Origin of the sequence: Euzebya sp. (assembly GCF_964222135.1) — a bacterium.
Classification (GTDB): domain Bacteria; phylum Actinomycetota; class Nitriliruptoria; order Euzebyales; family Euzebyaceae; genus Euzebya.
In genome coordinates this window covers 1-55,172 of the sequence record NZ_CAXQBR010000001.1, presented here as the reverse complement: position 1 = coordinate 55,172, position 55,172 = coordinate 1, and the positions used below count along the sequence as shown (strand labels likewise).

53 protein-coding genes, 3 tRNA genes and 1 pseudogene (1 of these 57 running past the window's edge) are annotated in these 55,172 nt (G+C 73.8%); 16 read left to right on the top strand and 41 right to left on the bottom strand.

The features are described from left to right. Positions 1-920, top strand: partial view of a hypothetical protein gene (locus tag ACEQ2X_RS00285; RefSeq protein WP_370323733.1) — the 3' portion only. It extends 1 nt beyond the left edge of the window; 920 of the gene's 921 nt are visible here — the last part of the coding sequence; the start codon is cut by the window's left edge — 2 of its three bases fall inside, at positions 1-2; its stop codon occupies positions 918-920. 40 nt (positions 921-960) lie between these two features. Beyond that, positions 961-1,034 (top strand) — tRNA-Leu (locus ACEQ2X_RS00280). Between the two features lie 21 nt (positions 1,035-1,055). Here the strand turns inward: ACEQ2X_RS00280 and ACEQ2X_RS00275 are convergent. Continuing rightward, positions 1,056-2,288 (bottom strand): EAL and HDOD domain-containing protein, encoded by a 1,233-nt coding sequence (locus ACEQ2X_RS00275; RefSeq protein WP_370323732.1) that lies wholly within the window; start codon positions 2,286-2,288, stop codon positions 1,056-1,058. 169 nt (positions 2,289-2,457) lie between these two features. Here ACEQ2X_RS00275 and ACEQ2X_RS00270 point away from each other — a divergent pair, with 169 nt between their 5' ends. Further along, entirely contained in the window at positions 2,458-4,302 is a 1,845-nt protein-coding gene (locus ACEQ2X_RS00270) for a DUF389 domain-containing protein (protein WP_370323731.1), read from the top strand. Positions 4,303-4,315: 13 nt separating this feature from the next. Here the strand turns inward: ACEQ2X_RS00270 and ACEQ2X_RS00265 are convergent, their stop codons facing one another. Then, positions 4,316-5,569, bottom strand: coding sequence for an NUDIX domain-containing protein (locus tag ACEQ2X_RS00265; protein ID WP_370323730.1), 1,254 nt, complete (start codon positions 5,567-5,569; stop codon positions 4,316-4,318). Beyond that, positions 5,566-5,889 (bottom strand): MTH1187 family thiamine-binding protein, encoded by a 324-nt coding sequence (locus tag ACEQ2X_RS00260; RefSeq protein ID WP_370323729.1) that lies wholly within the window; start codon positions 5,887-5,889, stop codon positions 5,566-5,568. The genes ACEQ2X_RS00265 and ACEQ2X_RS00260 overlap by 4 nt, the downstream gene beginning before the upstream one ends. Positions 5,890-6,047: 158 nt before the next feature. On the opposite strand from ACEQ2X_RS00260, the gene ACEQ2X_RS00255 reads away from it, so the two are divergent. Both ACEQ2X_RS00255 and ACEQ2X_RS00250 read left to right on the top strand, forming a co-directional pair. Next, the gene (locus tag ACEQ2X_RS00255) at positions 6,048-7,790 is read left to right on the top strand and encodes a nitrite/sulfite reductase (protein ID WP_370323728.1); all 1,743 of its coding nucleotides are present in this window, start codon (positions 6,048-6,050) and stop codon (positions 7,788-7,790) included. 246 nt (positions 7,791-8,036) lie between these two features. Further along, positions 8,037-8,906 carry an HAD family hydrolase gene (locus tag ACEQ2X_RS00250; RefSeq protein ID WP_370323727.1) on the top strand — a complete coding sequence of 290 codons (870 nt, stop codon included), beginning with the start codon at positions 8,037-8,039 and terminating at the stop codon, positions 8,904-8,906. On the opposite strand, the gene ACEQ2X_RS00245 is transcribed toward ACEQ2X_RS00250, so the two are convergent. The 20 genes from ACEQ2X_RS00245 to ACEQ2X_RS00150 all read right to left on the bottom strand — a co-directional run bounded on the left by ACEQ2X_RS00245 (position 8,860) and on the right by ACEQ2X_RS00150 (position 28,947). After that, on the bottom strand, positions 8,860-9,129 hold the full coding sequence (locus ACEQ2X_RS00245) for a helix-turn-helix transcriptional regulator (RefSeq protein WP_370323726.1): 270 nt from the start codon (positions 9,127-9,129) through the stop codon (positions 8,860-8,862). The genes ACEQ2X_RS00250 and ACEQ2X_RS00245 overlap by 47 nt on opposite strands. Beyond that, a complete protein-coding gene (locus ACEQ2X_RS00240) occupies positions 9,129-9,632 on the bottom strand; it encodes a hypothetical protein (protein WP_370323725.1) in 504 nt (167 codons plus the stop codon). Before ACEQ2X_RS00240 ends, ACEQ2X_RS00245 begins: the two co-directional genes overlap by 1 nt. Positions 9,633-9,785: 153 nt before the next feature. After that, on the bottom strand, positions 9,786-10,313 hold the full coding sequence (locus ACEQ2X_RS00235; RefSeq protein WP_370323724.1) for an NUDIX domain-containing protein: 528 nt from the start codon (positions 10,311-10,313) through the stop codon (positions 9,786-9,788). Between the two features lie 49 nt (positions 10,314-10,362). Next, positions 10,363-11,283, bottom strand: coding sequence for an exopolyphosphatase (locus ACEQ2X_RS00230; RefSeq protein ID WP_370323723.1), 921 nt, complete (start codon positions 11,281-11,283; stop codon positions 10,363-10,365). Continuing rightward, the gene (locus tag ACEQ2X_RS00225; RefSeq protein ID WP_370323722.1) at positions 11,280-11,876 is read right to left on the bottom strand and encodes a DUF501 domain-containing protein; all 597 of its coding nucleotides are present in this window, start codon (positions 11,874-11,876) and stop codon (positions 11,280-11,282) included. The genes ACEQ2X_RS00230 and ACEQ2X_RS00225 overlap by 4 nt, the downstream gene beginning before the upstream one ends. A gap of 41 nt (positions 11,877-11,917) precedes the next feature. After that, positions 11,918-12,277 (bottom strand): septum formation initiator family protein, encoded by a 360-nt coding sequence (locus ACEQ2X_RS00220; RefSeq protein ID WP_370323721.1) that lies wholly within the window; start codon positions 12,275-12,277, stop codon positions 11,918-11,920. A gap of 153 nt (positions 12,278-12,430) precedes the next feature. After that, positions 12,431-13,726 carry a phosphopyruvate hydratase gene (eno, locus tag ACEQ2X_RS00215; RefSeq protein ID WP_370323720.1) on the bottom strand — a complete coding sequence of 432 codons (1,296 nt, stop codon included), beginning with the start codon at positions 13,724-13,726 and terminating at the stop codon, positions 12,431-12,433. Between the two features lie 75 nt (positions 13,727-13,801). After that, positions 13,802-14,836, bottom strand: a complete 1,035-nt coding sequence (locus ACEQ2X_RS00210; protein WP_370323719.1) for a LacI family DNA-binding transcriptional regulator — start codon at positions 14,834-14,836, stop codon at positions 13,802-13,804. Between the two features lie 68 nt (positions 14,837-14,904). Then, on the bottom strand, positions 14,905-16,056 hold the full coding sequence (gene mazG / locus ACEQ2X_RS00205) for a nucleoside triphosphate pyrophosphohydrolase (RefSeq protein ID WP_370323718.1): 1,152 nt from the start codon (positions 16,054-16,056) through the stop codon (positions 14,905-14,907). Further along, on the bottom strand, positions 16,056-17,111 hold the full coding sequence (locus ACEQ2X_RS00200) for a peptidylprolyl isomerase (RefSeq protein ID WP_370323717.1): 1,056 nt from the start codon (positions 17,109-17,111) through the stop codon (positions 16,056-16,058). Before ACEQ2X_RS00200 ends, mazG begins: the two co-directional genes overlap by 1 nt. Before the next feature lie 62 nt (positions 17,112-17,173). After that, on the bottom strand, positions 17,174-20,749 hold the full coding sequence (gene mfd / locus ACEQ2X_RS00195) for a transcription-repair coupling factor (protein WP_370323716.1): 3,576 nt from the start codon (positions 20,747-20,749) through the stop codon (positions 17,174-17,176). Between the two features lie 66 nt (positions 20,750-20,815). Continuing rightward, entirely contained in the window at positions 20,816-22,099 is a 1,284-nt protein-coding gene (locus ACEQ2X_RS00190; RefSeq protein WP_370323715.1) for an EAL and HDOD domain-containing protein, read from the bottom strand. 73 nt (positions 22,100-22,172) lie between these two features. Further along, on the bottom strand, positions 22,173-22,745 hold the full coding sequence (gene pth / locus ACEQ2X_RS00185; RefSeq protein ID WP_370323714.1) for an aminoacyl-tRNA hydrolase: 573 nt from the start codon (positions 22,743-22,745) through the stop codon (positions 22,173-22,175). A gap of 77 nt (positions 22,746-22,822) precedes the next feature. After that, positions 22,823-23,482, bottom strand: a complete 660-nt coding sequence (locus ACEQ2X_RS00180) for a 50S ribosomal protein L25 (RefSeq protein WP_370323713.1) — start codon at positions 23,480-23,482, stop codon at positions 22,823-22,825. Positions 23,483-23,705: 223 nt separating this feature from the next. After that, positions 23,706-24,674, bottom strand: a complete 969-nt coding sequence (locus ACEQ2X_RS00175; RefSeq protein WP_370323712.1) for a ribose-phosphate diphosphokinase — start codon at positions 24,672-24,674, stop codon at positions 23,706-23,708. Then, positions 24,674-26,059, bottom strand: a complete 1,386-nt coding sequence (gene glmU, locus ACEQ2X_RS00170; protein ID WP_370323711.1) for a bifunctional UDP-N-acetylglucosamine diphosphorylase/glucosamine-1-phosphate N-acetyltransferase GlmU — start codon at positions 26,057-26,059, stop codon at positions 24,674-24,676. The genes ACEQ2X_RS00175 and glmU overlap by 1 nt, the downstream gene beginning before the upstream one ends. A gap of 62 nt (positions 26,060-26,121) precedes the next feature. Next, positions 26,122-26,192 (bottom strand) — tRNA-Gln (locus tag ACEQ2X_RS00165). A gap of 47 nt (positions 26,193-26,239) precedes the next feature. Continuing rightward, positions 26,240-27,199: a 4-(cytidine 5'-diphospho)-2-C-methyl-D-erythritol kinase gene (locus ACEQ2X_RS00160; protein ID WP_370323710.1), complete on the bottom strand. Its 960-nt coding sequence runs from the start codon at positions 27,197-27,199 to the stop codon at positions 26,240-26,242. A 135-nt stretch (positions 27,200-27,334) separates the two neighbouring features. Further along, positions 27,335-28,168, bottom strand: coding sequence for a 16S rRNA (adenine(1518)-N(6)/adenine(1519)-N(6))-dimethyltransferase RsmA (gene rsmA / locus ACEQ2X_RS00155; protein ID WP_370323709.1), 834 nt, complete (start codon positions 28,166-28,168; stop codon positions 27,335-27,337). Between the two features lie 2 nt (positions 28,169-28,170). Continuing rightward, positions 28,171-28,947, bottom strand: coding sequence for a TatD family hydrolase (locus ACEQ2X_RS00150; protein ID WP_370323708.1), 777 nt, complete (start codon positions 28,945-28,947; stop codon positions 28,171-28,173). A 113-nt stretch (positions 28,948-29,060) separates the two neighbouring features. On the opposite strand from ACEQ2X_RS00150, the gene ACEQ2X_RS00145 reads away from it, so the two are divergent. The 3 genes from ACEQ2X_RS00145 (at position 29,061) to ACEQ2X_RS00135 (ending at position 31,557) form a co-directional block, all read left to right on the top strand. Then, a complete protein-coding gene (locus ACEQ2X_RS00145) occupies positions 29,061-29,345 on the top strand; it encodes an AbrB/MazE/SpoVT family DNA-binding domain-containing protein (protein ID WP_370323707.1) in 285 nt (94 codons plus the stop codon). 217 nt (positions 29,346-29,562) lie between these two features. Continuing rightward, complete coding sequence (locus ACEQ2X_RS00140) at positions 29,563-30,402, top strand: hypothetical protein (protein WP_370323706.1); 840 nt, start codon at positions 29,563-29,565, stop codon at positions 30,400-30,402. Positions 30,403-30,447: 45 nt separating this feature from the next. Then, positions 30,448-31,557 (top strand): alanine--glyoxylate aminotransferase family protein, encoded by a 1,110-nt coding sequence (locus ACEQ2X_RS00135; protein ID WP_370323705.1) that lies wholly within the window; start codon positions 30,448-30,450, stop codon positions 31,555-31,557. Positions 31,558-31,627: 70 nt separating this feature from the next. Here the strand turns inward: ACEQ2X_RS00135 and ACEQ2X_RS00130 are convergent, their stop codons facing one another. Both ACEQ2X_RS00130 and ACEQ2X_RS00125 read right to left on the bottom strand, forming a co-directional pair. Continuing rightward, positions 31,628-32,512, bottom strand: coding sequence for a methyltransferase domain-containing protein (locus tag ACEQ2X_RS00130; RefSeq protein ID WP_370323704.1), 885 nt, complete (start codon positions 32,510-32,512; stop codon positions 31,628-31,630). A gap of 8 nt (positions 32,513-32,520) precedes the next feature. After that, entirely contained in the window at positions 32,521-33,351 is an 831-nt protein-coding gene (locus ACEQ2X_RS00125) for a Bax inhibitor-1/YccA family protein (RefSeq protein ID WP_370323703.1), read from the bottom strand. 79 nt (positions 33,352-33,430) lie between these two features. On the opposite strand from ACEQ2X_RS00125, the gene metG reads away from it, so the two are divergent. Beyond that, positions 33,431-35,140 carry a methionine--tRNA ligase gene (gene metG / locus ACEQ2X_RS00120; RefSeq protein WP_370323702.1) on the top strand — a complete coding sequence of 570 codons (1,710 nt, stop codon included), beginning with the start codon at positions 33,431-33,433 and terminating at the stop codon, positions 35,138-35,140. A gap of 13 nt (positions 35,141-35,153) precedes the next feature. On the opposite strand, the gene ACEQ2X_RS00115 is transcribed toward metG, so the two are convergent. Beyond that, a complete protein-coding gene (locus ACEQ2X_RS00115) occupies positions 35,154-37,196 on the bottom strand; it encodes a choice-of-anchor L domain-containing protein (RefSeq protein ID WP_370323701.1) in 2,043 nt (680 codons plus the stop codon). A 139-nt stretch (positions 37,197-37,335) separates the two neighbouring features. Between ACEQ2X_RS00115 and ACEQ2X_RS00110 the strand changes: the two genes are divergently transcribed. After that, positions 37,336-37,896 (top strand): thioredoxin family protein, encoded by a 561-nt coding sequence (locus ACEQ2X_RS00110; protein ID WP_370323700.1) that lies wholly within the window; start codon positions 37,336-37,338, stop codon positions 37,894-37,896. Positions 37,897-37,911: 15 nt separating this feature from the next. On the opposite strand, the gene rsmI is transcribed toward ACEQ2X_RS00110, so the two are convergent. Next, a complete protein-coding gene (gene rsmI / locus ACEQ2X_RS00105; protein ID WP_370323699.1) occupies positions 37,912-38,760 on the bottom strand; it encodes a 16S rRNA (cytidine(1402)-2'-O)-methyltransferase in 849 nt (282 codons plus the stop codon). Between the two features lie 133 nt (positions 38,761-38,893). Here rsmI and ACEQ2X_RS00100 point away from each other — a divergent pair, with 133 nt between their 5' ends. Continuing rightward, complete coding sequence (locus tag ACEQ2X_RS00100) at positions 38,894-40,564, top strand: phospholipid carrier-dependent glycosyltransferase (protein WP_370323698.1); 1,671 nt, start codon at positions 38,894-38,896, stop codon at positions 40,562-40,564. Positions 40,565-40,568: 4 nt separating this feature from the next. Here ACEQ2X_RS00100 and ACEQ2X_RS00095 read toward each other — a convergent pair whose 3' ends face one another. The 8 genes from ACEQ2X_RS00095 to galU all read right to left on the bottom strand — a co-directional run bounded on the left by ACEQ2X_RS00095 (position 40,569) and on the right by galU (position 45,993). Continuing rightward, positions 40,569-41,372 (bottom strand): HAD family hydrolase, encoded by an 804-nt coding sequence (locus tag ACEQ2X_RS00095; protein ID WP_370323697.1) that lies wholly within the window; start codon positions 41,370-41,372, stop codon positions 40,569-40,571. Between the two features lie 6 nt (positions 41,373-41,378). Further along, positions 41,379-41,451, bottom strand: a tRNA-Ala gene (locus ACEQ2X_RS00090). A 164-nt stretch (positions 41,452-41,615) separates the two neighbouring features. Continuing rightward, on the bottom strand, positions 41,616-42,296 hold the full coding sequence (locus ACEQ2X_RS00085; protein WP_370323695.1) for a haloacid dehalogenase: 681 nt from the start codon (positions 42,294-42,296) through the stop codon (positions 41,616-41,618). A 19-nt stretch (positions 42,297-42,315) separates the two neighbouring features. Further along, positions 42,316-42,705, bottom strand: a complete 390-nt coding sequence (locus ACEQ2X_RS00080) for a hypothetical protein (RefSeq protein ID WP_370323694.1) — start codon at positions 42,703-42,705, stop codon at positions 42,316-42,318. A gap of 88 nt (positions 42,706-42,793) precedes the next feature. After that, positions 42,794-43,261: a molybdenum cofactor biosynthesis protein B gene (locus ACEQ2X_RS00075; RefSeq protein ID WP_370323693.1), complete on the bottom strand. Its 468-nt coding sequence runs from the start codon at positions 43,259-43,261 to the stop codon at positions 42,794-42,796. Positions 43,262-43,281: 20 nt separating this feature from the next. Beyond that, complete coding sequence (gene moaC, locus ACEQ2X_RS00070; RefSeq protein WP_370323692.1) at positions 43,282-43,809, bottom strand: cyclic pyranopterin monophosphate synthase MoaC; 528 nt, start codon at positions 43,807-43,809, stop codon at positions 43,282-43,284. An 11-nt stretch (positions 43,810-43,820) separates the two neighbouring features. Then, positions 43,821-45,053: a gephyrin-like molybdotransferase Glp gene (gene glp / locus ACEQ2X_RS00065; RefSeq protein ID WP_370323691.1), complete on the bottom strand. Its 1,233-nt coding sequence runs from the start codon at positions 45,051-45,053 to the stop codon at positions 43,821-43,823. Positions 45,054-45,066: 13 nt separating this feature from the next. Further along, the gene (galU, locus tag ACEQ2X_RS00060; protein ID WP_370323690.1) at positions 45,067-45,993 is read right to left on the bottom strand and encodes a UTP--glucose-1-phosphate uridylyltransferase GalU; all 927 of its coding nucleotides are present in this window, start codon (positions 45,991-45,993) and stop codon (positions 45,067-45,069) included. 12 nt (positions 45,994-46,005) lie between these two features. Between galU and ACEQ2X_RS00055 the strand changes: the two genes are divergently transcribed. Continuing rightward, on the top strand, positions 46,006-46,941 hold the full coding sequence (locus ACEQ2X_RS00055; protein WP_370323689.1) for a 5-formyltetrahydrofolate cyclo-ligase: 936 nt from the start codon (positions 46,006-46,008) through the stop codon (positions 46,939-46,941). A 7-nt stretch (positions 46,942-46,948) separates the two neighbouring features. Next, on the top strand, positions 46,949-47,773 hold the full coding sequence (locus ACEQ2X_RS00050; RefSeq protein ID WP_370323688.1) for an S-methyl-5'-thioadenosine phosphorylase: 825 nt from the start codon (positions 46,949-46,951) through the stop codon (positions 47,771-47,773). A 3-nt stretch (positions 47,774-47,776) separates the two neighbouring features. On the opposite strand, the gene ACEQ2X_RS00045 is transcribed toward ACEQ2X_RS00050, so the two are convergent. The 4 genes from ACEQ2X_RS00045 to ACEQ2X_RS00030 form a co-directional block, all read right to left on the bottom strand. After that, positions 47,777-49,294, bottom strand: coding sequence for an ATP-binding cassette domain-containing protein (locus ACEQ2X_RS00045; RefSeq protein WP_370323687.1), 1,518 nt, complete (start codon positions 49,292-49,294; stop codon positions 47,777-47,779). Continuing rightward, positions 49,291-49,896 (bottom strand): TetR family transcriptional regulator, encoded by a 606-nt coding sequence (locus ACEQ2X_RS00040; protein ID WP_370323686.1) that lies wholly within the window; start codon positions 49,894-49,896, stop codon positions 49,291-49,293. Before ACEQ2X_RS00040 ends, ACEQ2X_RS00045 begins: the two co-directional genes overlap by 4 nt. 42 nt (positions 49,897-49,938) lie before the next feature. Next, positions 49,939-50,547 carry a sterol desaturase family protein gene (locus tag ACEQ2X_RS00035; protein ID WP_370323773.1) on the bottom strand — a complete coding sequence of 203 codons (609 nt, stop codon included), beginning with the start codon at positions 50,545-50,547 and terminating at the stop codon, positions 49,939-49,941. Between the two features lie 197 nt (positions 50,548-50,744). After that, a complete protein-coding gene (locus ACEQ2X_RS00030; protein WP_370323685.1) occupies positions 50,745-51,488 on the bottom strand; it encodes a FadR/GntR family transcriptional regulator in 744 nt (247 codons plus the stop codon). Positions 51,489-51,636: 148 nt separating this feature from the next. Here ACEQ2X_RS00030 and ACEQ2X_RS00025 point away from each other — a divergent pair, with 148 nt between their 5' ends. From ACEQ2X_RS00025 to ACEQ2X_RS00015, 3 genes are all read left to right on the top strand, one after another. After that, a complete protein-coding gene (locus ACEQ2X_RS00025) occupies positions 51,637-52,377 on the top strand; it encodes a MerR family transcriptional regulator (RefSeq protein ID WP_370323684.1) in 741 nt (246 codons plus the stop codon). Positions 52,378-52,446: 69 nt separating this feature from the next. Further along, positions 52,447-53,100, top strand: coding sequence for a hypothetical protein (locus tag ACEQ2X_RS00020; protein WP_370323683.1), 654 nt, complete (start codon positions 52,447-52,449; stop codon positions 53,098-53,100). A gap of 18 nt (positions 53,101-53,118) precedes the next feature. Further along, positions 53,119-54,114, top strand: coding sequence for an undecaprenyl-diphosphate phosphatase (locus ACEQ2X_RS00015; RefSeq protein WP_370323682.1), 996 nt, complete (start codon positions 53,119-53,121; stop codon positions 54,112-54,114). Between the two features lie 9 nt (positions 54,115-54,123). Here the strand turns inward: ACEQ2X_RS00015 and ACEQ2X_RS00010 are convergent, their stop codons facing one another. Beyond that, positions 54,124-54,600, bottom strand: coding sequence for an FABP family protein (locus ACEQ2X_RS00010; protein WP_370323681.1), 477 nt, complete (start codon positions 54,598-54,600; stop codon positions 54,124-54,126). 45 nt (positions 54,601-54,645) lie between these two features. Continuing rightward, positions 54,646-55,172: pseudogene (locus tag ACEQ2X_RS00005) on the bottom strand (hypothetical protein); the annotation flags it as partial.

Sequence of the window (55,172 nt, the reverse complement as noted above, 5' to 3'; positions counted from 1 at the left end):
TGGATCCCACCCCGGTCACCGCCGACCTGATCCTGCGCCGCCACCTGGAGCAGATCGGGCTGGCCGAACCGGGGACGCCCACCGGGGATGCGCGGGGAAGCGGGTTGGGCCGCGCGGTCGCGGCCTGCCGGGCACAGGCGCACGGCCTGACCCTCGCGCTGGCGGCCGCACGACGGGGGGTGGTCGGCGCCCGCCCCCTCGACCGGCCGCTCCGCCGTGACGCCCTTGCTGACCTGTGCGTCGAGCTCGAGGCCAGCGCAGCCGGCACCGCCCGCGCCGCCGCCCTCGCCGACGAGGTGGCCCGCGGCGCGGCCGGGGTGGAGGGGTCGCTGGCGCTCCGCGGCCTGGTCCCGGTCGTGACGCTCACCGCGACGACCGCGGCGGTCGCCGCGGCGGTGGAGGCGGTCACGTCCCTCGCCGGTGATCCCAGCGGATCCGGGCTCGTGGCCGACGCGGTCGCTCTTGCCGTCGGCGGGGCGGTCGACGGGGGCGGTCCCGACGACCTCGCGCTCGAGCTGCTGCGCGCCGCGGTGGACGAGGGCGCGCTGTCCGCCGTCCTGGCTGACGCGGCAGAGCAGATGGCCGGGATCGACCGACCGGCGCTGGCGGACACCGTCCACCTGCTGACCGACCAGATCCGCGTCCTGATCGACGCCGCGGAGGCCTTCGCGGAGGTCGACGTCGCCGATGTGGAGACCGGCATGCGGACCTACGCGCTGCACCTCGGCCACGTCTGCGCCGCCGTCGCCCTGGTGGTCCACGCCGCCCACCGCCTGGACGCCGACGACGACGGGACCGGCGTGGCCGTGGTCGATCGCTACGTCGCACGCCACCTCGGCGACCGGCGCTCGCCGATCCCGACCCCGCAGCGCCGGGCGGCGGCTGACACGATCCTCGCCTCGGTGCTCTCCGACGTCTGAGCCACCGCCGGTCCGGGCCGTGCGACACTGCAGGTGTCGAGGGGGCGTGGCCCAACTGGCAGAGGCATCCGACTTAAAATCGGTTCAGTGTGGGTTCGAACCCCACCGCCCTCACCGCGGCGCTCCCGCGCGCGATCAGGCGACGCGGGCGAGGCCCTCGAAGGCGCGCTCGGTCGAGGACAGGAAGGCGCGGAGCACGTCGTCGGGCTCGAGCCCGCGGGCCTCGCACTCCGCCCAGCGGTCCTCCTCGACGGCGATCGCGCAGGCGAGCAGGTCGCCGAGGACCCCCTCGCGGCGGCCGATCGCGCGGGACAGGTCCTCGGGCAGCGGCAGCTGGGCCAGCACCGCCGGCATCGGTAGGTCGACGAGCGCGTCGAGGATGCTGAGGAGCCCGACGGTGTAGGCGGCGTGGGGGGAGGCCCCGGGGTGGTCCTCGGCCAGGAGCTCGCACATGTGGGCACGCACCAGCGCGGTGTTGACCAGCTCGAGGGACTTGCCCGCCACGCCGGACATGGCGAGCAGGCTGGCCCAGGACCGGATGCGGTCCAGCCCGACGTAGATCACCGCGGCGCGGATCGAGTCGACCCGGTTGCGCAGGCCGACGGCGGCGGAGTTGACGAACCGGAGGACGCTGGTGGACAGCCCGGGGTCGCCGGCGATGACGTCGATCATGTCCTCGAGGTCCACGGCGGGGTCGTTGAGGCGGCTGATCAACCGGAGGGTGCGCATCCGGTCGCCCGGCACCCGACGGCCCTCGACGACGTGGGGGCGGGCGTAGTGGTAGCCCTGGAAGAGGTGGAAGCCGAGAGCACGGGCACGCAGGTGCTGCTCGGGGGTCTCGACCTTCTCAGCCACGAGCGTGACACCCGGCCGCCGGTGGCGGGGCAGCTCGCGCGCGATGGTGTCGAGGTCCACCGCCTGGAGGTCGACCTTCAGGATCTTGACGTACCCCAGCAGCGGATCCCAGCGGGGGTCGAAGGTGTAGTCGTCGAGGGCGAGGGTGTAGCCGTCCCGGGCCAGTCGGCGGACGGCTGCGATGAGCTCGTCGTCGACCTCGACGTCCTCGAGCACCTCGAGCACGACCTGGTCGCGGTCGAACGGGATCAACGGCTCCACCAGGAACCGGCGCGTGAGGTTGACGAACGCGAGCCGCTTGCCGACCAGGCGCTCGAGCCCGAGGTCGAAGAAGGTGTTGAGCATGGTCACCGAGGACGCGCGGTCGCCGTCCCAGGTGAGGTCGGCCTCGGCGGGCCGGTAGAGCAGCTCGTAGCCCACGACCCGTCCGCAGCGGTCGAGGATCGGCTGGCGGCCGACGCGGATGTCCGCGCCGACGGCCGAGGCCCCCGGCCCCTGCCGAACTCCGGTCATCGGTGTGTCAACCCCTCCACGTCCTCGTCATCGACTGCGTCCTCACCGGGTTCGATCGGCGGCTCGGCGTCCGGTCTGAGCGGTCAGACCGTGGAGGGTCGCATCCCGCCGTCGACGCGCCCCGCGACGTGGTGTGGCGTCGGGTGCGCGGAGCGGCCATAGTCGCCGGGTGAGCGCCTCGCCCGACCTGCCCGCGCCGGACCGGCCCCTGCCCGAGGAGCCCGACCAGGCGCTGCAGCCTGTCCCCGACCACGCCCACACCGTGGTCGTCCCGATCGCCAACCCCGACACGGCCGTGGAGCTGCTGGCGCTCGCCCGCGCCCTCGTCCGCCGCGACGGGGGACGGGTCATCGCCCTGGTCGTGGTCCTCGGCGACGCGGACGCCGAGGCGAACCTCGACCGGACCGAGGCGGTCGAGGCCATCGTCGACACGGCCCGTGCACGCGACGGCCGGACCGCGCTCGAGGTGGTGACCCGTCCGGCGTCGAGCATCGCCCGCGGGATCCTCGACACCGCTCGGGAGGAGCGCGCCGACCTCGTCGTGCTGGGCGTCCAGGCGCCGACGCCGGGCGGGGTGGCGATCGGCGGGATCACCGAGCCGGGGATCGCCGCCGCCGCCGGCGACGTGCTGGTGTACCGCCGGGGCCTGCACGGCCGGGGGCTCGAGTCCATCGAGGGCATCACCATCGGCGTGGACGGCTCCGCCGACGCGCGGGTCGCGGCGCGGACGGGCATGATCCTCGCCGAGGGCCTGACCCTGCCGGCCGCGGCAATCCACGTCCAGCCGCGCGGTGAGGACGACGACACCGCGGCGCGCACCCTCGACTCCGCGCTGCGCGGCCTCGACGGCGAGGAGCGGTGCCGTCGCCGCGTGGTGCAGGCCACCACCGCGGCCGAGGGGTTGTGCGAGGCCGTGCCGCCGAGCCACCTGGCGGTGGTCGGGTTCCACACGACGTCGGACCTGACCGGGAGCCGGCTCGGGCGCACGACCAGGCGGACGCTCGACGCGCTGCGCGGGCCGGTGCTGGCGATCTCCCGCCCGCAGCGGCTGTCCGGTCCCGAGGAGGCGGTCCGGCGGGTCGTGCGGCACCTGCGCCCACGGCTGACCGAGGCGGAGGAGCAGTCGCTCGTCTGGCACGCCCGGCTGGACGCGATCGCGAGCACCGACTTCGTGGTGCTGTCGGTCGTCTCGGCGATGCTGGCCACCCTCGGCCTGCTGCTCGACTCCGCGGCGGTGATCATCGGCGCGATGCTCGTGGCGCCGCTCATCAGCCCGCTCGTGGCGTTCGGCACCGCGATGGTCGACGGCGACGTCCGGACCCTCAGGCGGGCGGCGGCGACGAGCGCGCTCGGGTCGGTGCTGGTGGCGTTGACCGCCGCGGTCATCGGCGTGCTCGCCGGGCCGGACGCGGCGACCCAGGAGATGCTCAGCCGGGGGTCGCCGTCGATCCTCGACGCGGGGGTCGCCGCGGCGTCGGGGGTCATCGGGGGGTACGCGAGCGCACGACGGGGCATCCCCGCCGCGCTGGCCGGCGTCGCCATCGCCGCGGCCCTCGTGCCCCCGATCTGCGTGTTCGGCCTGGCGCTGACCCTCGACGTGCAGCTGGCGATCGGCTCCGGTCTGCTGTTCGTCACCAACATCACGTTCATCGCGGTCGCGGCGGCGGGCGTCCTGCTGTGGCTCGGCGTCCGGCTCGAGCCGACGGGGCGCCGGCGGACCCGCTACGTCAGGTTGACCGCGCCCGTGATGGGGATCGTGATGCTGGCGCTCGCGACCTTCGGCCTCGCCAGCCGCGGACCGGACCTCACCGGGATCGGCCGGGACGTGTCCGAGGCCCTCGGCGGGGTCGAGGTGGTCGCCGTCGAGGGCTCCCGGCGCAGCGAGGCGGTCACGGTCACGATCCGCACGGCCGAGGTGCCCGCGGAGGCGGCGCTGACCGACGCCGTGGCCGCGGTGGAGGCGGCGCACGGCGTCGCGGTGCGCGTGGCCCACCAGCCGCTCCTCGTCGACTGACGCGGCCCGCCCGTCACTCCGCCCAGGCGGCGGGTCGATCGACGACCTCAGCGCGGACCAGGGGACCGGCGGCCCGGCTGAGGTGCAGGTCACCGACGAACGGGAGCGCACCCGGCGCGGTGTGCCCGGGCACCAGCGGGGCGAGCGCGACGGTCACGTCGGCGGACACCGTCTCGCCGATGACGCCCTCGACGGGGTGGATGCCCGACGGCAGGTCGACCGCGACCAGCGGAGCAGCGGTGTGGGTCAGCGCCGCCGCCACCGACCGGACCGGTTCGCGGAGCGGTCCGTCCAGGGACCGTCCGACCAGCGCGTCGACCACGACGCCGGCCTCGGCGACCGCGGCCACCACGTCGGCGTGGGCGACGGGCGCGGTCACGTCGATCAGCGACACGTCCCCGCCATCGGCCGCCAGGCGCTCGGCGACGCCGCGACCGAGCCTGCCGGTCCGGCCGCGTCCCGCGAGCACCACCACCGGGCCGGGCGGACGGCGGACGAGTCGGTGGACCGCGCCGACCACGTCGCTGACGGCCTTGTCCCCCGAGGGTGGGGGGCCGCCGCCGTCGGGGGCCACCGCGATCGACTCGAGGTCTCGCAGCCGGGCGACGCGCCGGGTGGGGGCGGGGACCAGCCCGAAGGCCTCCGGGTCGTCCCATGGTCGCACCTGCGCCTCTGCCGGGAGGTCCTCGGGGCGGGTCCCGCCGCTCCAGGTCGGGTCCATGACCTGGAGCAGGACGCCGGTCACCACGGCGGTGGCACCCCACAGGAGCCGGCGGGGTGCGAGCTCCCAGGCCCACGTGGCCCCGGATGCGCTGAGGGGGACCGCTCGCCACCGCGCGGGCTCCCGCAGCGTCGTGGTGGACACCGTCAGCACCTCGGCGACCTCGGCGTCGTTCGGCGACAACCGGTGCGGCCGCTCCCAGACCGCCACCACCGCGGACATCCAGAACCTGGACGGCGGGATGTAGAAGGCGGGCAGGCGTCCCAGCAGGCGGACGCTGGCGGGGTCGAGCCCGATCTCCTCGACCGCCTCGCGGACCGCCGCCTCCTCGATCGTCTCACCGGGATCGACGCGCCCGCCCGGGAAGCTGATCTGGCCCGGGTGGCTCGACAGGGTGGGCTGGCGCCGGGTGTAGGTCAGCTGCAGGGCACCGTCGGGCTGCTCGGCGAGCAGGACCAGCGTGGCGCCGACCCGGGCGGTGCCCGGCGGGTCGAGGGCGTCCTCGGGGACACCGTCGAGCCCCGCGCGGAGCGCGGCGAGGGTCATGCGGCGGACGGCGCCCCGCCGCCGCGGCGCCGCTTCCCAGACAGGCTCGCGAGCTTGTCCTCCCCCCGCTGGTCCGGCTTGTCGGTCCGGACGTCGAACTTGCAGGTGAAGGACACCCGGGGCGACACCTCGAGGACGGCGTCGCCCGCGGCCCGCAGAGCGGTCATGCACTCCTCCCAGGTGCCCTCGAGCAGCGTGCCGGACGGGTCGGTGCGATGGCTGATGCCGGTCGCCTCGACCGCGTCGAGGGCACGTGCCACCTCGGCCGAGACGCTGGGCGAGCCGGTCCCGATCGGGGTCACCGAGAACCACACGAGCATGGTCGATCCTCTCCGGCCCGTTCGCGGACCATCGGTTTGCACTGTTCCATCGCCCGGTTGCCACTGTAACCACTGCGCGACGGCTGGGTGGCGGGAGGCGGGCCTCCTAGCCTTCGTCAGACCGCGTCCGCAGGGCAACGCCCAGATCAGGAGCCCAGATGGTTACCGCCTCGTACGCCGACTACGCCGAGATCGATCAGTTCGAAGGGGTCATCGCCGCCTGGAGGGCCGGCGAGATCGACGACGACGCGTTCCGGGGCAAGCGGCTGCACATGGGGTGCTACGGCATCAGGAACTCCGACACCCACATGGTGCGGGCGAAGGTCCCGGGCGGGCTGCTCGAGCCGGACCACCTGGAGGCGATCGCGGACGTCGCCGACACCCACTCCCGCGGCTTCGCACACATCACCACCCGCCAGAACTTCCAGCTGCACTTCGTCCCGACCGACGAGCTGCCGGCGCTGCTGCGGCGCTTCGCGGACGCCGGTCTGACCACGCGCGAGGCGTGCGGGAACAGCGTGCGGACCATCACCCAGTCCCACCTGGCCGGGATCGACCCCGACGAGGTGGTGGACACCCGGCCGGCGGCGGAGGCGATCACCCGGTACTTCCTGCGCCACCCCCTCACCCAGAACCTGCCCCGCAAGTTCAAGATGGCCTTCGACGGGTCGGCGAAGGACCACGCGCAGCTCGGCATCCACGACATCGGCTTCCTCGGGCGGCTCGACGGCGACGGCAACCCGGGGTTCGCCCTGTACGTGGGCGGTGGGCTCGGGTCCGCCCCGCGCGAGGCCGACCTCCTCGAGCCGTTCACCCCCGCTGACCGCGTGCTGCCCACCGTCGAGGCGATCCTCGAGATCTTCGACGAGCACGGCGAGCGGAAGAACCGCGTCCGCGCCCGCATGAAGTTCCTGTTGAAGAAGTGGGGCATCGAACGCTTCCGGGCGGAGGTGGAGACCCGCCGCCTGCGGCTCGAGCGGGAGCGGACCTACCCCTCCCTCGACGTCCCGGTGCGCCCGCGGGGCGGGTCCCACGCGGTGGACGCCCCCCCGCCCCCCGCCGGTGACGTGGTCGCGCCCGGCGCGCTGGTGGAGTACGAGCGCTGGCGCGACGCGAACGTGTTCGCCCACCGCACCGAGGACGGCTCGACCGCCTACGGCGCCTACGCGACGTTCCACCTCGGCGACGTCACGTCGACCCAGCTGCGGGCGCTCGCGAAGGTGTGGCGGGAGTTCGGTGACGCGGTGCAGCTCCGCACGACGATCCGCCAGAACCTGCTGTTCGTCGGGTTGACCGCCGAGCAGGTCCCCGCCCTGTTCACCACCCTGCACGCAGAGGGGATGGCGCTCGCCCGCGCGGAGAAGTCCGGCGACGTCGTCAGCTGCCCCGGCGCGGAGACCTGCAACCTGGCCATCACCGCCTCGCGCGGGCTCGCCGAGGCGGTCACGGCCGCGCTGCAGTCCAACGGGCTGCACGAGATCGAGGACCTGCGGATCAACATCTCGGGGTGCCCGAACTCCTGCGGCCAGCACACCACCGCTGACCTGGGGTTCAGCGGCATGGCCCGCCGCGACCCCGACGGCAACGAGGCGCCCGGCTACCGGGTGTACGTCGGTGCGCGGGTCGGCGACGGCGGCGCGAAGTTCGGCCACTACGTCGCGAAGGTGCCCGCCAAGAAGGCCCCGGACGTGGCCGTCGCCTTGGTCGAGCGGTACGCAACCGAGCGCGAGCTCGGCGAGCAGTTCGCCGACTGGGTCGCACGGGTCGACCCGAAAGCGATCAAGACGGACCTGAAGGCGCTCGACACCATGCCCGCGCTGGCCGAGGACCCCGACTTCTACGTCGACTGGGGCCACTCCGACCGCTTCGCGGTCCAACTCGGCCAGGGCGAGTGCGCCTGACCCGTCCCCACGGGCTGTGAGCCCATCGGCTGCCCACTGACCGGTGCCCCACGGCCGCCGACTGCACACTGACCGGTGCCTCACGGCCGTCGACTGCACGCTGACCGGTGCCCCAAAGCCGTCGACTGCACGCTGACCCGGAGGGTGCCAGACGACGTGCAGATGGTTGGGCCGCACCACCCGACGGCGGGCAGTTCCCGGCCCACGGCACCGGACGACGTGCAGCTGACCGCCTAGCCTGCCGGCATGCGCAGACGGGTGAAGGCCGTCGTCACCGACCTCGACGGCACGTTCTGGTGGGGACCGGCGCAGGTGCACGACTCGACCCTCCCGTCCGTGCAGACCCTGCGGCAGCGGGGCATCCCGGTGCTGTTCGCGACCGGCCGGCGGTACGCGTCCGCCCACGCCGGGTTGCACCCCCTCGGCCTGGCCGGTCCCGCCGTGCTGCTGTCCGGGGCGATCGGCGCGGACCTGCTCGACGGGAGGGAGTGGCACCGCACGGCGTTCGACGCCGAGGCCGGCGCGGCGGTGCTGGCGGCGTTCGAGGTCCACGGCCTCCCCCCGGTCGTCCACGTCAGCGACCACGACGTCGACGCGGTCGTGCCACCGGGGTGCCGCACCCACCCCTCCCACCTGCGGGCCCTCGGCCACCCCCTGCCCGGCGACCCCCGCCCCGCCGTCGCCGCAGGGCGGGTGGTCGGGTTCGGTGTCTGCGGCCTGGGACCTGAGGACGTGGCAGCCGGCCTCGCGGTCGCCCGTGCGGTCGCGCCGTTCGCCCAGGCCTACACCGGCCCGGACCACGTCATGGGCGGGTGGACGATCATGGTCGGCCCCCACGGGGTCTCGAAGATCAGCGGCATCGAGGGGTGGTGTGCCGAGCTGGGCGTCCACCCCTGCGAGGTCCTGGCCGTCGGCGACGGGGACAACGACCTCGAGATGCTCGCGTGGGCGGGGACGTCCGTCGCCGTCACCGGCGGGTCGGCGGAGGCCGCCGGTGCCGACCACGTGATCGCCGCGCCGCAGGACGGCGGCTGGGCGACGGTCCTCGACCTCGTCCGACCGGCTCGGCTCAGGCCGGCGCGTCGCGGCGGTAGACCTGCTCGCTCAACGGGGTGAAGGGGCGGTCGCTGAACACCGCCTCGAGGGGCAGGTCGAAGAAGCGGGCGATCCGGAACGCGAGGGCGAGGGAGGGGCTGTACTCGCCGCGCTCGAGGTAGCCGATGGTGCGGTAGTGCACGTCGACGGCCTCCGAGAGCTCCCGGCGGGACAGACCCCGCTCGGTGCGGAGCACGGCGATCCGGTTGAACAGCTGGTCGGCGTCGCTCGGTCCGCGCGCCATCACGCGCTCCCGCGGACGCGGTCGCCGTCCACCGGCGGCGCCACGCCCTCCACCTCGTCGTCCTCGTCGAGGTCGTCACCGGTGTCGCGCCAGGCCACCACCGCGCTGGGCAGGGTGAACACCGCGATCACCAGCGCGAAGGCGGCGTCCAGCACCACGTCCAGGCTGATCTCGCGGCTCCCGGCGACGAGCGGGGCGCCCACGAGCGTCCACAGCGCCAGCAGGACGAGCGCGCCGCCGAGGATCCGGTAGCTGATCAGGTGCGCCTCGTCGCGGACGGCGCGCTCACGCTCGTCGAGCTGGTCGTCGGGTGCCTGCGCGAGCCGCCGCCGGAACTCGTTGACGAAGACGAAGGTGGCGATCCACAGCGCGACCGCGAGGACGACGAGCACCGCGACGGGCACGCTGTCGAAGGGCGGTCGCAGCCTGAGCCCGTCGTCGAGCACCAGCAGCGACAGCGGGTACAGGCCCACCGCACCGACCGCGGCGAGGCGCCTGAGCACGAGGGGCGGCGTTGATCGCTCTTGCTCCGGTCGTCGCCGCGTGAACATCCGCTCGAGCACCATCGGGATCACTCCTGTCGTACATCGTTCTTTCAGGTAGTAGAAATACTACATCGTTGACCCTTGGACGACAAACCTGTGACGCACCTGCCGTCACCCCCGAGGAAGGCCCAGGTGGGCCTCGAGGAGGGGCAGGACGACGTCCGGGGAGTCGCTGACCACGTCCCGTCCGGTGATCCAGGAGCGGAGATCGGCGGCGGGCACCTCGTCCACCTCCGCCACCTCGCCATCCGCCGGCGCCACGGGCCCGTCGTACGGCGCCACGAAGACCCTGCCGAGCAGGGCGGCGCCCGGAGCCTGCCACGTGACCTGGCCCAGGTCCTCGAGGTCGACGCCCGTGACACCGGCCTCCTCGGCGAGCTCGCGGCGCGCGGACTCGCGCCACCCCTCCCCCACGTCGCAGATCCCGCCGAACGCGAGGTCCCACGCGCCGGGGTAGACGTCCTTCCAGTCCGCTCGCCGGTGGACCACCACGTCGCCGGAGGGGCGCAGCACGACCACGTAGGTGCAGCGGTGCCGTGCTGCGCGTCCGCGCCGTCTGAGCTCCGCGCGCGTGACGACCTCGAGCACCTGCCCATCGGCGTCGACCAGCTCGACGGGCTCGGTGCCCGCGTCAGCCACCGCCCACCTCGAGTGTCATCGGGAGGCCAGCGTCATCGGGAGGCCAGCGTCATGGCGAGGCCAGCGTCATGGCGAGGCCGTCGAGCACGTCGGCCTCGCTCACGACGACGTCGGCGAAGCCGAACCGCCCGACGAACTCGTCGAGGATGAGCGCGCCGGCCGCGAGGACGTCCTCCCTCCCGGGCTGGACCGGTCCGAGCCGCCCGATCGCAGCGGCGGAGGTCGAGAGCAGGCGCTCGGCGAGCTCGCTGACCGCGGCCGCGGCCAGGGACGTCCCGTGGACCGCGCCCTCGACGTAGCCGTCCAGCTCCGCGTGCAGCGCCGCGAGCGTCGTCACGGTGCCCGCCACGCCGATCAGCGTCGCGGCCCGGCCGGGCGCGACGGCGGCGTCGACCTCGTCGAGCTCGGCGTGCACCAGCGCCCGGGCGGTGTCGACCTGGTCCATCGTCGGCGGGTCAGCGGTCAGGACCCGCTCGGTCAGGCGGACGCAGCCCATCCGCCGGGACGTCGACGCCTCGACGTCGTGGTCCCCGACCACCACCTCCGTGGAGCCCCCACCGATGTCGAGCACCGCGTACGGGCCGGGGTGCCCCGACAGGGTGGCGGTGGCGCCGAGGAAGGCCAGCCGGGCCTCCTCCTCGCCGGACAGCACCTCGGGCCGCAGACCCGCGGCCGCCGCCACGGCGTCGGCGAACTCGGCGGCGTTCGCGGCGTCCCGCGCGGCGCTCGTGCCCGTGATGCGCACCCGCTCGACATCAGCGGCCCGCCACGCCGCGGCGTAGGCGCGCACGGCGTCGGCGGTCCGCGCGATCGCCTCGTCGGCGAGCCGGCCGGTGGCGTCCACGCCCTGGCCCAGGCGGACGATCTCGAGGCGCCGGTCGATCGGCCTGAGGCCGGCAGCCGGGTCCACGTCGGCGATCAGCAGGCGCGCGGAGTTCGTGCCGATGTCGACGGCCGCGACGCGGGTCATCCGTGCCCGTCCCCACCCGCACGTCCCTCCGGCAGCGTCGCGCACGGGGCCGGGCAGGGCATCGGCTCGAGGCGCTCGGCGACCCACGCCCCGACGGCGGAGTCCCGGGTCGCGAGGTGGTGGGCGTACAGGCTGTGGAGGCACTTCACCCGGTCCGGCATGCCGCCGGCCGCCGGGTCGCGCGGCACCCGCGGCCCGAGCGCGTTGCGGAACGCGACGTAGCGCTGGCCGGCGGCGCGGTGCGCCGGCGCGAGGTCGTCGGGGTCCTGCACGCGCCGGCTGAGGTCCTGCATGACGCCGGAGGCCTCGAGCGTGCCGACGTGTGAGCTCGCGAGGGGGCAGGCCAACCAGAAGGCGGTCGGGAACGGCGTGCCGTCAGGCAGCGCCGGGTCGACCCGCAGCACGGCGGGGAGCCCCCAGCCGCAGCGCACCGCAGCCGCAGACCGCCCGCGCAGCGGTCGGCCGATCATCTGCGCGGCGAGGGCGCGGTCGTCGGCATCCATCTCCGGACGCGTCGCCTGCGCCTCGTACCCCGCGTCGGCGGCCGCGGTGAGGGCGTCGGCGGTCGGGTCGGGCGCGTCCGGCGGCTGCATCCGCACCAGTCTGACAGGCGGCCCAGGTCACCGCGCCCAGGTCACCGCGCCCAGGCGAGCACCCAGTCGACGACCCGCTCGACCGGCGAGGGGGACGGCTCCTCGTCGGTCGCGGGGTTCGCGTTCACCGGGGCCGGCGCCTCGGTCGGCGGGTTGACGACGATGTAGGGCACCTCGCCGGGACGGGCCATGCCGAGGTCCTCACGCGCCTGCTCCTCCAGGGCGGCGGGGTCCTGCAGGCGCTCGGCCTCGGCCTCGAGTCCGTCGACCGCCTCGTCCAGGGAGCGCTGCTCGGCGACGAGGGTCGCGAGGCGGTCCTGGGCCGCGGTGTAGTCGGCGTACGGGCCGATCGCCATGAACGCGACGAGCAGGACCAGCACGGCGATGCCCGCGAGGTACATCCGGTCGCGGTGACGACCACGCGCACGCCCCCGGCGCGGGCGTCCCCGCCGACGGGATCGGGGCGCGGTGCGCGCCGACCCGCGCGCAGCCGAACCGGCCCGCCGCGCGGGGCGGGTGGGCTCTGCGGCGCGCGGACGGCGGGGCACGGTGGGCTAGCGGCTGGTCCGGGCGAAGGCGCCCCGGCCCGCGTAGCGGGCGGCGTCGCCGAGCTCGTCCTCGATGCGGAGCAGCTGGTTGTACTTGGCGACCCGGTCGCTGCGGGCGGGCGCGCCGGTCTTGATCTGCCCGGCGTTGGTGGCCACCGCCAGGTCGGCGATCGTGACGTCCTCGGTCTCACCGGACCGGTGGCTGATCATGCAGGTCCACCCCTGGCGGTGGGCCATCTCGATCGCCTCCAGCGTCTCGGTCAGCGAGCCGATCTGGTTGACCTTGACCAGGACGCTGTTCGCGGCCCCGAGGTCGATCCCGCGGCGGATCCGCTCGACGTTGGTGACGAACAGGTCGTCGCCCACGAGCTGGCAGCGGTCGCCGATGGCGTCCATCAGGGCGACCCAGCCGTCCCAGTCCTCCTCGGCCATGCCGTCCTCGATCGAGACGATCGGGAACCGGTCGACCAGCCCGGCCAGCTCGCCGGCCAGCTCCTCGGAGGACAGCGTCCGCCCCTCACCCGCCAGGTCGTAGGTGCCGTCGGAGAAGAACTCCGTCGAGGCGACGTCCATCGCGAGGGCGACGTCGTCGCCGGGGGTGTAGCCGGCAGCCTCGATCGCCTCGACGATCAGGTCGAGGGCGGCGGCGTTGGACTCGAGGTCGGGCGCGAACCCGCCCTCGTCACCCAGTGCGGTGTTCAGCCCGCGACCGCTGAGCACCTTCTTGAGGGCGTGGTAGATCTCCGCGCCGGTGCGGAGCGCCTCGGCGAAGGTGGGCGCACCGATGGGCGCGATCATGAACTCCTGGAAGTCGACGGAGGAGTCCGCGTGCGCGCCGCCGTTGATGATGTTCATCATCGGCACCGGCAGGACGTGGGCGTTCGGGCCGCCGAGGTACGCGTACAGCGGCAGCCCCCGCGACGCCGCCGCGGCCTTGGCCACCGCGAGGCTGGCGCCGAGGATCGCGTTGGCGCCGATCGAGCCCTTGTTGGGGGTGCCGTCGAGGTCGAGGAGCGCGGCATCGACGTCCCGCTGGTCTGTGGCGTCGTAGCCCACGAGCACCGGTCGGATCTGGGTGTTGACGTTCGCCACCGCGTCCGCGACGCCCTTGCCCCCGTAGCGATCGCCGCCGTCGCGGAGCTCGACGGCCTCGAAGGCACCGGTCGAGGCGCCGCTCGGCACCGCCGCGCGCCCGAGGCTGCCGTCTTCGAGCAGCACCTCCACCTCGACGGTGGGGTTGCCGCGGGAGTCGAGGACCTCTCGTCCCAGGACATCGATGATTTCCACGTCGCTCCTCCTCATCCGATGCTCACTGAGCATCACGAACAACTGTAGGCCACACGAACCACACGGCCAACAGGTTGGACTTCACCCCGTCTACCCGATCCGCCGTGCGGCCAGGCCCGTCCGGACAGGCGGCGCCGTGGTCTCGCGCACCACCAGGGCGAGCGGCACGACGCGGGGGAAGCCGGTGGGGCGCTGCCCGCGGATGGCCGCCAGCAGGACGTCGGCGGCGCCGGCGCCGAGGACCTCCATGGGTTGGGCGACGGTCGTCAAGCCGATGTAGGCGCCGATCTCGTGGCCGTCGAAGCCGACGACGGAGATGTCCTCCGGCACGCCGATCCGCTGCTCGGACAGCAGGCGCATCGCCCCGATCGCCATCTCGTCGGACATGCACAGCACCGCGGTCAGCCCCGGCGCGCGGGCCAGCAGGTGCGCCATCGCGCGCAGGCCGTGCTCCATGCGGAAGTCGCCGATCGCCACCCAGTCGCCATCGGGGTCGATGCCCCGGGCCTCCAGCGCCGCGGCCCACCCGGCCCAGCGGTCGTTGGCGACGCGGAACCGCATGGGGTCGTCGAGGGGACCCGAGATCAGGCCGACGCGCCGGTGGCCGAGGTCCAGCAGGAACTCCGTCGCCAGCTGCGCGCCGTGGGTGTTGTCCACCTCGATGTGGGGGAAGTGCGGACCGCCCTCGCCGACGGCGACGAGCGGGGTGCCCAACCCGGCCAGAAGACGCTGCTCGACGTCGGTGAGCGGGATGTCGATCAGCACCAGCCCGTCGACGCGCTTGCGGAACGGCAGGAGGGCGAGGAACCGCTCCCGCGCCTCGGGATCCGGCAGCGTGTACAGGAGCATGTCGTAGCCCTGGGCGTGGAGGACGGCCTGCACGCCGCTGAGGACGTGCTGGAAGTACCAGCCCGTCGTGTGGGGCAGCACGACCCCGACGGTGAGGTTGTGCCCGGCCGCCAGCCGCGAGGCGTTGGGGTTCACCACGTAGTCGAGCTCGGCGGCGGCGGCCAGCACCCGGTCGCGGGTGCGCTCGGCCACGTTGGGCAGTCCCCGGAGCGCACGGCTGACCGTGGCGACCGAGACCCCCGCCCGCGCGGCGACGTCCGAGATGCTCGCGGTCATGGCTCCGTGGTGGAAGCGGTTTCAGCTGCCGCGCGTACGGTACGGGCTGGGACCCCCTGCCGGCAACCTCAGGTCGCGTCCCACCGGGCCTGCCACCCCTCGGGTGTCAGCGCGCTCAGGTCCGTGTCGCCGGCCGTGGCCACGACGTCCTCGAAGCGCGCCCTGAAGCGCGCGACGGCCCGCCGCAGGGCGTCCTCGGGGTCGACGTCCGAGGCCCGCGCGAGGCTGACCGCGGCGAAGAGGAGGTCGCCGATCTCCGCGGTCGTCTCCTCGGGCGTGGCGGCGTCGAGCACCTCCCCGAGCTCCTCGGCGACCTTCTCCGCCGCGTCGGTGGCGTCGGCCCAGCGGAACCCCAGCCGCTCGGCCCGCGACTGGACCTTCGCGGCCAGGGCCACCGCCGGCAGCCCGGTGGGGACCCCGTCGAAGGGGCCCTCGCGGTCGGGCTTCTCCCCCGCCTTGATCTCGTCCCAGCTGGCCTCGACGTCGGCGGCGGTGTCCGCGCTGCCGTCGGCGAAGACGTGCGGGTGGCGGCGGACCAGCTTCTCGGCGATCCCCTCGGCGACCGCGTCGATGTCGAAGTCGTCGGCCAGCTCGGCGTGGAACGTCACCTGCATCAGCACGTCGCCGAGCTCCTCGGCGATGGCCGTCGGGTCGTCCGCGGCGATGGCCTCGGCCAGCTCGTGGGCCTCCTCGATGGCGTACTTGGCGAGGGAGGCATGGGTCTGCTCGGCGTCCCACGGGCACCCGCCGGGGGCCAGCAGGCGCTCCTGGATCCGCACGAGGTCGAGCACCTTGACGCCCTTCGGTGCCAGGCCGAAGTAGACGATCTCGACCTCGACGCCCTCCCGCGCCGCCTCCATCCCGAGCGTGCGTGTGAACGCGTCGGTGTCGGCCGGGCCGAAGACGTAGGCGACGGAACCGGCCTCCACGACGCGGTCGAGGACCCAGCTCGCGCGGGCGCGGTCGGCCAGGGACAGGCCGGCGAGCAGCTCGGCGCGGCCGACGGCCTGCTCGCCCACGTCGGGCGGGACGACCTCGTAGCGCTCCTCGGCCATGTCGAGGCTGGTCGCGAGCGGGTGGTCGGGGCGGCCGAGCAGGACGAGGTCGCAGCTCCGGAGCGCCTGGAAGGCGTGCCACGGCAGCAGTCCGGGGAGCTGGTCGACGGTGTCGACCAGCAGCAGCCGCGGCGTCGGCGCGGCGGTGTCGCGCGCTCGCGCCACTACTGGGCCGGCGTCGGCGCGGGCGTCGCGCCGGGGACCGCGGCGTCGCCGCCGATGGCGTCCCCGACGCCCGCCGAGACGGGCTGCAGGTCACCGAGCGGGTCGCCGGCCGCGAGCAGCTGGGTCAGGCCGCCCTCGGGGGTGAACTGGGGATCCCAGGTGCCGAAGCGGGGGTTGATCTCGACCTGCCCGGCGTCGAGCACGTCCTGCAGCAGCTCCCCGAGCAGCGGCTGGACCTGCTGCTGGGCGAGCTGGGTCTCGATCTGGTCGCGGAGGTCGTCGCCCAGCTCCGGCGGCGCCTCGGTCCGGATGACGTGGAACCCGAACTGGGTCTCCACCGGATCGGACAGCTCGCCCGGCTCGACCGCCAGGGCCGCCTCCTCGAACTCGGGGACGAACGCGCCGGGCTGCAGCTGCCCCAGCTGCCCGCCCTGGGCGGCGCTGCCCTGGTCGGTCGACACCTCGCTCGCGACGGCCGCGAAGTCCTCACCGCCCTCGATCCGCTCGATGACCGCCTCGGCCTCCTCCTCGGTCGCCACCAGGATGTGGCTGACCGTCGGAAGGCCGAACTGGGCGTCGTAGGCGGCCTGCACGTCCTCCTCGGTGACCTCCACGTCGGCGCTCAACACGTCGGTCAGCCGCGTCACGGTCAGCTGGAAGCGCTGCTCGAAGCGGAAGCGCTCGCGGCTGAAGCCCTGCTGCGCGAGCTGGTCGTCGAACGCCTGCTCACCCCCGGCAGCCTCCTCGGCGTCAGCGACCGCGTCGTCGAGGTCGGCGGCGGTGACCCGGTCGCCGCCGCGCTCGGCCAGCTCCTGGCTGAGCAGCTCCAGCAGGACGACGTCGCTGAGGACGGTGACGGCCGCCGCGTCCTCGGGTTGGGGCTGCCCGGTCTGGGGGTTCACCCCGGTGGCCGCCTCGGCGACCAGGTCCTCGATGTCGGCGATCGCGATCGCCTCGCCGTTGACCTCGGCGGCGGTGCGCGGGTTGCCGATCGCCTGGGCGCAGCCGCTGGCGAGGAGGGCGAGGGTGGTGAGGAGTGCGAGAAGACGAGGCATGCGGATCTGAGGGTAGGCGGTGGGGGGACGACGCGCCCACTGCCGGGCGCGGACGGCGCCGGTCACGCGCCGGCGAAGGTGGACTTCAGGCGGGACGCGAGCCACCCGATCAGCTCGCCGCCGCCCTCGCCCGACCGCGGGGGCATGCGCAGCTCCACCAGCCCCGCCGACGGGTTGTACAGCGCCGACGGGTCGGTGCGGCTCAGGCGGACCTGGGCGGAGTCGCTGAGGGTGACGGGGGCGAGGCGGACGGTCCGGCGGGGCGTCGTCGACACCTCGGTGATGCCCCACCGGCGCAGCGCGGCCTTGAGCGCCGCGACGCTGAGCAGGCGCTCCGCCGGCGGGGGCAGGGGGCCGTAGCGGTCGACGAGCTCCTCCCGGGCGGCCTTGACCCCGCGGGCGTCGCGGACCTGGGCGACGGTGCGGTAGGCCTCGAGCCGCAGCCCCTCGTCGGCGATGTAGTCCTTCGGCAGGTGGGCGTCGATCGGCAGGTCGACGGTGATCTCGGGTTCGCGCTCGACGGGCTTGCCCTGGGTCAGCTCGGTGACGGCTTCGGCCATCAGCTGGCTGTAGGCCTCGAAGCCGACGCTCGCGACCTGCCCGGACTGGTCCGCGCCGAGCATGGACCCGGCGCCGCGGATCTCGAGGTCCTTGAGGGCGATCGACATGCCCGACCCGAGCTGGGTGTGGGTCGCGATGGACTCGAGGCGCTTGTAGGCCTCCTCGGTCATGACCGAGTCCTCGGGGTAGAAGAGGTAGGCGTACCCGCGCGCCGACGAGCGCCCCACCCTCCCCCGCAGCTGGTAGAGCTGGGCCAGGCCGAACAGGTCCGCCCGCTCGACGATCAGGGTGTTCGCGTTGGGGATGTCGAGGCCGGACTCGATGATCGTCGTCGAGACGAGGACGTCGAACTCGCGGTGCCAGAAGTCGAGCATCACCTGTTCGAGCTCGCCCTCGGACATCTGCCCGTGGCCGATGCCGACGCGGGCGCCCGGGACCAGCTCGCGGATCCGGTCGGCGGCGGCGTGGATGGTGCGGACGGAGTTGTGCAGCCAGAAGACCTGGCCCTCGCGCAGCAGCTCGCGGCGGATCGCGAGGGCGGCGAGGTTCTCGTCGAGGGGGCCGACCTGGGTGACGATCGGCTGGCGCTCCTCGGGGGCGGTCTCGATCGTCGACAGGTCCCGGATCCCCGTGATGGCCATCTCCATGGTCCGGGGGATCGGCGTCGCGGACATGGTCAGCACGTCGACGGAGGTCTTGAGCTGCTTCAGCCGCTCCTTGTGGCTGACGCCGAAGCGCTGCTCCTCGTCGACGATCAGGAGGCCCAGGTCCTTGAAGGTGATGTCGGCGCTCAGCAGCCGGTGGGTGCCGATCACCAGGTCGACGGTGCCGGCGGCGAGGCCGTCCAGGATCTCGGACTGCTCCTTCGGGCTCGCGAAGCGGCTGAGCACGCGGATCTCGACGGGGAACCCGCTGAAGCGCTCGGTGAAGGTCTCGCCGTGCTGCTGGGCCAGCAGGGTCGTCGGCACGAGCACCGCGCACTGCTTGTGGTCGAACACGCACTTGGCGGCGGCGCGGACGGCCACCTCGGTCTTGCCGAACCCGACGTCGCCGCAGATGAGCCGGTCCATCGGGACCGGCGCCTCCATGTCCTGCTTGACCGCGTCGATGGCCTCGAGCTGGTCGGGGGTCTCGGGGTGGGGGAAGGCCTGCTCGAGCTCGCCCTGCCACGCCGTGTCGGGGCTGAAGGCGACGCCCGGGGAGTGCATGCGGGCCTGGTAGAGGCGGATCAGCTCGCCGGCCATCTCCTCGACGGCGGCCTTGACCTTGCCGCGGGCGCGGTCCCAGTCCGCGCCGCCCATCCGCATGACCTTCGGGTCCTCGCCGCCGACGTACTTGGCGAGGGAGTCGACCTGGTCGGAGGGGACGAAGAGCCGGTCGCCGCCGGCGTACTCGACGATGACGTAGTCGCGGGTGACCGTGCCGGCGGTGCCGCCGCCGAGGGTGGTCGTGCCGCGCAGCTCCCGGGTGACCATGCCCACGTAGCGGCCGACCCCGTGGGTTGAGTGGACGACCGGGTCGCCGGGCTCGAGGTCGATGACGGTCTGGGCGGCCGCCCGGCGGCTCTTCAGACGCCGGCCGGCGCGGTGGCGGCGAGGGCCGAACAGGTCGAACTCGCCGAGCAGGCAGATCCCGAGGTCCTCGGACAGGAACCCGGTGCGGAGGGTCGACTCCCGGACGTGGACCCGGCCGTCAGGTCGCGTGGCGATGGGCGTGGACGCGTCGTCGACGTCGACCGGCACCCCCTCCGCCCGCAGCACCTCGGCGAGCCGCAGGGCGGGGCCGTGGCCGATGGTCGTCAGGACGACGGTCATCTCGTCCCGGTCCTCGGTGGCGGACAGGTAGCGCTTGACCGTCTGGGCCGCAGAGACCACGTCGCCCTTGAAGCTGTCCCACGGCCGCGCGGTCAGGCTGACGATGCTGTCGGCGGAGCTGAACGGCGTCAGGCGCCAGACCTTGCCGCCGCCGGTGTCGAAGCCGGCGACGACCTCGTCGAGGTCGGCGAAGCCCGCCCGCTCGTTCCGCGCGTGGGCGGCGTCGACGGCGGCGCGTGCGTCGCCCCGCTCGGCGGACTCGGCGTCGCTGGCGGCGGCCAGGGCCTCCCAGTCGGTGATCATCAGCTCGGCGGCCTGGTCGACGAGCTGGGTCGCCCGGTCGTGGGACTGGAGGGGGTCGACGACGACCAGGCCCGTCCCGTCGGGCAGCAGGTCCGGCAGGTGGGCGGGCGTGGGGTGGATGGCGGTGACGAGCCCCTCCACGCCCTCGAACGCGATCCCGTCGGCGAGCATCCGCAGCTGGTCCGCGAGTGCGGGGACGGCGTCGACCAGGCGCGCGGCGGTGCCGGTCGTCTCGGCGTCGAGGACCAGCTCGCGGGCGGCGTGGACCGTGACAGACCCGACGGTGTCCATCGCGCGCTGGTCGCCGGCGGAGAAGGTCCGGATCTCGTCGACGTCGTCGCCCCAGAACTCGACGCGGACGGGGTGGTCGTCGGTGGTCGGGAAGATGTCGACCAGGCCGCCGCGGACGGCGAACTCCCCCCGCTGGGTCACCATCGACGAACGCGTGTAGCCGAGTGCGGCGAGCTGGTCCACCAGGGCGTCGAGTCCCCCGCCCCACCCAGGCGCCAGGTCGAGCGGCTCGCGCTCCGCGAGCCGCGGGTCCATGGGTTGGAGCACGGCGCGGACGGGGGCGATGACCACGCGGAGGTCGCCGTCGGGGTCACCACCGTCCTCCCCTGCACGCCGCAGCCGGTCCAGGACGCGGAGGCGCGTGCCCACGGTGGCCGGCTGCGGGCTGAGCCGCTCGTGGGGCAGCGTCTCCCAGGGGGGGAACACCGCGACGGCGTCCGGTCCGGTGAAGGCGCACACGTCGTCGGCCAGCGCCTCGGCGTCCTTCAGCGTCGGCGTGACGACCAGGAGCGGCCGTCGCCGGGCGAGGTGGGCGATGACGAGGGGGCGCAGCGGCGGGCTGACGGTGGCCTCGCCGGCGAAGCCGAGGTCGTCGAAGTCCTCACCGGTGCGCGACAGCAGGCCGGCGAGCGGGCCGCCGGCCGGTGCGGTGGTCGTGGGGGCGCGCACGGGCGCCCATCCTGACCGTCGCGCCGGAGGGGTGCACGGCGGCGAGACCGCCCGGGGCGGGTCCGGTCAGCCGGCGGTGGTGCCGAAGAAGTCGCGGCTCCACTCGATCGCGTCGACGTACATGCCGATCAGCTCGGACTCCTGCCAGCCGTGGGCGGCCGCGAGCTCGGAGACGACGTCCCACCGGCCGCGCTCGTAGGCGACGACGACCCGGAGCAGGTCGACCAGCTCCCCGGGCTCGCCGAGCAGGGCGCCGACGACGGAGGCGGGGAGCGTGACGGACTCGAGGGCCTCCTCCATCGACTTGCCGAGCAGGGCGTCGAGGAGGCTGAACATGCCGAGGGCGAAGGCTTCGTGGCTGCTCGCGACGCGGAGGCGCCGGGCGAGGGACTCGCAGAAGCGCGCACGGGTGGCGGCGAGGACCGCGAGCTCCTGGGTCCGCGGGTGGACCATGCCGGACACCGTCGCCACGCCGACCCAGCTCCGGACCTGCACGAGGCCGAGCATCGTGAGGGCGTGGAGGACCGACGTCACCTCGCCCCGCAGGCCGAAGTGGGCGGAGTTGACGAACCGCAGCAGCTTGTAGCTGAGCGCGACGTCCCGCTTGATGATCTCGGCGAGCTCCTCGAAGTCCACGTCCTCGGAGTACGCCGCGCGGAGCAGCTGGAGGTAGGCGAGCTTGAAGCCCGGCAGCTCGCGCCCCGACACGATGTCGGGTGTGGAGAAGTAGAAGCCCTGGACGTAGTCGACGCCCGCGCGGGTGACCCGCTCCCGGTGGTGCTCGTCGTCGACGTCGGTGGCGATGATCCGCGCCCCGTGGCGCTCGAGCACCGCCATCGTGTCGGCCAGCTGGGCGTCGGTGCGGCGGCTGACGTCGACGGCGATGTAGTCGGCGAGGCGGACGAGGTCGCCGGCGGCGCACTCGTGGTGGAAGTCGACCAGCGCGATCCGGTAGCCCTTCTCCGCGTAGCGCCGGCAGGCCGCGGTCACCGCGCCGGTGTCGCCGTCCGCCCAGCAGTCGGGCCCGAGCTCGATGACGGACCGCCCGGCCGGGAGGATCGACGGCGTGCCGTCGAGCACCTGCTGGCGCGGGAAGCGGACGAACACGAGCGCGTCCCCGACGACCCGCTCGACGCCGAGCGTCAGCACCGTGTGGTCGAGCACCTCGGCCGTCGCCCGCTGGTCGTCGACCTCGGCGAAGACGCCGAAGACCTCCTCGGCGTCGGAGAAGGACAGCTCGTAGCCGTGCAGGGCCTGGGAGACGTCCGCCCGCAGGATGGGCTGGCGTGACACCTGGACGGTCGAGATCGCGCCGGTGCCGAGCTCGAGGGTGGAGTGGGTGATGCGCATCGCTCCCTCCCCCATCGGCACGTCGGCGGACGGCCTGAAGACCGATTCCGGGCCGTCGGGTGACGGGTCCGGGTCAGGTGCGGTGGACCTGGTTCTGCGTGGCCTCGAGGCCCTCGCCGATCAGCATCAGGACGGTGTCCGCCGCGCGCTCGATCGCGAGGTCCGCGTCGTCGCGCTCGGCAGCTGCGAAGCGCTGCAGCACGTACTTCGCGCCCGGCATGCGTCCGGGCGGGCGGCCGATCCCCACGCGGACCCGCAGGTAGTCGTCCACGCCGAGCTTCTGCTGGACGTCCCGCAGGCCGTTGTGCCCGCTGGTCCCGCCCCGCTTGACCTTCACGACGCCGAGGTCGAGGTCGAGCTCGTCGCACACGACCACGACGTGCCGGGTCGGCAGCTTGTAGAAGCGCACCAGCTGCTGGACCGGCCCGCCGGAGGTGTTCATGTAGCCGTACGGCACGGCCAGCGACAGCGGCGTGCCACCCGGCCGGTCCCAGGTGTCGGCCACGAGCGCGGAGGTGCGGTGCGGCTTCAGGTCCGCGCCCAGGCGCGCTGCCAGCCGCCGGATCACGTCAGCCCCGACGTTGTGGCGGGTCCCGCCGTACTCCGCCTCGGGGTTCGTCAGGCCGACGGCGAGCCACCGGTCCATGGGATCTCCTGGGGGGTCGGGTGCCGCACCACGCCGCCGTGACGGCCACCACCGGGAGGGCGCCACGGGGGCGGGGGCTACTCGCCCTCGGCCTCGTCGCCGCCCTCGGCGGTCTCGCCACCCTCGCCCGCGTCCTCACCGGCGAGGGCCTCCTCGACGGCCTCCTCGGCGGTCTCCTCGACCGGCTCGAGGTCGGGCAGGGTGATGGACACCGCGGTGCGCTCGGGGTCGTCGTGCAGGTCGACGCCGTCGGGCAGGCTGATGTCGCCGGCGCGGATGACGTCACCGACCTCGAGGCCCTCGATGGACGTCTCGACGTAGTCGGGGACCTCGAGGGGGAGGACGTCGATGGTCAGCACGTTCATCGGCTGGCTGACGATCGCGCCCTCGGGGCCCTCGCCCAGGACGTGGAGGGGCACCTCGACGGTGACCTTCTGGTCGCGGTCGAAGGCGACGAAGTCCAGGTGGAGGACGTCGCGGCGCACCGGGTGGCGGTGGATCTCGCGCGGCATCGTCAGGTGGGTGTCCCCACCGACGGCCAGACGGATGACCGCGTTCTCGCCGGCGTCGGTGGACAGGGCGGCGCGCAGCTCCTTCGCGTCGACGTGGATCGAGGTCGACGAGAGCTTGGACCCGTAGGCCACGGCGGGCACGCGCCCCTGGGCGCGGAGGGTGCGGGCTTCACCCTTCCCCGACCCGGGACGGGGTTCGGCGCTGAGGGCGATCTGGTCAGCCATCGCTGGGGTACTCCTTGGGACATCGGGTCGCGCGGGACCGAGGGCACGGGTGCGCACGGCGCGGGGATGAGACGGCGCGCGGGCGTGCCAGGGCCGCCGCTGCGCGCGGGGATGAGCGAGTGTAGCCACCCCCCCGGACCCCGACCACCACTCGGACCTGCGACCACCGCCCTCCGGCGAGGCGCCAGCCGAGGCGGACCGCCAGCGCCCGAGCGGAGCGCGACTAGCTGTTGTCGTCGTTGAAGAGCTCGCTGACCGACTCGTCCTCGAAGATGGCGCGCATCGTCTGGGCGATGGTCGACGCGATGGAGATCTGGGCGATCTTGTCGCAGCCGGAGTCCTCGGGGATGGGGAGGGTGTTGGTGACGACGATCTTCTCGATGGACGACTGCTGCAGCCGCTCGTAGGCGGGGCCGCTGAAGAGCGGGTGGGTGGCGCAGGCGATCACGCGGCGGGCGCCCCTCGAGGTCAGCATCTCCGCCGCGCCGCACAGGGTCCCGGCGGTGTCGATCATGTCGTCCACCATCACGACGGTGCGGTCGGCGACCTCGCCCACGACCGCGAGCGTGCGGGCGACGTTGTGCGCGGTGCGGGTCTTCGCGAGGAAGGCGATCGGGGCGTTGTCCAGGCGGGTGGAGAACTTCTGGGCCAGGCGGACGCCCCCGGCGTCGGGCGAGGCGACCACGATCTCGGACAGGTCGAAGTTCTCCCTGATCCAGGTCACCAGCAGCGGCAGGGCGGTGAGGTGGTCGAGGGGGGTGTTGAAGAACCCCTGGATCTGACCGGTGTGCAGGTCGACGCTGACGACCCGGTCGGCGCCGGCGGTCGTCAGCAGGTCCGCGAGCAGCCGGGCGGTGATCGGCTCGCGGCCGTTGGTCTTCTTGTCCTGGCGTGCGTAGCCGTAGAAGGGCACCACGGCGGTGATCCGCTTGGCCGACGCCCGCTTCGCGGCGTCGATCATGATGAGCTGCTCCATGATGTTCGCGTTCACCGGCTCGCAGTGGGTCTGCACGATGAACACGTCGGAGCCGCGGATGTTCTCGCGGTACCGGCAGTAGATCTCCCCGTTGGCGAAGCGGTGGATGTCGACCTCGCCGAGCCGCAGGTCGAGGTGGTCGGCGACCTCGGCGGCGAGCGCGGGGAACGCGGTGCCGCTGAACACCTGCATCCGCTTCTTGTTCATGATCTCCATCAGGCCTGGTCGCCCTTCCGGTGTCGCTCGCGCTTGCGGGCCGCCCACCCCTCGATCGTCCGCCGCTCCCCGCGCTCGAGGGCGAGGGCGTCGGCCGGCACGTCGGTGGTGATCACCGAGCCCGCGCCCACGTAGGCGCCGGGTCCGACCTCGATCGGGGCGACCAGCATGGTGTCGGAGCCGACGAAGGCGCCGTCGCCGATGGTGGTCACGGACTTCGTGAAGCCGTCGTAGTTGACGGTGACGACGCCGGCGCCGACGTTGACGCCGCGGCCGACCTCGGCGTCGCCGACGTAGGACAGGTGGGGGACCTTCGACCCCTCACCGATGTGGGCCTTCTTCATCTCGACGAACCCGCCGGCCTTGGCGCCCGCCTCGAGCACCGTGCCGGCCCGCAGGTGGGTGTAGGGCCCCACGGTCGCACGCGGTCCGACGCGAGCCTCGACCGCGACGGTGTAGGTCACCGTCGCGTCGGCCTCGACGACCACGTCGGTCAACCGCGAGTGCGGACCGACGACCGCGCCGGCCGCGACCCTCGTCCGCCCGTGGAGCATGGTGCCCGGCAGCAGGGTCGCATCGGCGGCGACCTCGACCTCGGCGTCGACGTAGGTGGCGGCGGGGTCGACGACGCGGACGCCGGCCACCATCAGCCCGTCGAGGATCCGCCGGCGGAGCGTCGCCTCGACGGCGGCGAGCTGGGCCCGGTCGTTGACGCCGGCGACCTCGTCGGCGGGGACGTCCACGCCGGTCACGCCACCCTCCGCCGCCAGGAGGGCGACGGTGTCGGTCAGGTACTCCTCCCCCTGGGCGTTGTCGGTCGTCAGGCGACCGAGCGCGCCGCGGAGGGCGGTGGCGTCGAAGGCGAACAGGCCGGTGTTGACGCGGTCGACGCCGCGCTGGGCGTCGGTGGCGTCGCGCTCCTCGACGATGGCGGTGATCCGGTCGCCGTCGGTCAGGATGCGGCCGTAGCCGGTCGGGTCGGCCAGCCGGGTGGTCATCACCGCGGCGGGCACGTCGCCCCGCGCGGCGCGCAGCGCCTCGAGCGAGGCGGGGGTCACCGCGGGCACGTCCCCGGCCAGCACGAGGACCTCGGTCGCGTCGTCGAGCGCGCCGGCGTCGAGGGCGGTGCGCACGGCGTGACCGGTGCCCCGCTGCTCCGCCTGGGGGACGCACCTGCCCCCCGGCATCCCGAGGCCGTCGACGTAGCCGCGGACGTCGTCGCCGCCGTGGCCGACGACCACGACGACGCGGGCGAGCCCGAGGGGGTGCTGGGCCTCGAGCACCCATCCGAGGAGGGGGCGCCCGGCGGCGGGGTGGAGCACCTTGGGCGTGGCGGAGCGCAGGCGGGTCCCCTTGCCCGCGGCCAGCACCACGGCGGCGTTCATCGCAGGGCTCCGATCGGGTCGCAGGGGGTCGGCGGACTGCACCGCGGGGCGGTCGGGAGGAGCTGGGGGGGAAGGTATCGAACCTTCAACTTCGACTCCAAAGGACGACGTGATGCCATTTCACCACCCCCCAAGGGCGGGTTGACAGCGTAGCGGGAGGCCTGGAGGACGCGAGCGGGATCAGCCCGCGGACAGCACGGGCCCCCCGGCCGGCGACCGGGTGATGAGCACGTCGGCGAAGCGTCCGGCGACCCGACCGGCGATGCGGTGGGCCTCCGCCTGGTCCGCGGCCAGGGCCAGCAGGGTCGGCCCGCTGCCGCTGACCACGGCACCGAGGGCGCCGGCGTCGAGCAGGGCCCGGCGGTCGGCGCGGAGGCGCGGCATGAGGACCTCGGCCGCGGGTTGGAGGTCGTTGTGGAGGGCGGGGCCGAGCCGCTCGGGGTCACCGGCCGCCACCGCGGCGAGCACGTCGTCCGCGGTCTGCTCCCCCGGTTCGCAGTGATCGTCCCATGCGGCGTACACCGCGGGCGTCGCGAGCTCCTCGTCGGCGGTGCACGCCACCCAGTGGAACGACCCGCGGCAGAGGACGCCGGCGGTGGCGCTGCCGGTCCCGGTCGCGAGGGCGGTCCCGCCCACCAGGCAGAAGGGCACGTCGGCGCCGAGGTCGGCGGCCAGCTCGAGCAGCGCCCTGCGGGACAGGTCGCCGCCCCACAGCTCGTTCAACCCCAGCAGGGCCGCCGCGGCGTCCGCGGAGCCGCCGGCCATCCCGCCGGCGACCGGGATCCGCTTCTCGAGGGCGAGGAGGGTGCGGATCGGCGCGTCGGCCTGGAGCCTGAGGCCGATCCGGTCGGCCAGCAGCGTCGCGGCGCGCACCACCAGGTTGTCGTCGCCGGCCGGCACGCCGGCGCCGCCGTCGTGGCTGAAGTGCACCGCGACCCGCCCGCCCGACGTGGGGTGGTACATCCGCCCCTCCGCCGCCATGACGGACATGGTGAGGGTGTCCGAGAGCGCGACGGTCTGGAAGACCGTGCTGAGCTCGTGGTACCCGTCCTCGCGCACACCCCGGACCGCGAGGAACGGGTTGATCTTCGCCGGCACGCGGACCTGGATCCGCGTCGGGGACGGCTGGGACTGGGGCACGGCCGTGAACCCTACGCGGTGTCGCCCCGGGAGCGTGGGCCCGACGGGTCCGGTGGGCGCTCCACGATCGCGCCGATCCTCGCCGTCAGGCGAGGGAGGCCCCGATCGCGCCGAACCTCGGCTGGCGCGGGGACGTCACTTGACCGCGTCGGCCAGCCGGAGCCAGGCGGCGAGGTCCAGCTCCTCCGCCCGGGCGGTCCGGGGGATGTCAGCGCGCTCGAGCAGGGCCTCGACGTCGGCGGCGGTCGCCTCCGGCCCGGCGAGGGCGTTGCGCAGGCGCTTGCGCCGCTGGGCGAAGCCGGCGTCGACCAGCGGGATCGCCCGGGCGACGGCGTCGGCGGGGACCCGGTCGTGGGGGCGGAGGTCGACGGTGACCGAGTCGACGTTGGGGACGGGCCAGAACGCCTGGCGGCTGACCGTCCCGGCGATCCGCGCATCCGCGAGCAGCGCGATCTTCACGCTCACCGCGCCGTGGGCCGGATCGCCGACGGCAGCGACCCACCGCTCCCCCACCTCCCGCTGGACCATCACGTGGTAGCCGGCGAGCGCCCGCTGCCGCAGGGCGGTCAGGACGATCGGCGTGGCCACGTTGTAGGGCAGGTTGGCCACCATGACCGCCGGCTCGCCGCCGGTCAGCTCGTCGTAGTCGACGGCGACGGCATCCGCGGTGCGGACCTCGACCCCGGGACCGACCACGTCAGCCAGGGCGGCGGCGAGACCGTGGTCGAGCTCGACCGCGACGACGCGGGCACCTGCCTCCAGGAGGGCGAGGGTGAGGCTGCCGAGCCCCGGCCCGACCTCGACGACCAGGTCGCCGGCGGCGACCCCGGCGTCCCGGACGATCCTCCGCACCGTGTTCGGGTCCACCACGAAGTTCTGGCCGCGGCGCTTCGTCGGGTGCAGCCCGTGCGCCGCGAGCAGCCGCCGGACGTCCCCGCGTCCGAGGAGGGGGCGCGGGGCGTCCCCCACCCTCACCCTCCGCCGGGGGCGCCGGGCAGCGCGAAGGCGCGTCGGGCGTTGTCGCCGACCGCGGCGGCCATGTCCTCGGTGCCGAGCCCGTGCAGGTCGGCCAGGAACGCCGTGGTGACCGCCACCATCGACGGCGAGTTCGGCTTGCCCCGGTGCGGGTGGGGGGTGAGGAACGGGGAGTCGGTCTCGGTGAGGAGCAGCTCGAGCGGCACCGCGGCGGCGGCCTCCTGCAGGGGCGTGGCGTTGGTGAACGTGACGTTGCCGGCGAAGGACATCCACCAGCCGTTCACCGCGCAGGTCTCGACCAGGTCGCGGCCGCCGGAGAAGCAGTGGAAGACCACGCGGGGCAGGGGCATCTCGTCGACGAGGACCCGCACGATGTCGTCGTGGGCCTCGCGGTCGTGGATCACGAGGGTGCGGTCGGCGTCGCGGGCGATCCGGATGTGGCTGCGGAAGGACTCCTCCTGGCGGATGGGCGGGGCACCCTCGCGGAACCAGTCCAACCCGGTCTCGCCGACGGCGACCACGCTGTCGTGCTGGGCGAGGTCCTCGATGCGCGCCAGGACGGCCTCGGTGGCCTCGATCGCGTCGTTGGGGTGGATCCCGACGGCGGCGTAGACCCCCTCGTGGGCCGCCGCGATCCGCACGCACTCGGCGGACGACGCCAGGTCGGTGCCGACGGTGACCATCGTCGTCACCCCGTCAGCGCGGGCGGTGTCGATGGCCGCTCGCGCACCGGTCGGCACGTGGGTCAGGTGGCAGTGGGTGTCGGTGAACACGGCGTGGGGGCTCCATCGGGGTCGGCTCGCTCGGGGTCGGACCGGCCCGCACCGTCGACGGCGGGGTCGGGGTGCGCCCGCCCCCGGCGACCGCGAGGGTACCCTTCGCCTCCATGTCCACGGGTGCTGCACCGCAGGGACGCAGCCGAGGCGTCCGGCGGAAGGTCGATCACCTGGGCCGGGTCGTGATCCCCGCGTCGATGCGGAAGGTCCTCGGGATCGAGGACGGGGACGAGCTCGAGGTGGAGCTGGTGGGCGAGGTCTTGCACCTCGTCAAGCCGCACGAGGTCTGCACGTTCTGCGAGGCGACGACGGACCTGACCGAGGTGCTGGAGCGGCCGGTGTGCTGGTCCTGCGTCGCGGCGGTCCGCGCCCGCGGCCGCGAGGGGCGCGGATGAGGGCGGGGAGGGGCTGAGTGGATCCGCGACGGCGCTGGGTGCGGGTGGTGGTGTTCGTGGTGATCATCGGCATGCTCGCGGCGCTGCTGGCCGCCGCCCTGGCCGGGTCGACGGCCTAGGGGCCACGGGGAGCTGCGGCGCTGGAACCGGTGCGCGGGATCTGCGAGACTCTGCCGGTCCGGCTGCGGGTCCGCGGCCCTCGAGGGGAGAGACAGTCGTGAACGGAACGTCGTGGCGGGTGTGCGCCCTGGTGCTCGTCCTGGCCCTGCTGGTCGCGGCCTGCGGCGGCGGTGACGAGGGGTCGGAGGCCGAGGAGGAGCCCACGGAGGCCGCCGCGGTCGACGAGGACGAGGCCGACGAGGACGAGCCGACCGAGGAGCCCACCGAGGAGGCGACGGAGGAGGCCACTGAGGACGTCAAGGACGTCGAGACCGACGTCCCGGTGCCGACCGAGACCGCCACGGCGGTGCCGACGACCGAGCCCGCCGCGGTGGCGACCACCGCGCCGCCAGGCGGGGGCCTGACCGGCGAGGAGGCCATCGCCGACGAGATGGCGGTCGGCGGCGAGACCTCGTACGCCAGCTACACGACGATCACCGACGACACCGGCGCGATCCAGGTCGAGGTGCCCGCGGAGTGGAACCAGGTCGACGGCCGGCCCTTCACCGACGAGCAGGGGCGGCAGCTGTTCGACGTGCGGGCCGCCCCCGACCTCGAGGGCTTCACCAACACCTGGGACGTGCCCGGACTGATCGTCACCGCCTCGACCGAGGTGGCCCAGAGCGAGAACGAGGTGACGCTCCTCGACGAGCTCGTCGGCCCGTTCAGCGGCGTCTGCACCTACCTCGGCCGCCAGCCCTACGACGACGGCCTCTACACGGGCCAGGCCGACGTGTTCGAGAACTGCGGCGGCACCGAGACGGGCTACCTGATCCTCGGGGCCGTCCCGAACACGCGCGCGTTCGTGATCCGCGTCCAGGTGCAGGTGGTCGCCGAGCGCGACGTCGAGGCCCTCGGCCGCGCGCTGGCGAGCTTCGTCATCACCGGCGACGTGTAGCTGCCGAGCGGTCGGAGGCCCCGCTGCCGCCGCTAGGCTGCCGTCATGGCTGACGCGTTCCCCCCCGACCGCATCCTCCTGGGGCCCGGCCCCTCCGACGTGCACCCGGCCGTGCTCGAGTCCCTCGGACGGCCGCTGCTCGGCCACCTGGACCCGGCGTTCCTGCCGGTGCTGGACGAGGTCTGCGACCACCTCCGCACGGTGTTCCGCACGGCCAACGCCGCCACGCTGCCGATCAGCGGGACCGGCAGCGCAGGGCTCGAGGCGTGCATCGTCAACCTCGTCGAGCCGGGCGACTCGGTCGTCGTGGGCGTGAACGGCGTGTTCGGCGGTCGCCTCGCCGAGGTCGCCCGCCGCGCCGGGGCGCAGGTCCACACCGTCGAGCGCGAGTGGGGCCGGATCATCGAGCCCGAGGCGTTCGTCGAGGCGGTGCAGGCCCACGACGCGAAGGTGGCCGCGATCGTCCACGCCGAGACCTCCACCGGCGTGCACCAGCCGGTCGCGGAGATCGGGGCCGAGCTGGCCGACACCGACACGTTGTTCGTGCTCGACACGGTCACGTCGCTGGCCGGCGTCGAGGTCGACGTCGACGGCTGGTCGGTCGACGCCTGCTACTCCGGCACCCAGAAGTGCCTGTCCGTGCCGCCGGGGCTGTCGCCGGTCACCTTCTCCGAGAAGGCGGTCGCCGCGCTGAAGGGCCGGTCGACGCCGGTGCAGTCCTGGTACCTGGACCTGTCCCTCATCCTCGCCTACGTCGACGGTGACGGCGGACGGACCTACCACCACACCGCGCCGATCTCGATGCTGTACGCGCTGCACCGGGGGCTCGAGCTGGTGCTGGACGAGGGGCTGGAGGCGCGCTGGGCCCGCCACGCCCGGGTGGGGGCGATGCTGCACGAGGGCCTCGCGGAGCTGGGCCTGCCCCTCCTCGCCCAGGAGGGGCACCGCCTGCCGCAGCTCACGACCGTCGGCCTGCCCGAGGGCGTGGACGAGGCGGCGCTCCGACGCCGCCTGCTCGACGAGCACGGCATCGAGGTCGGCGGCGGGCTCGGGAAGTTCGCCGGCAGCGCATGGCGGATCGGCCTGATGGGGCACTCGGCGAGCGAGCGCAACGTCCGCCAGGTCCTGGCCGCCATCGGCGACCTCTTGGACTAGGGGACCGGACGGCGACGGTGGGCGGGCGGACGCAGCGGCGACGGTGGGCGCGATCGGGGGCTGCCTCGGCTCACGGCGAGGAAGGCCCCGATCGTGCCCCACCCCCCGCCGCGCGCCAGCGGCCCACGACGACCGAGAAGGTCACGTCGACGACGTCGGGCAGCGCCGCAGCGCGCGCGTCCATCTCCGCGGCGCCGGTGTGGAAGGCCGCCGGGCCCATCGCCGCGAGATCGCGGGCCTGGTCCCGCGTCACCGTGCGCGTCCACCGCTGCGCTGCCGTCCCGGCCGGGGTGAAGGCGGACCCGAGCGCGCCCGCGAGGCGATCTGACTTGACGGGGTCGACCGCCAGCATCCCGAGCGGGTCGCGCAGCTCGGCGAGGTGGTCCGGTGCCGGGACCGCGACGACCATCAAGCCGTCGGGCCGGAGCACCCTCGCGAGCTCGTCGACGGCGCGCGGCGCGAAGGTGACGAGGACGGTGTCGATCGACTCGTCCCGGACCGGCAGCGGCTCGGCCGCCGCGTCCGCCCGCACCGCGCCGATCCGTGGGTGTGCCCGGGCCGCGCGCTTCGCCGCCGCCGTCGAGCTGTCGAGGGCGATCCCGACGGCGTCGTGACGCGCCGACAGCACCGCGGAGAGGTGGTGGCCGGTGCCGGCGCCGACGTCCAGGAGGGTCCCGCACCCCTCGGGCACGACGTCGACCAGCGCCTCGGTGAGGGGCTCGAACTGGCCGGCGTCCTGGACCCGGCCCCGGGCGTCCACCATCGCCGCGGTGTCCCCATCGTGGCGGATCCCCGCCCTGGTGAGCGTGACGTAGCCCTGGCGGGCGACGTCGACCGCGTGGCCGCGGTCGCAGCGCAGCGGCCCGGGACCCTCCCCCTCCCCCGCGGCGTCCTGGACGAGCGGCCCGGCGCACACCGGGCACGCCAGCAGGTCCAGGATCGCGGTGAGGCCCACCGCGGCGGTCAGTCGCGCGACTGCAGCTTCGCGAGGAGGCGCAGGATCTCGAGGTACAGCCAGACGAGGGTGACGAGCAGGCCGAAGGCGGCGTACCACTCGGTCTTGGCGGGCAGGCCGGCGCGGGCGGCGTTCTCGATGAAGTCGAAGTCGAGCGCCAGGTTCAGCGCCGCCACCCCGATGATCACCACCGAGATGCCGATGGAGAGCATCGAGTTGCCGTGCAGGAAGCCGAACTCGACGCCGAAGAACCCGAGGACGAACGACGCGAGGTAGGTCAGGAAGATCGCGCCGGTCGCGGCCAGCACGACCATCCGGAACCGCTGGGTCACCTTGATGACCCCGGTCCGGTACAGCGTCAGCATCACCGCGAGCACACCGATCGTGCCGATCGCGGCCTGCGTGGCGATCCCGTCGAGTCCCGGCTGGCTCTCGATGACCACGGTGACGACGCCGATGACGACGCCCTCGACCAGTGCGTAGGCGGGCGCGAGCGCCGGTGCCAGGTTCGGCTTGACGCTGATCGCGACGACCAGGACCAGGCCCGCGATCACGCCGCCGATCAGCGCCGGGTAGTAGGCCGACTCCGGCAGCAGCGCCCCGGCGGCCAGCGCGGCGACGGCCAGGATGGCGAGCAGCGCGCCGGTCTTGTAGATCGCGCCCTCGACGGTGAAGGCGTCCGTGCGGGCGAACGGCGGGGCAGCCGACTCGCCGGTGAACACCGGGTTCGGGCCTGTGATCGCACCGCCGCCGTATCCCCCGCTGGCGACCGCGCCCCCCTGGCTCGCGCCGAGCCGGTTGAACGCCGAGGATGACAAGGTCGGGTTGGAGGTCCGCATCGCCGAACTGTACCCCCGTCGGGGCACCGGCAGCCGTGCGGATACCGGCCGCCACCGGCCGTCTACCCTGAGCACCCACATGGCCCGACACCTCATCACCAGCGCCCTGCCGTACATCAACGGCGTCAAGCACCTCGGCAACCTCGTCGGCTCGATGCTGCCCGCCGACGTGTACGCGCGGTACCTGCGCTCGCGGGGTCACGAGGTGCTCGCGATCTGCGCGACCGACGAGCACGGCACCCCGGCCGAGCTCGCGGCGATGGAGGCCGGCCAGTCGGTCGAGGAGTACTGCGCCGAGCAGCACGAGATCCAGAAGGACCTCGGCGAGCGGTTCGGGCTGAGCTGGGACCACTTCGGCCGCACGAGCCGACCGCAGAACCACGAGCTCACCAACCACCTCGCCGACGCCCTCGACCGCAACGGCTACCTCGAGGAGCGGGCGATCCAGCAGGTCTACTCCCCCTCCGAGGGGCGCTTCCTGCCCGACCGGTACGTCACCGGGACCTGCCCGCACTGCGGCTTCGAGCGGGCGCGCGGCGACCAGTGCGAGAACTGCGGTCGGCTGCTCGACCCGACCGACCTGATCGACCCCCGCTCGACGGTGACCGGTGCCACGGACCTCGAGGTGCGCGAGTCGCGGAGCGTCTTCCTGCTCCAGTCGAAGCTGGCCGACGAGGTCCGCACCTGGATCGAGTCCCAGGACCAGTGGCCGAACCTGCCCCGCTCGATCGCGCTCAAGTGGCTCGACGAGGGGCTGAAGGACCGCGACATCACCCGGGACCTCGCCTGGGGGATCCCCGTCCGACGGCCCGGGCTCGAGCACAAGGTCTGGTACGTCTGGTTCGACGCCCCCATCGGCTACATCGGCGCGACCAAGGAGTGGTCGGACCTCGACCCTGACATCCGGGACTGGCGCAGCTGGTGGTGGGACTCGCCCGAGGTGACCTACACCGAGTTCATGGGCAAGGACAACGTCGCGTTCCACACCGTGTCGTTCCCGGTCACGCTGATCGGGTCGGGCGAGCCGTGGCACAAGGTCGACTTCCTGAAGGCCTTCAACTGGCTGACCTACTACGGCGGGAAGTTCTCCACCTCACAGGGCATCGGCGTGTTCATGGACGACGCGCTCGAGCTGCTCCCCGCCGACTACTGGCGCTGGTACCTGATCGCCAACGCGCCGGAGTCCGACGACGCCAGCTTCACCTGGCCGCTGTTCGCCCAGGCGGTGAACGGCGACCTCGTCGGCCGGCTCGGCAACTTCGTCAACCGGACGCTGTCGTTGACCGCCAAGCGCTTCGGCGAGGCGGTGCCCGAGGGCGGGCAGCCGGGCGACGTGGAGGCGCAGCTGGCCGCCGACGTCCAGACGAAGCTCGACGAGGTCGCCGGGCACTTCGAGGCCATGGAGTTCCGCAAGGTGACCCGCGCGATCCGCGAGCTGTGGTCGCTGGGCGACGCCTACCTCGAGCGCCGCGAGCCGTGGCGGCTGATCAAGGCCGAGGCCGCGCCGTGGGGCGACCAGACGGGGCAGGAGGCCGCCGCAGCCGTCCTCCGGACCGCGATCAACCTCATCCCGGTCCTGGCCGGCGCCGCTGCGTCGATCATCCCGACGGCCGCCGGCACCGCGCGCGCCGCGGTGGGGGTGGAGGGGACGACGTGGCCGACCGTCGACCTGACCGCCCTCGAACCGGGCCGGCCGTTCACCGTCCCGCCCCTCCTCTTCCGCCGGATCGAGGACGAGGAGGTCGAGGCCTGGACCGCCCGCTTCGGCGGTCCGGCCGACGTGGCCTGAGGTCGGTCGAAGATCAGCCGACAGCGAAGCTCGCCGCCCGGATCAGCACCGCGGAGTCGAGGATGTCGTCGCTCGCGTCGGCGATCGCCAGGCGGAGGGTGTTCGCGCCGCCCGGGTTGATCGGCGCCGCGCAGGTCAGCGTCGTGGTCAGGCCGTCGAGCTCGATGTCGAACTCGCCAGCCTCGTTGCTCCGGTAGGACCCCGCGTTGGTCTCGGCGTTGATCGTGTTCACGCTGACCGGGGAACCCGCGACGACGGCGCAGTTCTGGCCGTTGACGTTGAAGGCGAACACGTCGTTGAAGGTGCTGCCGACGAACTCCGAGTACTCCTCGGACCCGAAGACGTAGTCGAAGGCGACCGTCGTGGCGGAGGGGTCGGCGACGAAGTCGAACTGCAGCACGGACGCGTCGAAGGTGTCGTTGCCGGACAGGCCGGTCAGCTGGGCGTCCCCGGGCATCCCGAGGCTGCCGCTCGTGCCGCTGGTGTCGTTCGGCCCGACCAGGTCGGCCACGAAGCCGGTCGACAGGGCGATGCCCTGGTCGAAGCCGAGGACGTCCCCGCCGCCGGCGAACAGGCCGGCGGCCTCTGCCCCGCCGGTCAGCGTCGCGTTGAACACCTGGACATCGTCGCCGACCAGGTTGCTGGCCAGCTGGCGCGCGTCGAGCGGCCCGCCGCTCGGCACCAGGCTGAGCCCGCCCTCCGGGTCGGGGATGAAGGTCGTGTAGGTCAGGATCTCCGTCTGGTGCAGGCCGCCGTCCTGGGCGAAGCCCGCGCCGGTGTCGATCGTGAAGTCGATCCGGAGCTCGCAGGAGATCTCGGGCAGCGGATCGGACAACGTCACCGTCACGGTGGTGGACGTCCCCGGCGACGTGGGACCGTCCAGGCAGGAGCCGGAGGCGATCACGTCCGACACCGGCCGCCCGCCGCTGTCGATGGTCACGGTGAGGGTCTGGCCGGGCGCGACGCCGGCCCCGTCGGGGGCGTCGGACGACACCACGGCCGCGGCGGGCAACCCGATCTGGACGCGGGCCTGCTCGCAGGCCGCGGGGAACGCCACGCAGGTGATCGGCGTGTCGGACTCCCCGTTCGTGCCCGACGCGAGGAACGCCTCCGTCGACGGCGGCACCGTCGCGCCGGACGTCAGCACGATCGGCGCGTCGTTGGCGGCGGAGTACGCCGCCGCGGCGAGCCCACCGGCCCAGGCGTTCGCGAACTGGCTGTCGACGACCAGCACCTGGGCGACGTCGGCGGCGCTGTCCGCGCCGCGCTTGCCGGCGATCTCCACGGCGGTGCCGAAGCGGTCCTGGCCGGCGATGCGCTCGACGGTGAAGCCGAGGGACTCGAGCTCCGCCTCGACCCCGTCGCTGATCGCGGCCGTGCCGCCGATCAGCTTGATGTCCTCGACCGCTGAGCCCACCAGGTAGTCCCGCGTCGTGGGCGTCAGCCGGTCGGTCTCGGTCAGCATGACCGGCCAGCCCTCCTCCGCCGCCCACGCCCCCACGCCGAGGGTGTCGGCGAACGCCTGGGTGTCGTCGACCGACCCGGGGGAGGGGAAGGCGCGGGCCAGGATCGCGGTGGTGGCGTCCGGCGCGTCGGTCGCGGCGATCTCGACGGCGGTCTCGAAGCGGGAAGCCCCGGCGCGACGCTCGGTCTGCACGCCGAGGTCCTGGATCTGCGCCTCGACGTCGGGGGCGACGGCTTGGTCACCACCGAGGATCACCACGTCGGACGGCGCCAGCCGCGCGAGCTCCCCCAGCACGCGCGGGGGGATCGGACCGGTGGACGGGACCAACAGCATGGGCGACTCGCCCTGGAGCACACCCGATGCGAGCGCGTCGGCGAAGCGGTCGTCACGCGCCACGACCACCTGCGTGGCGTCCTGCAGCTCCGTCACCTCGCTCAGCCTCACGGCGATCTCGGCGTTGGACGGCGCGACGCCCTCCTTCACGATGCCGACCGTGTCGTCGGTCTCGGTGACCGCGGCGGCGGGCAGCGCGGTGAGCGCCAGTGCCGCTGCCAGCGCGGTCAGGAGGGCGGTGCGGATCGGACGTGCCATCGGAGGTACCTCGTCAGCGGTGGAGGGGCGACAGCGGATCATAACGACCGGCCAATCGCCACGACAGGGCCGTCATCGAAGCACAAGCCGGGCGGTCCTCGTGCGTGTCGCCCCGGTCGCGTCCGGCAAGGATCAGCCCATGGCTTCAGTCTCGGAGATGATCCCGCTCGGCACGACCGCTCCCGACTTCAACCTGCGCGAGGTGACCAACGGCGCGCTCACGACCCTCGACGACCTCCCCGGCGACGCGCTGGTCGTCATGTTCCTGTCGCGGCACTGCCCCTACGTGGTGCACGTCCAGGAGGGGTTGAGCGCGCTCGTCGACGAGTACGTCGAGGCGGGGCGGCCCGTCTCCTTCGTCGGCATCTGCAGCAACGACGCCGCGAGCCACCCCGACGACGCGCCGGAGAGCCTGGCCGAGCAGAAGCGCCTGGTCGGCTTCTCGTTCCCCTACCTGCACGACGAGACCCAGGAGGTCGCCCGTGCCTACGGGGCCGCGTGCACGCCGGACTTCTTCGTCTTCGACGCGGACCGGCGGCTGGCCTACCGCGGGCAGATGGACGGGGCGCGCCCGGGCAACGACGAGGTCCCGGTCAGCGGCATCGACCTGCGCAAGGCCATCGACCTGGTCCTCGACGGCAAGCCCGTCCCCGAGCCGCACCTGCCGTCGATGGGCTGCGGCATCAAGTGGCGCGGCTGACGGCTGCGACGCCGCTCAGTGGCCGACGTCGTACACGCGGCGCTTGGAGACCCCCGCCTCGTCGGCGACCCGCCGGACCGCGTCACGGCGGCTGAGGCCGCCGGCGACCAGGTCGTCGACGCGTCGGGCCAGCTCGGCGTCGTCGACGGCAGCTTCCGGGTCCACCACCGGGGCGGGGGCGACCACCACGGTTACCTCGCCGCGCGGGGCCGCCTCCGCCGTCATCGCGGCCAGCGAGCCGAGCGTGCCGCGGAGCGCCTCCTCATGCAGCTTCGTCAGCTCCCTGGTCAGCACCGCAGGGCGGTCGGGGCCGAGCACCTCCGCCATCGCTGCCAGGTCGTCGGCCGCGCGGTGGGGGGCGACGTAGAACAGCAGGGTCCGGTCGTCCGCGGCGACGGCGGCCAGCCGATCCCGCCTGGCACCGGCCTTGCGCGGCAGGAACCCCTCGAAGGCGAACCGGTCGGTCGGCAGCCCGGAGATGACGAGGGCGTGGACGAACGCGGCCGGGCCGGGGATCGCGGTGACGGGGAGGTCGCGCGCCACCGCCGCGCGCACGACCGCGTACCCGGGGTCGCTGATGCCGGGCGTGCCGGCGTCGCTGACCAGGACGACGACCTGGCCGGCGGCCACGCGGTCGCAGATCTCCGCGGCTCGGCGCTGCTCGTTGTGGTCGTGGACTGCGGTGAGCGGGACGTCCACGCCCAGGTGGGCCAGCAGGCGGCCGGTGCGGCGGGTGTCCTCGCAGGCGACGAGGTCCGCGGACCCGAGCGTCCGGGCGGCACGCGGTGAGAGGTCGTCGAGGTTCCCGATGGGGGTCGCGACCAGGACCAGCTGGCCACCCCCCGGCGCGATGTCGGCGTTCACGAGGCCCTATGGTCGCCGCACCGACCGCGCCCGCACGCCGACCGGGTCCCGACACGCCTGAGACGCCGACGCCCATGCCCGCTCTGCCAGCCCTGCCCGCTCCGCCAGCCCTGCCCGCCCTGCCAGCCCTCCGATGAGCACCGACATCGAGCCCGAGCCGCGGACGGCGGCCCCCCCGGACCACGGGACCCCCCGCCCCGACGGGGGTGGCCGGGACGCCCGCTGGTGGACCTGGAGCGTGATCCTGCCCCTCGTGGTGGTGCTGGCCGCCGGCGTGGTCCGGTTCCACCAGCTCGGCTCCCCGGAGCGCTGCTACTTCGACGAGACGTACTACTACTACGACGCCCGCGACTACCTCGACGTCGGCACCGAGACCTCCTTCGCCGTCCACCCGCCGGTCGGGAAGTGGATCATCGCGGGTGGACTGGCCGCCTTCGGCGTCGACGAGGGCTCACCGATCGACGAGGCGGTGGTCGTCGAGGACGACAACTGCGCGGACGACGAGGGGGACGACCCGAACCCGGCCGCCCGCGCCCGCGAGGCCGCAGAGTCCTTCGCCCGTCGGGTCATGGCGGCCCTGTTCGGCACGGGCGCGGTCGCGGTGGCCTACGCCATCGGCCTGCGCCTGTTCCGGCGCCGGTCCGCCGCCCTGCTGGGCGCGGCCCTGCTGGCCGTCGACGGGCTCGCCGTGACGATGTCGCGGATCGCGATGCTGGACATCTTCCTCCAGCTCTTCGTGCTGCTCGGCGTGCTGGCGCTGCTGATCGACCGCGATCGCCTGTGGGAGGGGGCACCGGACCACCCGTTCGTGGAGGGGGACGGGCCGCTCGAGGGGGATCCCGCGCCGGCGTCCCTGCCGCGACCCGATCGCCGCTGGCTGTGGCTCGCCGGGCTGTTCCTCGGCTTGGCGGTCGCCACGAAGCTGTCCGGGCTGGCGGCGCTCGGCCTCGCCTGGGCCTGGGTCCTCGCGAGCGAGCTCTGGTACCGCCGCAGGGTGACCGGGCGTTGGACCACCGAGCTGGTGCCGGCGGTGTCCCGCGGCTTCCTCGCCCTGGTGCTGGTGCCCATCGCCGTCTACCTCGTCAGCTACGCCGGCTGGTTCGCCAACTTCGAGGACACCCGGAAGGCTGATCGGTGCGACCCGGCCGCGGCGGTGGCGCCGACGGTCGCCGCGGAGGGTGGGGACGATGAGGGGGAGGGGGCCTGCGCCGGCATCGACGGGGTCGCGCAGGTGGCCGCAGGGTGGTGGGAGGAGCAGCTCGAGATCCTGCGCTTCCACCGCGACCTCGAGGCCGACCACCCCTACCGGGCACCCGCGACGACGTGGGCGCTGATGACCCGGCCGGTCGCGTACTACTACGAGTCCTGCCCGGCGGAGGGGCCGGCGGACGGGGAGACCTGCGAGGTGACCCCGGGCACCGTCGCCGAGGTGCTGGGGATGGGCAACCCGGCGATCTGGTGGATGGCCCTGATCGGCTACCCCTGGCTGCTGTACCTCGCGTTCGCCCGACGGTCCTGGCCGGCGCTGACCATCGCGCTCTTCCTGTTCGGCCAGTCGCTGCCGTACCTGCTGAGCCCGCGGCCGGTGTTCCTCTTCTACCTGACCCCGGTCGTGCCGTTCATCGCGCTGACCCTCGCCTACCTGTCCGATGAGGCCCTCGACTCGGAGTCGATGCGGTGGGTGCCGGCCACGATCGCCGTGGTGGCGATGGCCGGGTTCGCGTTCTGGGCGCCGATCTTCCTCGGCATCGAGATCCCGCGGTCGACCTGGGACGTGCTCATCCTGTTCGACAGCTGGGTGTAGCGGGTCAGGGAGGGGTGACCAGCGACTCGAGGACCTGGGCCACCCCGTCGTCGTCGTTGCTGGCCGTCGTCTCGTCCGCCACGTCCAGCACCAGCGGGTGGGCGTTGGCGACGGCGATGCCCCGACCCACCCACTCGAGCATGGCCAGGTCGTTCGGCATGTCGCCGAAGGCGACCACGTCCTCGCTGGTCGCCCCGTGCTGGCCGGCGAGCCGCTCGAGCGCCGACGCCTTGGTGACCCCCGACGCGGAGATCTCCAGCAGGCCGGTGCTCGACCAGGTCACGGTGGCCATGCCGTCGGTGACCTCGACCGCGCGGCTGGCGAGCTCGTCGACCACCTGGCCGTCGCCGCGCACCAGGACCTTGATGACCGGGCGGCTGAAGAACTCCTCGTCGTCGTCGATCTCGAACACGACGTCGCGGACCAGCTCGGACTGCCGGATCCCGCGGGGGTAGCCACGGCCGTGGCCGAACCCGTCAGGCCACTCGACCCCGAAGTTCAGGTCGTCGGCCAGGTCGCGGAGGGCGTCGAGAACGGAGCGGCCGACGTCCGGCTCGAAGGCGTCGACGGTGACGACCTCGTCGGTGTGCAGGTCGAGCACCAGCGCGCCGTTGGCGCAGATCGCCACCCCGCGGTGCCCGAGCTGGTCGCGGACCGGCGCCAGCCAGCGGGGCGGGCGTCCGGTGACCAGCACGAACGTGACGCCGGACTCCTCGACCGCCGCGACCGCGCGCCGCGTCCGCTCGCTGACCGTCCCGTCGCTGCGGAGGAGCGTCCCGTCGATGTCCGATGCGACGATCTTCACCATGTGGAGTGGAGCTGTGGGGAATCGAACCCCAGGCCTCCTCGATGCGACCGAGGCGCTCTACCAACTGAGCTACAGCCCCCTGTGGAGGCGTCGATGATAGCGACGATCCAACCCGGTCGCGACCGCACGGATCGACCACAGCCGATGCGCTGGCCGCACGCCCGTGCGGGCGGGAGCCGCGCCGGTGCTGGCCCGTCCGCACGGATCGACCACCACGGCGACCTCCCCAGACCGCGCTGGTGGTCAATCCGTGGTGCGGGGAGTCGATCCGTGGTGCGGGGGGGTCGGGCCGGGGTGGGCGTCGAGGGCGTCGCGGAGGCGCTCCTGGAGCTGGGCCGTGGTGAAGTCGCCGCGGGTGCGCTCGAGGATGGAGCGGGCGACGTCGGTGGAGCGGCGCAGCCCGGAGGTGATGCCGTCGGGGAAGTCGATGGTGACGAGCATCGAGTAGATGTCGTCCATGGTCTGCAGGAGCGTCTCGCAGCGGTCCATCCGGTCGGGCCGGTCGATGGCGCGGAGGTTGTCGAGGAGGAACCGGCGCAGCTCGCCGACGGTCTCGGCCAGCCCGTTCAACCACGCGGCGGTGTCAACCCCGACCTCCGCGGCGGAGGGCAGCGGGTCCCCGGACAGCACGGCCAGGGTGCAGCGGGCCTCGGCGTACTCCTTCTCCGCGTCCGCGACGAACCCGGCCCAGCGGATCATCGGCAGCCCGTCGCAGGCGTCCACCGCCCGCCGGAGGTGGTCGGCGCTGTCACCCACCAGGTCCCGGGCGGCCTCGAGCTCACCCCGGTGCGCCGCCCTGATCGCGTTCGCGCTCGCGCGGATGGACTGGCGGGAGGAGCGGAGCGCCACCTCGCGCGCGTCGTGACGTGCCTGCAGGTCGTCGTAGGCGTCCCGACCGAGCTCGCTCAGGTCGTGGTCGGTCACGCCGGGACCGCCGCGGCGATCACGCGGCGCGGTCGTCGATCCAGACCGGGGCGCCGGAGCGGTGCCGGGTGGTCGAGAACCCGCCCTTCGGCCGCGGCGTGCCGATCCCCGGGCCGGGGGTCGCGCGGCTGCGACGGCGCCGGGCCTGCTGCTGGCGCTCCTGCACGCGGTGGTAGAGCCCCCCGAGGACGGCCGCGAGGGCGAGGACCACGAGACCGACGACGACCGGGGAGGCGCCCATCACGACCGCGACGACCGCGAGCACGGCGCTGGCGCCGGCGATCTGCTGCAACGCCTCGCGACGACGCCGGTGCTGGGCGGCACGCCGGCGGGCCTGGCAGGCGATGGTCTCGGCGTCGTCGAGGACCATCAGCTTGCGACCGGGGTGGTGGTGTGAGATCAGGGGCATGCGAGATCGGTGAACGGGGACTCGGTTCACGGCTCCGTAGGCTGCATCACACCACAAGTCAACGCCACCTGCCCAGACGACCGAGGCATTACCGGGGGTGATCGCCCGCTGAGAGCTGGTCCACGGCGTGTGACAGCACGTCGAGGAGGACCTCGACGGACTCACGGGCACCCTTCGGCGAACCCGGCACGTTGACGACCAACGTCGACCCTCGGATGCCGGCGGTGGCCCGCGACAGCATCGCCATCGGGGTGATCGCGAGCGACGCCGCCCGTATGGCCTGGGCGATGCCCGGCACCTCGCGGTCGATCACGTCCGCGGTGGCCTCGGGGGTGGTGTCCTTCGGGTGCAGCCCCGTCCCGCCGTTGGTGATGACGACGTCGGCGTCGGCGCACGCCTCGACGATCGCGGCGGACACGCCCTCGCGACCGTCGGGGACGACGGCGATCCCGAGGACGGTGTGACCGGCCCGGCTCAGCACCTCGGCGACCGCGGGACCGGCGTCGTCGTCGTACACGCCGGCGCTCGCCCGGGTCGAGACGGTGATGATGCGCACCCGCACGTCCTCGGCGTGCACTACCCCTCCCCCTCCCCCGCCGCCGTGGGGGTGCCCTCGCGGTGCCAGTCGCCGCTCTTCCCGCCGACCTTGTGCTCCAGGCGGACGTGCTCGATGACCGCGCCGCGCTCGACGGCCTTGGTCATGTCGTAGATGGTCAGCGCGGCGGTGGAGGCGGCGACCAACGCCTCCATCTCGACACCCGTGCGATCCGCGGCGCGGGCGGTCGCGGTGATCGCCACCCGCCCCTCGGCAGCGTCGACGTCGATCTCGACCTCGACGCCGGCCAGCGCGATGACGTGGCACAGCGGTATCAGATCCGGCGTGCGCTTGGCCGCGGTGATGCCCGCCAGCCGCGCGGTGGCGATGGCGTCGCCCTTCGGGAGGCGACCCTCGACCAGCAGCGCCGCGGTGTCGGACCGCAGCCGCACCACCGCGGATGCGGTCGCGCTGCGGGCGGTGACGTCCTTGCCGCCCACGTCGACCATGCGGGCGTGGCCGCGGTCGTCGAGGTGGGTGAGGGAGGGGGTGGAGGGGTCGGTGGCCATCGCGCCTCCGGTCAGGTCGGGTCGACGAGCAGGTGGACGACGACGGGCTCGCCGGCCGCCATCGACGTGCGGTCGGCGGGGATCTCGGCCAGCCCGTCGGCGAGCACCATGGACCGGAGGATGCCGGAGCCCTGGGCGCCGGTGGTGGTGGCCAGCCAGTCGTCGTCGCCCCGCTCGAGGGTGACCCGGAGGAACGAGACCTTGTGCTCGGGGCTCCTGACGTCCTCTGCGAGGCGGGCGGTGACCCGCGGGCGGTTGAGGTCGGTGCGGCCCTGCATGCGCCGGATCGCGGGGCGGACCAGCACCTCGAAGCTGACCGCCGCCGACACGGGGTTGCCGGGCAACCCGAAGACGGGGACGCCGTCGATGGACCCGAAGGCCTGCGGCATGCCCGGCTGCATCGCGACCTTGGCGAACGTCACGTCGCCGAGCTCGGCGAGGACCTGCTTCGACAGGTCGTAGCGGCCGGCGCTGACCCCGCCGGAGGTGACCAGCACGTCGGCGGTCGCGAGGGCGTCGGTGAACGCCTTGCGCAGCGCGGCGCGGTCGTCGCGGGCGATCTGCTGGCGGAAGGCCACGGCGCCGACCTCGGCGACCTGGGCGGCCAGGGCGTAGGAGTTCGACTCGTGGATCTGCCCCGGCATCAGCGGCGTGCCCGGCTCGACCAGCTCGTCGCCGGTCGCGAGCGTCGCGACGCGGACCCGGGGGTGCACCTCCACGCGGGGGATCCCCATCGCCGCGAGCATGCCGATCTCCGCGGGGCCGAGGGGACGGCCGGCGGTCAGGACGACCTCGCCCCTCCGCGCGCTCTCACCGGAGGCCCGGATGTTGTCGCCGACCTCCGGGCTGGTGTCGAGGACGACCTCGCCGTCGGATTCGGTGACCAGCTCGACGGGGACGACCGCCGTCGCCCCGGCGGGCATCGGGGCGCCGGTCATGATCCGCACGGCCTCGCCGGCGCCGGGGGAGGGCAGGTCGGGCGAGCCGGCCGCGATCTCCCCGACGACGCGCAGCCGGCTGCCCTCGCCGACCTCGGCTGCCCGGACCGCGAAGCCGTCCATCGCGGAGTTGGCGAAGGGCGGGATGTCGCCGGGCGCGGCGACGTCCTGGGCCAGGACGAGGCTCCGGGCTTCGAGCAGCGACGCCGACACCGGCGGTAGCGGCGCGACCGCCGACAGGATCTGGCGCCGGTGGTCGGCGAGCGCGGTCAGCTCGTCCGGGTCTATGTGGTGGCGGTGGGCCATGGCGCGGGGTGCCTCAGCCCAGCCCGGCGACGAAGCTGCGGAGGAACTCGATGAACTCAGGCCCGAGGTCGTGGCGCTTGGCGGCCACCTGCACCGTCGCCTTCAGGTAGTCGCCCTTCTGGCCCACGTCGTAGCGGGTGCCCGTGAACTTGATCGCGCGGATCGGCTCGTCGCGGGCCTGGGCGCGCATCGCGTCGGTGAGCTGGATCTCGCCGCCGCGGCCGGGCTTGGTCTGCTCGATGTGGTCGAAGATGTCCGGGGTCAGGACGTAGCGGCCGATGATGCAGAGGTTGGAGGGGGCGTTCGCCTTGCCCGGCTTCTCGACCAGGTCGGTCACCCGGTAGACGTCGGGGTGGTCCGGGTCGGGCTCGGCGGCCACGACGCCGTAGCGCGAGAGGTCCTCGTCACCGAACTCCATGACCGCGATCACCGAGCGGCCCGTCTCGGCGCAGACGTCGACCATCCGCTGCAGCAGGCGCTCGTCCTCGCCGATCAGGTCGTCGCCGAGCAGGACCGCGAAGGGCTCGTCGCCGACGTGGTGGCGGGCGCAGCCGATCGCGTGGCCGAGTCCGAGGGGCTTGCCCTGGCGGACGTAGTGGACCAGCGCCAGGTTCGTCACGGCCTGCACGGCGGCGAGGAGGTCCTCCTTGCCGGTGGCGGCGAGCTGCCGCTCGAGCTCGACGGCGTGGTCGAAGTGGTCCTCGAGCGCCCGCTTGCCCCGGCCGGTCACCATGAGGATGTCGTCGAGGCCCGCGCGGACCGCCTCCTCGACGACGTACTGGATCGCCGGCTTGTCGACCAGCGGGAGCATCTCCTTCGGCTGGGCCTTGGTCGCCGGCAGGAACCTGGTGCCCAGGCCTGCGGCGGGGATCACTGCCTTGCGGGGGCGCACGGTGCCGCCTTCGTCGTCGGGTGCAGGAGTCGCGTGACGTCGCGGCATGCTAGGCCATCGATGCCTGCCCAACCGCGCTCCGGGGATGACCCCGACCCCGTGCGCGCGGGCGCTGACGTGGCGGCGGTGAAGGCCCGGCTGCGCGAGGGCGCGCGGGTGCGGCGGGCCGCGATCGCGCCCGCCGACCGGCGGCGTGCCGGCGTCGGGATCCGGGCGACGGTGGCGGAGCTGATCGGGGGCCTGTCCGGGGTCGGGTCGGTCGGCCTCTACGCCGCCCTGCCGGCGGAGGTGGACCTCGACCCGCTGGTGGCGCCGCTGCGGGCGGGCGGGGTGGTCGTCGCCTACCCGCGCGTGACCGGGGACAGGGCGATGGCCTTCCACGCCGTCGACGCGCCACCCGCCGCGCCCGGACCGTGGGGGGTCCGCGAGCCGGCGGCGGGTGCGAGGACCGTCGAGCGACTGGACCTCGTGGTGGTGCCCGGGCTGGCCTACGACCGGGACGGCGGTCGGCTGGGGCACGGGGCCGGGTTCTACGACCGCTGGCTCGCCGAGCACCGACCGCTCGCGGTGGGGGTGTGCCCCGAGGCGCTCCTGGTCGACGCGGTCCCGGTCGAGGCCCACGACGTGCGCGTCGATGCGGTCGTGACCGAGCACGCCGTCTACCCTGGTGCCGATATGCCCACGTATGAGTACGAGTGCCTGACCAACGGGCACCGGTTCGAGGTCAAGCAGTCGTTCTCCGACGACCCCCTCCAGACCTGCGAGGTCTGCGGCGAGCCGGTCCGGAAGGTCTTCAGCGCCGCCGGGATCGTGTTCAAGGGGTCCGGCTACTACGTCACCGACACCCGCAAGAAGCCGGCGTCGTCGTCGAAGAACGGCGGCGGGTCGGAGACGGGCGGGTCGAAGGAGAAGGCCGCGGAGACGACCTCCTCGTCGACGAAGTCGTCCACCAGCGACTCCTCCTCGGGCTCGTCCAGCTCCTCCACCGCGGACTGATCCGGCGGTGGACGTCCTGCCGGGGCCCCACCCCGAGGTGGCCATCGACGTCGGCATCTTCGGCGGCTCGGGGTTCTACCGGTTCCTCGACGACGTCGACGAGGTCGTCGTGGAGACGCCGTACGGCCCCCCGTCGGCGCCGGTGGTCGTCGGCGAGGTCGGCGGCCGACGCGTCGGGTTCCTGCCGCGCCACGGCACGGACCACTCCATCCCGCCCCACCGGATCAACTACCGGGCGAACGTCTGGGCGATGAAGCACCTCGGCGCGACGGACATGATCCTGCCGTGCGCCGCGGGCAGCCTGGCGAAGTCCGTCGCCCCCGGGTCGTTCGTCATCGCCGACCAGGTGGTGGACCGCACCAGCGGCCGGGCCGACACCTTCCACGACGGCCCGGAGACGGTGCACGTCGCCTTCGCCGACCCCTACGACGAGGAGATGCGCGGGGTGGCCGTCGCCGAGGCCCGCCGCCTGGGGCTCGACGTCCACGACCGCGGGACCGTGGTGGTGGTGAACGGGCCGCGGTTCTCGACGCGGGCGGAGTCGCAGCACTTCGCCGCCCAGGGCTGGGAGGTCATCAACATGACCCAGTACCCCGAGGTGATCCTCTGCCGCGAGCTCGAGATGGCCGCGCTCAACATCTCGCTCATCACCGACTACGACGTGGGCCTGGCGGACGACCCGGACATCGGTGAGGTCACCCAGGCCGAGGTGTTCGCGGTCTTCGAGGCCAACCTCGCCAACCTCCGCGATCTCCTCTTCGCCGTCATCCCCTCCCTCCCCCTCTCCCCCGACCGCCCCGCCCTGCGGGCCCTGCGGGACGCGCACGGCTGACCGTCAGCTCAGCTGCACCCGGTCCCACGCCGCCACGGTCGCCCACACGCCCGCGGCACCGACCCCGACGGGGAGCAGGAGCTGGGTGGCGGTGATCGCCGCCGCGGCTTCCGCGCCTCCCATGCCGACCCACAGCGACGGGGCGGCGTAGGGGAACCACCCGCCGGCACCCACCGTGGTGACGATCTGGGTCACGACGATCACGCCGCCGAGCGCCGCCACGGCTGGCAGGTGACCCCGGCCGGCCGTGGCGACCACGGCGATCGGGGCGGCGAGCGCGGTCCCGAGCAGCTGGACGGCCAGGATCCGCCCGACGCCGGCCACCACGCCCGCGTCCGGCGCGCCCAAGCCGATGACCAGTCCCGCGGCCACGGCCAGCGCCACGCCGGCGACGGCGCACGCGACGGCCCACCCCGCGAGGACCGTCAGCTTGGCCGCTGCGATCGATCCCGGCCGGACGGGGAGGGCCATCAGCGACCCGATGGTCCGGTCGGCGAACTCCCGCCCGACCGACCACGCCGTCGCGAAGCCGACGACCAGCAGGGAGGCGACGCTCGCCGTCTGGGCGATCAGGCCGAGGTAGCCCTCCCACCCGGTGCCGACCAGGAGCCCGCCGACCTTGGCGGCGAGCTGGCTGTCGTTCAGCTCACCGCCGGCGGCACCGGATGCCGCCATGAACGCCGCCGACAGGAGCGGGGTGAACCCGACCAGCACCGCCGTGGCGGTCCACATGGTGCGGGCGCGGCGGACCTTGAGCCACTCGATGGCCAGGGCGCTGCGCATCAGGCCGCGCTCCCGCCGTCGACGTGGGCGTAGACGAGGTCGAAGAACCGCCGTTCGAGGTCGGTGCCGCCGGGGTCGATGGTCCCGACGATCCGGCCGTCGTGCACGGCGCTGATGCGGTCGGCGATGCGAGCGACCTCGTCGAGGTGGTGGCTTCGACACGAGCACCGCGGCCCCCTCCTCGACGGCCAGGCGCCGGAGGAGGGTCCGGACCGCGACGACGCCGGCGGGGTCGAGTGCGCTGGTCGGCTCGTCGAGGACCAGCAGGTGCGGGCGGTGGACGACGGCGCAGGCGAGGCCGAGGCGCTGGCGGTTGCCGAGGGACAGCACCCGCGCCGGACGCTCGGCCCAGCGGCCCAGGACGAGCTCGGCGACGGTGGCCCGGGCCGCCTCCCCTGCCGCCGCGCGGTCGAGCCCGTGCAGGCGGGCGGACGCGGTCAGGTTCTCGACGACCGTCAGCTCCGGGTAGGCGAACGGCGTCTCGATCAGGTGGCCGACGCCGGCCCACAGCGCCGCGGGCGCGCGCCGGACGTCGTGGCCGTCGATGCAGGCCCGCCCCGCGTCGGGGTCCAGCATCCCGAGCAGGAGGCGCATGAGGGTGGTCTTGCCGGCGCCGTTGAGACCGACCAGGGCGTGGATCTCCCCCTCCGCGACGTCGAGGGAGAGGTCGTCCACGGCGACCTGGTCACCGAAGCGGCGGCACAGGCCCTCGGCGAGGAGCACGGCCTCGCCGCTCACCGCACCCTCCCCTCCCCCGCGGGCTCGCGCTGCGGGTCGAGGACCTCGAGGGCCGCCCGGACCCGGTCGCCGAGGGGTTGCCCGCCGTCGTCGGCCCCCCAGTCCAGCAGGGCGGCGGTCAGCGCCCCCATGCACGCGCCGGCGGCGGCCGTCGCCCGGAGCCGGTCGGTGCCGTCGGCGAGCCCGCCATCGACGAGCTCGCCATCGACACCCAGGGCCTCGACGATGAGGTCCATCGTGGCCTGGTTGGCCTCCCACATCCTCGCCCGCAAGCCGGCGTGACCCGCGGTGATGCGGATGCGCAGGCGCACCTGGTCGTCGGCAGGTTCGGGCAGCTGCGCCCAGGCGGCCAGCAGCCCGGTCCGGACGCGGTCCACCGGGGGCAGCCGGGGAGAGGTCGCGGCGACCTGCTCGGCGATCACCGGGTCGTAGGGGTCATCCAACACGACCGACTCCTTGGTCGGGAAGTGCCGGAAGAACGTCATGTGCGAGACGCCCGCCGCGGAGGCGATCTGCTCGACGGTGGTCTGGTCGAAGCCCTGCTCGGCGATCAGCGCGAGGGCGTGGCGCTGGAGGCGGTCGCGGGTGTCGGCGGCGGGCACATGATCATGTTAGTTAGTAACTAACATCTTGTCGACCTCCGATCACCCGGTCCCGAGGAGGTCCGTCGCCGTGGGCGAGCGCTCGACGTCCGCGGGATCGGGGTGGGTGCCGAACAGGCGGTCGGCCGTCCCCGCGGTCGTGACCGTGAACCAGTAGCGCTCGTTCTTGTAGTGGTGCAGCCGGTGGTTGCGCCACACCGCGCGGTACGCAGCGGTCCGCGGCGTGTAGTCGCTGTGGATCAGGTAGTGCGTCCACTCGTACGCCATCCCGATCGCGGCGATCATCGCGAACCACGTCAGCCCCAACCCCAGGCGGTCGAAGGCGAGCACCGCGATGGCGAGGAGCGCGGGGAAGAGCCACACGAACGTCTGCGTCGGGATGAAGACCAGCGGCAGGTCCCGGGGGTCGGCGTGGTGGGCGCGGTGATCGCGGGCCAGGCGGGTGTCGATCACCCTCCCGGCGACGGTGACCGGCTTGTAGTGCAGCACCACGACGTGGATCACCCACTCGACGACCGGGAACGCGGCGATCATGGCCAGCGGCAGCCAGACGTCGGCCGGGTGGTAGCCGCCGACGGCGATGCGGGCGACCACCCCGCCCACGAGGGCCGTGGCGATGATCCAGGGGGACGGGTGTCGCCAGAAGGTCATCCACGCCCCGCCGAGGGACGGGCGCTGACGCCTGGCCGTCAGGCGATCCTCGTCGGCGTCGACCTGGGCCTGCGCCGCGGACTCGATCAGCGCTGCGCGGGCGCGGCGCACCCGCAGCGCCGCCCGCAGCCGTGCGGGGAACCGTCGCACGGCGCCGGTCCCGGCGGTGCTGGTGGTGCTGGTCGCGTTCGTGCTGCTCACTGGGGCTCCTCAGGTGGGTCCAGGTGGTCGATCAAGTCGATGACCGCCGAGCGGCCCCGCGCCAGCAGGGCATCGGCCGCGGCCTCCGCCGCATCGGGGTCCCCGACGCAGATCGCGCGGGCGAGGTCGGTCGCCGCGGTGGGGTGGCCCGCCTCCACGGCCAGCACCTGGGCGAGCGCCGCCATCCCGGGCTCGAAGGCCGCGCGCAGGCCGTTGTAGAGCAGCCGGTAGACGAGGGAGCCCGAGCGGTCGACGACGTCGCTCCAGAACGCGAGCGACCGCGCCTGCTGGGTCAGGGGATCCTCGGCGGCCGGGATCGCGGCGGCGGCGCGGAGCAGCGCGTCGTCCTCCTCCGGGCTGCCCGAACGACCCGCGGCCGCTCTGGCCATCTGCGGCGCGATCGCCGAGCGCGCCTCGACGATGTCGCGCACGAGCGACAGGTCGAGCTCGCCGCCGGCGGTGAGGAGCCGGGGCAGCAGGTCGAGCCCGGCGGTCTCGCGGAAGTCCCGCACGGTGGTGGCGCCGCCCTGGCGGATGGCGACGAGCCCGCGGTGCTGGAGCTTGCGGAGCGCCTCCCGGACGGTCGGGCGCGAGACGCCCAGCGCCGCGGCGAGGGCGCGCTCCCCCGGGAGGTCCCGTCCTGCGCTGAGTTCCCCCGCCAGGATCTGGGACTCGAGCTGCTCGGCCACGGCGTCGGGCATCGAGCGGTGCTGCACGGGAGCGAGGGAGGGGCCGGACATGCCCGCACCCTCCCACGCCGTGGTCTGCTGGTCAACTGGTCTAACCAATCTTCTGCCAGGTTCGGGTTGACCCTCACGCCGCGGGAGGGGTCACTGTGGGCGACGAGCCGGAGAGCCCGGCTGTCGGGAGAACGACGAGGAGAGCGCGATGCGCACGGTGTCCGAGCTGGCCCAGATGGCCGGCGTGACCGTCCGGACCCTGCACCACTACGACGAGATCGGCCTGCTGCGCCCCAGCCAGCGGTCTGAGGCCGGCTACCGGCTGTACGACCGCGCCGACCTGCAGCGGCTGCAGCAGATCCTGTTCTGGCGTGCGCTCGGCTTCTCGCTGTCCGAGATCCAGGACGTCCTGGACGACCCCGACTACGACCGCGTCGAGGCGCTGACCAGCCAGCGGGCGATGCTCGCCCGCCAGCTCGAGGACGTGACCGCGATGGTGAAGGCCGTCGACGACGCGATCGCAGAGGCGAGAGGAGGACCTGAGGTGGATGAGCTCGAGATGTTCGAGACCTTCAACTCCGACGAGTACCGCGCCGAGGCCGAGGCCCGCTGGGGCGACACCGACGCGTGGCGCCAGTCCCAGGACCGCGTCGGCCGGATGAGCGACGCGCAGAAGCGCGACCTGGTCCGCGAGGGCGAGGCCTTCGTGCGCCACCTGGCCGAGACCTTCCAGCGGGGGGTGGCCCCCGACTCGGTCGAGGCCATGGACCTCGCCGAGGAGGCGCGGCTGGCCATCGACCGGCAGTTCTACGACTGCTCGAGGGAGATGCACGTGAACCTCGGCGAGATGTACGTCGCCGACCCGCGGTTCACCGCGTACTACGACCGCCACGCCCCCGGGTTGGCGGTGTGGCTCCGCGACGCCATCGTCGCCAACGCCGCGCGCTGAGCGCGGTCATCCACAGGCCGGCGGGATCCGCTCCCGCCGGCCTGTGCGGTCCGTGCATCGTGTGGGGCGATGCGCTCGCCGTTCCACGGACCGCCACCGGCCCTGCCGGGACCGCTCGACCGCGCCGCGGAGCGGTGGGCTCACCTGCCGCCCCGACTGCGGATCGCCCTCGTCGTGGCCGCGGTGATGCTGCTCGGCGCGCTGCAGGCCAACCGGCTGAACGTCGTCCAGACGCGCTGGGGCGGTGAGGGCCAGCTGGTGTGGCTGGCCAGCGCGACCGTCGCCGCCGGCCAACCGGTGTCCGGTGCCGTCGAGCGCGTCCGGTTGCCGGCAGTCGCGGTCCCACCCGGCGCGGTGACCGGTCGCCTGCCGGACGACGCGTCCCTGAGCCTGCCGCTGGTCGAGGGCGCCGTCCTCACCGAGGTCCACCTGGCCGCGGAGGGGCCTGCGGCCGCGCTCCCCTCGGATCAGCGGGTCGTCCCCCTGCCCGTCGACCCCGCCTGGGGTGTCGAGGCCGGGACGCTCGTCGACGTCTGGGCGGTCGCCGACCGCGACCGGCCGCCCGAGCCGCTGGCGCAGGCCCGCACGATCGTCCAGCTGACCGACGACGGCCCACGACCGGTGGCCCTGATCGCGGTTCAGGAGGACGAGGTCGCCACCATCACCGGCGCGCTGGCCCGCGGCCAGGTGCTGGTCACGCTGCGGGGTCGTGCGTCGGGCTGAGCCCTACCATCGGGCGCCATGTTCCCCGCGTGGCTGGAAGCCCTGATCCTCGGCATCGTCCAGGGGCTGACCGAGTTCATCCCGGTGTCGAGCTCCGGCCACCTGGTCCTGGTCCCGTACCTGATGGGGTGGGAGAAGCAGAGCTTGGCCTTCGACGTGATGCTCCACGTCGGGACCCTCGGGGCGGTCCTCCTCTACTTCCGCGGCGAGCTCATCGCGATCATCCGGGGGCTGCTGCGACTCGACCGGTCGCTCCAGGGCCGCATCTACCGCCGCGTGGGGCTGTTCATCGTGCCGGCGTCGATCCCGATCGCGATCGTCGGGCTGTTCCTCGAGGAGCAGGTCGCCGAGGTGTTCGAGTCACCGCTGGCGGCCGCGCTGCTGCTGCTGGTGACCGCATCGCTGCTGTTCGGCCTGGAAGCCGTCCGCCGCCGTCGGGTCAGGTCGGCGACCCCCGCTGCCGTGGGCGCCGGGGCCGGAGCCGAGGGCGGGGAGCGCGAGCGCGCCTGGACGGGCGACTGGCGCGCCGCGGATACGTCGGCGCCGAGCAGGACCGGCGAGGGCGCGGTGGACCTGCCGCTCGGCATCGACCCGCACGACCCGGCCGGCACGTCGCTCGCCGACCTGACCCTCCGCCAGGCGATGGTCGCCGGGGTCATGCAGTCCCTGGCCGTGCTGCCCGGCGTCAGCCGCTCGGGGTCGACGATCGCCGGTGGCGTCTTCGCCGGCCTCACGCGGGAGGCGGCGACGCGCTTCAGCTTCCTCCTGGTGATCCCGGCCCTGGTCGGCGCCACCATCCTCAGCCTGGGCGACCTGGGCGAGCCGGGGGGATCGAGCGGGCTCGAGCTGGGGATCGGGATGGCCGCGGCCTTCGTCTCGGGCTACCTGGCCATCCGCTTCCTGGTCGGGCTGGTGTCCCGCGCCCGCCTGACCGGCTTCGCGTGGTACTGCGTCGCGGCGTCCGTCGTCGGCCTCATCGGCTACGTGATGATCGGCGCCCCGAGCAGCGTGTAGCGACCGGCGTCAGACCCTCGTGAGCTCGGCGACGAGGTGGACCTGCAGGTCCTGGCCGACCGCCGCCATCGCGAGGCTGTAGCGCAGCACGTCGTCGACCACCTCGATGGTCCGCTCGACGTCGGTGACCCGGTGCCCCGCGGCCGACGGCGTCAGCCCGACGACCGTGCTCTGCAGGACCAGCCGCTGCCCCTCGAGCACACCCGCGTGGCACTCCACGATGCCGGTCGGCTGGGCGATCACGAGCTCGGGCACGCCGTCAGGGAGGCGGAAGAACCCCGCTTCGGCGTGGAGGGGCTCGCCGGTGTCGGCGTGCGCGGTCCGCTGGCCGTACCGGAGGACGGGCTTGGGCAGGGGCTCGATGACGACCTCCTCGGTGTAGGCGAAGGAGTCGATGGTCGGGTAGACGCCCCGCCCCCTCCCCCGCCAGGTGCCGATGAGGAAGGTGAGGGGTCCGATGTCGGGGTGGGGGTCGATGCGCGTCATCACCCGGGATGGTCGCACGTCCGCGGGGTCACCCGCCCGCGGCCGTCATGAGGGGGTCGGGGGCGGGCAGGTCAGCAGAGCGTCCCTGACGGCCTGGTCCACGGGGCTCGTGATCCACCAGCGCTCGCGGGTGCCGGTGTCGTCGTCGCAGGCCAGGGCCTCGTCGGTCTCGACCGGCAGCGCCGTGGGCGACGTCAGCAGCAGGTTCCGCTCGAGATCGGCCACCAGGCCGGCTGCGGCCAGGCCGTACGCCCACCCGTCCTCGGATGCGCCGTCGGCGATGAGGGCGCCGTCCGGTCGGGGTTCGAAGAGCCCCTCGATGAACCGGGCCGTCTCGAACCGGTTGTCCCCGCCGATCCGCCTGGTCGGCTGCGCGACGGCGTCCTCCACGGCGGCGGACAGCGCCGCCTCGGCGCCCAGCAGCACCACCTCGGCGGGACCGTTCGCAGCCAGCCACGCCGCGGTCGGCGCCGACAGCGACGCGGTGTCGCTCAGCAGGACGGGGCCGAGCATCTCCGCGGCGTGGCCGCCGCCGGCCCCCGAATCGGCCCACGCCGCGGGGGGGTTGTCAG

Excerpts from the sequence above, each read along its gene's own strand:
- ACEQ2X_RS00275 (WP_370323732.1), bottom strand. The coding sequence starts at position 2,288 with ATGACCGGAGTTCGGCAGGGGCCGGGGGCCTCGGCCGTCGGCGCGGAC.
- ACEQ2X_RS00265 (WP_370323730.1), bottom strand. The coding sequence starts at position 5,569 with ATGACCCTCGCCGCGCTCCGCGCGGGGCTCGACGGTGTCCCCGAGGAC.
- ACEQ2X_RS00260 (WP_370323729.1), bottom strand. The coding sequence starts at position 5,889 with ATGCTCGTGTGGTTCTCGGTGACCCCGATCGGGACCGGCTCGCCCAGC.
- ACEQ2X_RS00255 (WP_370323728.1), top strand. The coding sequence starts at position 6,048 with ATGGTTACCGCCTCGTACGCCGACTACGCCGAGATCGATCAGTTCGAA.
- ACEQ2X_RS00250 (WP_370323727.1), top strand. The coding sequence starts at position 8,037 with ATGCGCAGACGGGTGAAGGCCGTCGTCACCGACCTCGACGGCACGTTC.
- ACEQ2X_RS00245 (WP_370323726.1), bottom strand. The coding sequence starts at position 9,129 with ATGGCGCGCGGACCGAGCGACGCCGACCAGCTGTTCAACCGGATCGCC.
- ACEQ2X_RS00230 (WP_370323723.1), bottom strand. The coding sequence starts at position 11,283 with ATGACCCGCGTCGCGGCCGTCGACATCGGCACGAACTCCGCGCGCCTG.
- ACEQ2X_RS00225 (WP_370323722.1), bottom strand. The coding sequence starts at position 11,876 with ATGCAGCCGCCGGACGCGCCCGACCCGACCGCCGACGCCCTCACCGCG.
- ACEQ2X_RS00220 (WP_370323721.1), bottom strand. The coding sequence starts at position 12,277 with ATGTACCTCGCGGGCATCGCCGTGCTGGTCCTGCTCGTCGCGTTCATG.
- eno (WP_370323720.1), bottom strand. The coding sequence starts at position 13,726 with ATGAGGAGGAGCGACGTGGAAATCATCGATGTCCTGGGACGAGAGGTC.
- ACEQ2X_RS00210 (WP_370323719.1), bottom strand. The coding sequence starts at position 14,836 with ATGACCGCGAGCATCTCGGACGTCGCCGCGCGGGCGGGGGTCTCGGTC.
- ACEQ2X_RS00200 (WP_370323717.1), bottom strand. The coding sequence starts at position 17,111 with ATGCCTCGTCTTCTCGCACTCCTCACCACCCTCGCCCTCCTCGCCAGC.
- ACEQ2X_RS00190 (WP_370323715.1), bottom strand. The coding sequence starts at position 22,099 with ATGCGCATCACCCACTCCACCCTCGAGCTCGGCACCGGCGCGATCTCG.
- pth (WP_370323714.1), bottom strand. The coding sequence starts at position 22,745 with ATGGACCGGTGGCTCGCCGTCGGCCTGACGAACCCCGAGGCGGAGTAC.
- ACEQ2X_RS00180 (WP_370323713.1), bottom strand. The coding sequence starts at position 23,482 with ATGGCTGACCAGATCGCCCTCAGCGCCGAACCCCGTCCCGGGTCGGGG.
- ACEQ2X_RS00175 (WP_370323712.1), bottom strand. The coding sequence starts at position 24,674 with ATGGAGATCATGAACAAGAAGCGGATGCAGGTGTTCAGCGGCACCGCG.
- glmU (WP_370323711.1), bottom strand. The coding sequence starts at position 26,059 with ATGAACGCCGCCGTGGTGCTGGCCGCGGGCAAGGGGACCCGCCTGCGC.
- ACEQ2X_RS00145 (WP_370323707.1), top strand. The coding sequence starts at position 29,061 with ATGTCCACGGGTGCTGCACCGCAGGGACGCAGCCGAGGCGTCCGGCGG.
- ACEQ2X_RS00135 (WP_370323705.1), top strand. The coding sequence starts at position 30,448 with ATGGCTGACGCGTTCCCCCCCGACCGCATCCTCCTGGGGCCCGGCCCC.
- ACEQ2X_RS00125 (WP_370323703.1), bottom strand. The coding sequence starts at position 33,351 with ATGCGGACCTCCAACCCGACCTTGTCATCCTCGGCGTTCAACCGGCTC.
- metG (WP_370323702.1), top strand. The coding sequence starts at position 33,431 with ATGGCCCGACACCTCATCACCAGCGCCCTGCCGTACATCAACGGCGTC.
- ACEQ2X_RS00115 (WP_370323701.1), bottom strand. The coding sequence starts at position 37,196 with ATGGCACGTCCGATCCGCACCGCCCTCCTGACCGCGCTGGCAGCGGCA.
- ACEQ2X_RS00110 (WP_370323700.1), top strand. The coding sequence starts at position 37,336 with ATGGCTTCAGTCTCGGAGATGATCCCGCTCGGCACGACCGCTCCCGAC.
- ACEQ2X_RS00100 (WP_370323698.1), top strand. The coding sequence starts at position 38,894 with ATGAGCACCGACATCGAGCCCGAGCCGCGGACGGCGGCCCCCCCGGAC.
- ACEQ2X_RS00095 (WP_370323697.1), bottom strand. The coding sequence starts at position 41,372 with ATGGTGAAGATCGTCGCATCGGACATCGACGGGACGCTCCTCCGCAGC.
- ACEQ2X_RS00080 (WP_370323694.1), bottom strand. The coding sequence starts at position 42,705 with ATGCCCCTGATCTCACACCACCACCCCGGTCGCAAGCTGATGGTCCTC.
- moaC (WP_370323692.1), bottom strand. The coding sequence starts at position 43,809 with ATGGCCACCGACCCCTCCACCCCCTCCCTCACCCACCTCGACGACCGC.
- glp (WP_370323691.1), bottom strand. The coding sequence starts at position 45,053 with ATGGCCCACCGCCACCACATAGACCCGGACGAGCTGACCGCGCTCGCC.
- galU (WP_370323690.1), bottom strand. The coding sequence starts at position 45,993 with ATGCCGCGACGTCACGCGACTCCTGCACCCGACGACGAAGGCGGCACC.
- ACEQ2X_RS00055 (WP_370323689.1), top strand. The coding sequence starts at position 46,006 with ATGCCTGCCCAACCGCGCTCCGGGGATGACCCCGACCCCGTGCGCGCG.
- ACEQ2X_RS00035 (WP_370323773.1), bottom strand. The coding sequence starts at position 50,547 with ATGACCTTCTGGCGACACCCGTCCCCCTGGATCATCGCCACGGCCCTC.
- ACEQ2X_RS00030 (WP_370323685.1), bottom strand. The coding sequence starts at position 51,488 with ATGTCCGGCCCCTCCCTCGCTCCCGTGCAGCACCGCTCGATGCCCGAC.
- ACEQ2X_RS00025 (WP_370323684.1), top strand. The coding sequence starts at position 51,637 with ATGCGCACGGTGTCCGAGCTGGCCCAGATGGCCGGCGTGACCGTCCGG.
- ACEQ2X_RS00020 (WP_370323683.1), top strand. The coding sequence starts at position 52,447 with ATGCGCTCGCCGTTCCACGGACCGCCACCGGCCCTGCCGGGACCGCTC.
- ACEQ2X_RS00015 (WP_370323682.1), top strand. The coding sequence starts at position 53,119 with ATGTTCCCCGCGTGGCTGGAAGCCCTGATCCTCGGCATCGTCCAGGGG.
- ACEQ2X_RS00010 (WP_370323681.1), bottom strand. The coding sequence starts at position 54,600 with ATGACGCGCATCGACCCCCACCCCGACATCGGACCCCTCACCTTCCTC.